Origin of the sequence: Mycobacterium sp. 852002-53434_SCH5985345, assembly GCF_001667155.1 — a bacterium.
Taxonomy (GTDB): Bacteria; Actinomycetota; Actinomycetes; order Mycobacteriales; family Mycobacteriaceae; genus Mycobacterium.
In genome coordinates this window covers 1-55,488 of the sequence record NZ_LZIE01000052.1, presented here as the reverse complement: position 1 = coordinate 55,488, position 55,488 = coordinate 1, and the positions used below count along the sequence as shown (strand labels likewise).

Genomic DNA, 55,488 nt, shown 5'->3' with positions numbered 1-55,488 from the left:
CCCTGCTTCGCCAACCTCTGACGCCGGCTCAGTGGAGTCCGTCGAGCACCGCCCGCGTGCCGGACAGGCCGAGCCGGGTGGCACCGGCGTCCAGCATCGCCAGCGCGGCGGTGGCGTCGCGGATGCCGCCGCTGGCCTTGACGCCCAGCCTGCCGCCGACGGTCTGGCTCATCAGGGCGACCGCGCGCACCGAGGCGCCGCCGGCGGGGTGAAACCCGGTCGAGGTCTTGACGAAGTCGGCGCCGGCGTCCTCGGCCGCGCGACATACCTCCACGAGCAGGCGCTCGTCCGGGCCCGACAACAGCACCGCCGACTCCACGATCACCTTGAGCACGGCGCCGGGGACGGCGGCGCGCACGGCCGCGATATCGGCCCGCACCGCCTCGATATCTCCGGCCAGCGCGGCGCCGATGTCGATGACCATGTCGACCTCGGTGGCGCCGGACGCCACGGCCTGTTCGGCCTCGTGGGCCTTGACCGCCGAAATGTGCTTGCCCGACGGGAAACCCGCCACGCTCGCCACCGCGACGCCCCCGTCGGCTCGCACCGCGGCCGGAACCATCGACGGCGAGACGCACACGGCTAAGACGCCCAATTCGGCGGCCTCCGCGACCAGGGCGGCCACGTCCGCCTCGGTGGCCTCGGGCTTGAGCAGGGTGTGGTCGACCATGGCCGCCAGCTGAGACCGGGTGGGTTTGCTCGGCACTAGAACCTTTCCTCGGGTCCGCCCGGATTGCATCCGGACGTGACCATGTCGGTGTCGTCGACGACCGGGCGCCACGGCTCCAGGTTCCAGCTCTTCTTGCCGGGCTCGGCCAGTTCGGCGAACTGCCAATGACAGATGAACTGCGCACGCATCCCGGCGGTGTCGGCGTCCGGCGACAGCGCCAGCACCTCGGCCCACGCCTCGTCGGCGAGGGCCGCGTTTCCGGACTGCCTGGCGGCCAGCCGCCCCGATGGTGTCGGGAAAACCCGCAGACTGCTCAGGCCGTGCCACTGCGCCCACTCGGTGTGGTCGATGAACGGCGGGGACATCGTGGCCGGGTCCGCTGCGGCGCCGCCCGCTGGGCCCCACAGCGCGACCAGCACCGCGGCGGGCCCCGTCAGCAGGGCGTTCATGCCGCTAGCGCGACTTACCTTGAATTTCAAGAAGTTTCGGCCGCACGTCGACCAGATACACGCCCGCCGCACATGCGGCGATCGCCATCCCGAGTACCCCGAAAACAAAACTCAGGATGGATGTCAGGGCGACAGCCAGACCGAGGATCACCAGCCACACCGGCTTGGTCAGCTTGTCGGCGGCGGTGTAAGCGTCGGGCCGCTGCAGTGCGGCATGGACGAACGCGTATACCGCCGTTACCAAGACGGCGATCTGCAAGACCAACATGACGGTACCCACGAGGTGGCTCACGCATTAAGCGTATGCGGGCGCCGTCCCAAACGTCGACTCGGAGTTGCCCGAAGACAATTCCGAGTCGACGTCTTGACTTACTTCTGGGTGACCTTCTTGGCGGACGCCTTCTTGGCGGGAGCCTTCTTGGCCGGGGCCTTCTTGGCGGGCGCCTTCTTGGCGACAGCCTTCTGAGCCTTCTTGGCAGTCTCGTCGGACTTCTTGGGCAGCTCGATGCCGACCAGCTTGGCCGCGCGCTCGCCGACCGCGCGGGTCTGCGATGCGACGGTGCCGAGCGCCTCCTGGGTCAGCTCGACGGCCTGGTCCACGTAGCCCTCGGCGCGCGCGGAGGCGTCGTCCAGGCCCGTCTGGCTGCGCAGGCGCTGCAGGGCGGCCTCGCCCCGCTCGACCAGCTCGTTGTAGCGGTTGGTCGCCGCGTCCAGGTAGCCCTCGGCAGCCTTGCGCAGTTCCTCGCTGGTGAACCGCTCGCGCAGCTCGTCCAGCTGCTCGGGCAGGTCCTCCTGCAGCCGGGTCAACCGGGCGCGGCTCTCCTCGACCCGGGTGCGGGTGTCGGCGCGGGTCTCCTCGGCGCGCTCACGCAGGCTCGCGATCAAGTCATTGACAGTGGCCAGGGCCAGGTCGGCCGCGCCCAGGGCCGCGAGCAGGGGTGCCCGCAAATCTTCGATGTTCGAATTGTCCGCCATGGTTATTCCTTTCATGGTTTTCCGTTATTGGCGTTCTTGGGTATTGGTTGTGAAAGCTAAGGCGAGCGTCTCCTTCTCCGCTGGCGACCACCGGATTCACGCTCCTGGGTAACCCGTGCGGTCCGTGGTTGATACATCACCACCCGCTAGCGTGACGCGGAAGTCCCGACGGCCGGAAGGGCCATTGATCACTCGTCGCCGTTGGGTTCGGTGGAACACTCCTCGTCGGTTGATTCGATTGATTCGTTTTGTTGGGTGAACGATGCGTAGACGTCGAGCAGAACCTGCTTCTGGCGCTCGGTAATCGCGGTATCGGTGATGATGGCGTCGCGCACTTGACTTTTGTCGCTGGGCTCGAGGATCCCGGCCCGCACATAAAGGACCTCGGCGGAAACTCGCAGCGCCTTTGCGATTTGATTGAGCACGTCGGCGGACGGCTTACGCAACCCACGCTCCACCTGGCTCAGATACGGATTGCTGACCCCGGATTTCTCGGCGAGTTGGCGCACGGAGACCTGCGCGAGTTCGCGCTGGGTGCGGATGAAGCTACCGATGTCCGAGGCCATGTCGGAGGCGGCGTTGGACACCTTGGCGGAGAGCTTCTCCTCGGGTGCCATGGCGTGCTCCTGGTCGGCTGATCGATGGGGACGGCCACCAGATTACTACAAGTGCTTGCATTTGCAAGCACTTGTTAGCACTACTAGAAAAGTAGTTGGGCGACGGCGTAGATCACCAGACCGGCCAAGGAACCGACCACGGTTCCGTTGATCCGTATGAACTGCAGATCACGACCCACGTGCAGCTCGATGCGGCGGCTGGCCTCCTCGGCGTCCCAGCGCTCGATGGTGTCGGTGATGATGGCGGTGATCTCCACGCCGTACTGCGAAACCAGGTGCTGGGCCGCCCGCACGATCCAGTTGTCCACCTTGTCGCGCAGGTCGGCGTCGTCGCGCAGCGATTCCCCGATGCGTACGACGGTGTCGGTGATGCGGGTGCGCAGCGTGCTGGAGGGGTCGTCCACGCCCTCGAGCACCAGGCGCTTCAGCGTCTTCCAGGCGGTGGCGGCGGCGTTGGCGATCTCGTCGCGCGCCATCAGCTGCTCCTTGATCGCATCTGCGCGCGCGATGGTGTCTGCGTCGTTTTGCAGGTCGTCGGCGAATTCGAACAGAAAGCGGGTCGCCGACCGGCGCAGCTCGTGGTCGGGATTGCGGCGCACCTTGTCGGTGAAGTCCATCAGCTCGCGGTGGATGCGGTCCCCGACCAGGTGGTCGATGAAGCGTGGCGACCACGTCGGCGAGTCACGCTCGACCACCCGCTGGATCACCTCGCCGGCGTTCAGCGACCATTGGAAGGCCCGATCGGCCAACAACTGGATCAGCGCCTCCTGCCGATTCTCGGCCAGCAGCGTCGCCAACACCCGCCCGACCGGCGGCCCCCACTGCGGTTCGGCGATGCGGCGCACGATCATCCGGTCGATCACCTGCTGGACGTCGTCGTCGCGCAGTAGCTCCACCAGCACCCGCAGCACCGTGGCGGTCTCGCTGGCCACGCGCTCGGCGTGCGCGGCCTCCGACAGCCACTTGCCGAGCCGTCCGGGCACCTCGGCGTCCCGCAGCTTGGTCTCCACCACCGGCGGCGACAAGAAGTTCTCCCGCACGAAGGTTCCCAGCCCCTCGCCGAGCTGATCCTTCTTGCGCTTGATGATCGCGGTGTGCGGGATGGGGATACCGAGCGGATGCCTGAACAGCGCCGTCACCGCGAACCAGTCGGCCAGCGCGCCCACCATCCCGGCCTCCGCGGCGGCGCCGACGTAGCCGACCCAGGCACCCAGGTGGGCGTGGGCCTGGGCCCACCGGCAGGCGAGGAACAGGCCGGTGGCGCCGATCAGGAAGCCCAGCGCCACCGCCTTCATCCGGCGCAGCGCCACCCGGCGCTCCGCATCGGCCTGCGGATCGGCACCCGCGAACGATTCGGCCAACGACGCGTGCGGTCGCCCGGTTCCGGTCAACGGCGTCGTCGAGTCCGGCCCCGCGGCTCGGGGGCCCGGCGCTGCGCCTCGAGGCGAGGCTCTGTGTACCACCACTCCATCATTCATCGTCGCGGCCGATTGGTGTGACGGCACTGTTCGGGGAGGCGCAGCGGGGCGCGGCCACAGTCCGGAACAGGCGCGCACACCGTAGTATCGAGGTCGTCTAGATGAATGGGAAATAGGCGACAGTGACAGAGCAAATGTTGGCTGTGACGGCCAAGACGGACGGTCGCAAGCGGCGCTGGCATCAACACAAGGTGGAGCGGCGCAACGAGTTGGTAGACGGGACGATCGACGCGATCCGGCGGCGCGGCGGCACATTGAGCATGGACGAGATTGCCGCGGAGATCGGCGTCTCCAAGACGGTGTTGTATCGCTACTTCGTCGACAAGAACGACCTGACGACCGCCGTCATGATGCGGTTCACCCAAACCACCCTGATTCCAAATATGGCGTCGGCGCTGACATCCAATCTCGACGGCTTCGACCTGACCCGGGAGGTCATCCGGGTGTACGTCGAAACCGTCGCGAACGAACCCGAGCCGTATCGCTTCGTGATGTCCAACAGCTCGGCCAGCAAGAGCAAGGTGATCGCCGACTCCGAGCGGATCATCGCCCGCATGCTGGCGGTGCTGATGCGCCGCCGCATGCAACAGGCGGGGATGGACACCCGCGGCGCGGAACCGTGGGCCTACCTGATCGTCGGTGGCGTGCAGCTGGCCACTCACTCGTGGATGTCGGATCCGCGGATGAGTCGCGACGAGTTGATCGACTACCTGACGATGCTGAGCTGGAACGCGCTGAAGGGCATCGTCGAGGTGGGCGGATCGCTGGAGAAGTTCCGCGAAGAGCCCCATCCTTCCCCCATCGTGCCGCCCCGCGGGCGTGAGGATGAGGCCCCGCTCTAGGCGCCTTCCGGACCGGAGCGGCCGACCGTCTTTTGTCTTTTCCAGGCGTCTCGTGTGACGCTTATGACTCGCTCGGCCGGACGACTCGCATAGCCGCAGCGACTAACATGCAGGGATGCATGGGGGGTGACGCGAGGGTGCGTCGTGCTGGTCAGCCGCCCCTGGTTCCGCATAATGAAAGGCTCTTCTCGACATGTCCGTGCAGCTCACGCCGCATTTTGGAAACGTGCAAGCCCACTACGACCTGTCCGATGACTTCTTCCGGCTGTTCCTGGACCCTACCCAGACGTACAGCTGCGCCTACTTCGAGCGTGACGACATGACGCTGGAAGAGGCGCAGCTCGCCAAGATCGACCTGGCGCTGGGCAAGCTGAATCTCGAGCCGGGGATGACGTTGCTGGACATCGGCTGCGGCTGGGGCGCCACCATGCGGCGGGCGATCGAGAAGTACGACGTCAACGTCGTGGGCCTGACGTTGTCGGAGAATCAGGCCAAGCACGTGCAAGCCATGTTCGACGAGCTAGACACCCCCCGCACCCGGCGGGTCCTGCTGGAGGGGTGGGAGAAGTTTCACGAGCCCGTCGACCGCATCGTCTCCATCGGCGCCTTCGAACACTTCGGCCGCCAGCGCTACGGCCGCTTCTTCAAGATGGCGTATCAGGCGCTGCCCTCCGATGGAGCGATGTTGCTGCACACCATCGTTCGCCCGTCCTTCAAGGACGCGCGGGCGCGTGGCATGACTTTGACCCACGAGATCGTTCACTTCTCGCAGTTCATCCTGACCGAGATCTTCCCGGGGGGCTGGCTGCCGACACCGCAGACCGTCGGCGAGTACGCGGTCACCGCGGGCTTCGAACTGACCCGGGTGCACTCGCTGCAGCTGCATTACGCGAGGACGCTGGAGACGTGGGCGGCCGCGCTGGCGGCCAATCGCGAGGAGGCCGTCACCATCCAGTCCAAAGAGGTCTACGACCGGTACATGAAGTACCTGACCGGCTGCGCGAAGCTGTTCCGCCAGGGCTACACCGACGTCGACCAGTTCACCCTGGAGAAGAAGAAGTAGCCCAGAGTCGGCTCAGCCGTCAGTACGTGTAGAAGCCCTGGCCGGTCTTCTTGCCGAGCCGGCCCGCCTCCACCATGCGCAGCAACAGCGGCGGTGGGCCGTACTGCGGTTCCTTGAATTCCTCGAACATCTTGTCCGCGATCAGTTTCAGGGTGTCCAGGCCAACCAGGTCGGACAGCCGCAGCGGGCCCATCGGGTGCGACAGCCCGGCGACAACCGCTTTGTCGACGTCCTCGATGGTGGCAAATCCGGCCTCCACCATGCGAATTGCCGACAACAGGTAGGGAACCAACAGCGCGTTCACGACAAAGCCGGACCGGTCGGAGCAGCGCACCACCTGCTTGCCCAGGACCGCGCTCGCGAACTCCTCGGTGCGCGCGGCGGCGGCTTCGTCGGTGACCAACGTGCTGACCAACTCGACCAGCGGCAGCACCGGCACGGGGTTGAAAAAGTGCAGGCCCAGCACTCGCTGCGGGTTCTTGGTCGCGGCGGCGATCTTCATGATCGGGATGCTGGACGTGTTGGATGCCAGCACCGCGTCGGGATCGCTGATGGCGCGGTCGAGTTCGGCGAAGATGTCCGCCTTGACGGCCTCGTCCTCGACGATCGCCTCGATGACCAGCTGGCGGTCGGCGAGGTCCTTCAGATCGGTGGTGAAGGTGAGCTTGCTCAGCGCGCGGTCACGCTCGCGCTCGGTGACCTTGCCCGCGCTTACGCCGCGCTCCAGCGACTTGACGATGCGGTTGCGTCCGGCGGTGACCAGTGCCTCGGTGGTTTCGAACACCGTCACGTCGACACCGGCGCGGACCGAGACTTCGGCAATGCCGGATCCCATCTGGCCGGCCCCGACAACCCCTACCCGTTGAATCGCTGCGTCGCTCACTGTCGTCTCTTTCGGTTTCGTATCGTCTTGCACCGCAATAGGCCCCGCCCAGGATCGCTGGGCGGGGCCAATGCTACTTCACGGTGAACAGGGGCAGATTCGCACAATCTGGATCGCAGCCGTGCTGATCCGCTCTGCTCTCCTCGCGGGCCGAGGCCCGCTCGTCCTCAGTGCCTCAAGCCATCGGTTTCACTTCGTCCTCGCGGGCCGAGGCCCGCTCGTCCTCAGTGAAACTGACCCTCTTCGGTGGAGCCGGTCAGCGCGGTGGTCGACGAGGTGGGGTCAACCGTGGTGGCGATGCGGTCGAAGTAACCGGCACCGACCTCGCGCTGGTGCTTGGTCGCGGTGTAACCGCGCTCCTCGGCGGCGAACTCTCGCTCCTGCAGCTCCACGTACGCGGTCATCTGGTTGCGGGCGTAGCCGTAGGCCAGATCGAACATCGAGTAGTTCAGCGCGTGGAAGCCGGCCAGCGTGATGAACTGGAACTTGAATCCCATTGCGGCAAGCTCCTTTTGGAACTTCGCGATGGTGGCGTCATCCAGGTGCTTGCGCCAGTTGAACGACGGCGAGCAGTTGTAGGCCAGCATCTGGTCGGGGAACTCAGCCTTGACGCCCTCGGCGAACTTGGCGGCCAGGTCGAGGTCCGGTGTGCCGGTCTCCATCCAGATCAGGTCGGCGAACGGCGCGTAGGCCTTGGCCCGGGCGATGCAGGGCTCCAGGCCGTTGCGCACCCGGTAGAAGCCTTCCTTGGTCCGCTCACCGGTGATGAACGGCTGGTCACGCTCGTCGACGTCGGAGGTGATCAGGGTCGCCGCCTCGGCATCCGTCCGGGCGATGACGACGGTCGGCACGTCGCAGACGTCGGCCGCCAGGCGGGCCGAGGTCAGCGTCCGGATGTGCTGCTGGGTCGGGATGAGCACCTTGCCGCCGAGGTGACCGCACTTCTTCTCCGACGCGAGCTGGTCCTCCCAGTGCGAGCCCGCGACGCCCGCCGCGATCATCGCCTTCTGCAGCTCATAGACGTTCAGCGCACCGCCGAAGCCGGCCTCACCGTCGGCCACGATCGGGGCCAGCCAGTTCTCCACCGAGGTGTCGCCCTCGACCCGGGCGATCTCGTCGGCGCGCAGCAGCGCGTTGTTGATGCGACGCACCACCTGCGGCACGGAGTTGGCCGGGTACAGGCTCTGGTCGGGGTAGGTGTGGCCGGACAGGTTGGCGTCACCGGCGACCTGCCAACCCGACAGGTAGATCGCCTTCAGGCCGGCGCGGACCTGCTGAACGGCCATGTTGCCGGTCAGGGCGCCGAGCGCGTTGATCCATTCCAGGTCGTGCAGCTGCTCCCACAGCACCTCGGCGCCGCGGCGAGCCAGCGTGTGCTCCTCGACCACGGTGCCCTGCAGGGCGACGACGTCCTCGGCGCTGTAGGTGCGGGTGACACCCTTCCAACGCGGGTTGGTGTCCCAGTCCTTCTGGATCTGTTCCGGGCTCTTGGGGGTGCCAACGACAGACATTGGGCATGCTCCTTAACGAATCTTCACTACTGGGTGGATGAAACGCTTCACCGGCGGCAGCTAGCGGCTCAACTTCGCTGGTGTGCTAATTCGAAGATGGCACAGCCATTGGCGCAGGTCCACCCGTTTCATTTGCCAATTTCGGCAACGACTCCGCCCCGATTAGCAAATCTTGCGAAGATGAACGGGAACTTAACCGTTTCAGAAACTACCGGTCAGTAACCCAATATCCGCTGGTCAGCGGTAATTTAGCGGGACGCTTGTCCGGTTTAGCGGTTGAAGAGCGCGGCGACCGCTTTCGTCTCGTCGCCGACCACATATGTGAGCGTTGTAACAGGGCGGTCGACCAGCCCGGGACCGAACTGCTCGGTCGAACCGGCCGGATGGATGTGCGAGATGATCTCCAGCTTGTCGCCCAGCGCCACCGGCGCCTCGTGCTCGATCGTGATGCGTAGCGGCCGCGCCATCAATGCCAGGTGCGATGCCAAATAGTCCTCGACGACGCTCCAGTACACGGAGTTGTTCATGTGGTCGAACAGGTCGATGTCGGTGACGCGGACGGGAAACTCGTGGATCTCCTGCGCGTCGTCGCGGCTGCCCGGCTTCAGGTAACCCTTCCACCGCAGGCGGTCGACGGAGGTGGTCTTGTGCAAGCCCGCGAGGAAGTCGTCGGAGATGCGCGACGGCATCTGGGTTTCCCGGTTGATGTTGATCCAGAAGGCCTCGGACTCGATCAGTCCGCCCTTGCGCCCGTCGACGCGGACCCGCATCTCACACCACCGGTTCGAGGTGCCCGAACACCACCTGCGACAGCGCAGCATGTCCTGGAATTCGATCGGACGGATCAGGTCGAGCATCGTGCGGCGAACGATCCACAGCGGGTGCGTCTCCTCGAAACCCATCTCGCGCAGCTGGTCCTGGCCGATGTCCTGGATGTGCCGGCACGCTGCGTCCAGCCGCAGCCGGCCCGTGCGGTCGATGTCGGCCACCCGCAGCGGCCATTCGCGATCGAACACATCGGGGTGGCCGTCGGGAACCGGCATCAGTTCTTTGTCCAGGCTCACGGCTGTGCTCCCCGTTTCCTCCTCGTGGGCACCCCAGGCCAACCCTGGGGCCTCCGTTGCGAATCATGCCAACGCCCCCGGCCAAAAACCAATTGCGACGCGATCCGCGCCGCTGCGAACTCTGCCAACCTCCGCTTCGCAACCCCGGTACCCTGGGGGAAGTGTCCAAGACCTTCGTCGGCTCCCGGGTCCGCCAACTGCGCCACGAGCGCGGCTTCTCCCAAGCCGCCCTAGCCCAGATGCTGGAGATCTCCCCGAGCTACCTGAACCAGATCGAGCACGACGTGCGTCCCCTCACGGTGGCGGTGCTGCTGCGGATCACCGAGGTGTTCGGCGTGGATGCGACGTTCTTCGCCTCGCAGGACGACACCCGGCTGGTCGCCGAGCTGCGCGAGGTGACCATGGACCGCGACCTGGACATCGACGTCGACCCGACCGAGGTGGCAGAGATGGTCAGCGCCCACCCCACCCTGGCCCGCGCGGTGGTCAACCTGCACCGGCGCTACCGGATCACCACGGCGCAACTGGCCGCCGCGACCGAGGAGCGGTTCTCCGACGGCAGCGGCAGCGGCTCGATCACCATGCCGCACGAGGAGGTGCGCGACTACTTCTACCAACGCCAGAACTATCTGCACGAGCTGGACACCGCCGCCGAAGATCTCACGATCCAGATGCGGATGCACCACGGCGACCTGGCCCGCGAGCTGAACCGCCGGCTGACCGAGGTGCACGGCGTGCACATCAACAGGCGGATCGATCTTGGTGACACCGTGTTGCACCGGTACGACCCCGGGACCAAGACGCTCGAGATCAGCAACCACCTCTCGCTCGGTCAGCAGGTGTTCAAGATGGCCGCCGAATTGGCCTACCTCGAGTACGGCGACCTCATCGATCACCTGGTGGAGGAGGGCAAGTTCACCAGCGACGAGTCGCACACGCTGGCGCGACTGGGGCTGGCCAACTACTTCGCCGCGGCCGCGGTGCTGCCCTACCGCCAATTCCACGACGTCTCGGAGAACTTCCGCTACGACGTCGAGCGGTTGTCCTCCTTCTACTCGGTGAGCTACGAGACCATCGCGCACCGGCTTTCGACGCTGCAACGGCCATCGATGCGCGGCGTGCCGTTCTCGTTCGTCCGCGTCGACCGTGCCGGCAACATGTCAAAACGCCAGTCCGCCACCGGGTTCCACTTCTCGTCCAGCGGTGGCACCTGTCCGCTGTGGAACGTGTACGAAACGTTCGCCAACCCGGGCAAGATCCTGGTCCAGATCGCCCAGATGCCCGACGGCCGCAACTACATGTGGGTGGCCCGGACCGTGGAGCGACGGGCCGCCCGGTATGGTCAGCCGGGTAAAACCTTCGCGATCGGGCTGGGCTGCGAGCTGCGCCATGCGCACCGGCTCGTCTACTCGGAAGGACTCGACGTCTCGGGGGATTCAGGAACAGTGGCCACACCGATCGGCGCGGGTTGCCGGGTCTGCGAACGCGACAACTGCCCGCAGCGGGCGTTCCCGGCCTTGGGGCGCGCCCTGGATCTCGACGAGCACCGCAGCACGGTCTCCCCGTATCTGGTGAAGCAACCGTGACCGGCGCTGCGAACGGCCGCATCCCGTCGGGGCGGTTCCGCGAACTGGGCCCGGTCAACTGGGTTCTCGCGAAGCTGGCCGCGCGCACGGTCCGGGCGCCCGAGATGCATCTGTTCACCACGCTGGGTCAGCACCGCCTGCTCTTCCTGGCGTGGAGCATTTACAGCGGCCGCGTGCTGCGGGGCCGGCTGCCGGCGATCGACACCGAGCTGGTGATCCTGCGGGTCGCGCATGTGCGCGGTTGCGAATACGAACTGCAGCACCATCGCCGGATGGCCGCCAAGCAGGGGCTCGACGCCGACCTGCAGGCCGCCATCTTCGCGTGGCCCGAACGGCAGGACCGCGTCGAGGCGCGCCTGACCGTGCGCCAGCAGGCGCTGCTGACGGCCACCGACGAGTTCGTCAAGGACCGCACCATCACCGACGCCACGTGGCAGCAGCTCGCGGAGCACCTGGACCGGCGTCAGCTGATCGAATTCTGCTTGCTGGCAAGCCAATACGACGGCCTGGCCGCGACGATGGCGGCCCTGGACATTCCGCTGGACAACCCCCGCTAGACCCGCGCCCGTCAGAGGTAGACGCTGGCGAGCACGGCAAGCGTCAGCAGCAGCGGCGGCACGGAGAGCCCGAACCCGAATCCCGACCAGGCGTATTTCCTGCGCCGGCGCAGCAATGACGCCCACATCGTGGCGCAGACCGCCAGCGCGAGCGACAGCAGCAACACCGTCGGGGCCCACTGCCCCACCGCCGCGTTGTCGTCGGCGATCGAAAAGGCCGCCAACCACAGGACGTAGCCCGCGGCGAGGCCGCCGATGGCCCCCAGAACGATGTCGCTGCGCATGTGGTCAGAAGTTGATCATGTGGCCGACCAGGCCGTGGAAGCACTCCTGCAGCGCCTCCGACATGGTCGGATGCGTGTGCACGTTGCGCGCCAGCTCGTTGGCGGTCAGGTCCCACTTCTGCGCCAGCGTCAGCTCGGGCAGCAGCTCGGACACGTCGTGGCCGATCAGGTGCCCGCCGAGCAGCTCGAGATGCTTCGCGTCGGCGACCAGCTTGACGAAGCCGCTGGGGTCGCCCAGGCCATGCGCCTTGCCGTTGGCGGTGAACGGGAACTTCGCCACCACGACGTCGTGGCCTTCGTCGCGTGCCTGCTGCTCGGTCAGCCCGAAGCTGGCCACCTGGGGCTGGCAGAACGTGGCCCGCGGCAGCATCCGGTAGTCGCCCAGCGCCAAAGTCTCTGCGCCGGCGATGGTTTCGGCCGCAACCACACCCATCGCCTCGGCGACGTGGGCCAGCATCAATTTCCCGGTGACGTCACCGATGGCGTAGATGTGCGGCACGCTGGTGATCATGTATTCGTTGATACCGATGGCCTTGCGGTCGGTCAGCGCGACGCCGGCCTTCTCCAGGCCATAGCCCTCGACGTTGGGCGCAAAACCGATGGCCTGCAACACTTTTGCGGCCTTGAGTTCCTCAGAATTACCGCCCTTGCTGACCACGACGGTCACCTCGGCACCGTTGTCGGAGATGGACTCGACCTTGGTCCCGGTGAGGATCTTGATGCCCAGCTTCTTGAATTGCTTCTCGATCTCCTTGGAGACGTCGGCGTCCTCGTTGGGCAGCGCGCGCGGCAGGAACTCCACGATGGTCACGTCCACGCCGTAGTTCTTCATGACGTAGCCGAACTCCATGCCGATCGCGCCGGCACCGGCGATGACGATCGACTCGGGCAGCTCGCGGGAGAGGATCTGTTCCTCGTAGGTCACCACGTTGGCCGACAGCGACGTTCCGGGCACCAGCCGGGTGCTGCTGCCGGTGGCGATGATGGCGTTGTCGAACGTAAGGGTCTCGGTCCCGCCGTCGTTGAGGTCCACCGACAACGTGTTGGCGTCGGTGAATCGGCCGTACCCATTGATCTCGGTGATCTTGTTCTTCTTCATCAAGAAGTGCACGCCCGCGACCCGACCCTCGGCCACCTTGCGGCTGCGATCGAAGGCGGCGCCGTAGTCGAACGTCGCCTCGCCGTTCATCCCGAAAGCCTTGGCCTCTTTGGTGAAGATGTGGACCAACTCGGCGTTGCGCAGCAACGCCTTGGACGGGATGCAGCCGACGTTGAGGCAGACTCCGCCCCAGTATTTCGGCTCGACGACTGCGGTGTTCAGGCCGAGCTGTGCGGCGCGAATGGCTGCGACATATCCGCCGGGACCGGCCCCGAGGACGACGACGTCAAAATGGGTCACGGCCCCTACCCTAGTGGCCGTCCGGGCGGGGCGTTAATACGGAATGAGGCCGAGGAGGCAGTGGCCCACCCGCGCGCAGTGGTAATAGCCGTGCAGGGGCGCCGCGGCGGCCAGGGAGGCGAACGGCCCCGACATCACCGCCAGCGAGAGCGCCGAGACCAGCGGCCTGCCCTCGACCATCGCGAGCAGCACGCCACCGACGGCGCACGCCACCACGTACACCAGGACCGCGAAGAGCGCTGCGGTCTGGTCGGTCGAGTGATACCACCAATAGAACAGGCCGAACCCGACGACGGCCGCCACACACCACACCCCGAGGATCGTCAGCAGCAGCTTCCACCACTTCAGGTAGAGGTAGCGCCCGGGAACGGTGACGGGTTGCACCGGCGCGACAGCGGATTCGGCGTCGGCGCCCTGTTCGGACGCGGCCGGCTCGGCCCTTTCCGGTTCGTCCTTCGCGGCGGCGGGCTGCTCGCCGGCGTCCTCGGAGTCGTCCGAGAAGTCCGGCACCCACGATTGGGTGCCGGTGTCCTCGTCGGAATCGGAGAAGTCGGGCTTCCACGCCTGGGTGCCCGGGCTCGACGGGGTGTCGTCGTCAGCCATGGGCGGTCACCTGGAGGGCGACGAGCACACCGAACCAGCCGGGCGCCAGCGCCAGGATGAACGCGCCGAGCATCGTCACCCACCGACGTCCGGAGAAGAGGATTGTCAGCAGCCCGGCGACGCTCGGAATCCCGACCACCAGCGCGACGGCGAAGACCGGGCGGTAGCTCGGATGGACGGTCCCGGCGAGTCCCACCCCCGCCAACAGCCCGACGGCGGCGCCGATCAGCATGGCGCCGGCCAACAACCGCGGACGCGGGAGGGGGATCACGATTTCGACATTACTGGTGTCACCGACCCGGAGGGCACGTTCGGAATGCCGCGTCAGTCACCACCTGACCGCGCGCGCAAGGGCGTTCGCCACGTTCGTAGTCGGCGCCGGTGATGACCCGGGCGTCCCGCAGCCCGGCCTGTTCGTCGTCGGTGAAGACGCGGCCGCGGGACAGGAACCGCACCCCTTCGGGCGCCTCCAGGCTGAACCCGCCGCCCCGGCCCGGGACCACGTCGATGACGAGCTGGGTGTGCTTCCAGGTCTGATACTGCGGGCCGGAGATCCACACCGGCACCCCGTCCGTTCCGACGTCGAGCACCCCGAGCAACACGTCGCGGTCGCCGACGAGGAAATCACCGAGGGGGTAGCACATCGGCGACGACCCGTCGCAGCAGCCGCCGGACTGGTGGAACATCACCGGGCCGTGCCGGTCCTGCAGTCGCTCCAACAATTCGGCGGCGTCCGCGGTGATGACCACCCCTGTTACGGGACCCGATGCCATCTAGAAGAAGCCCTGCGCCTTATCGGAGTAGGACACCATCAGGTTCTTGGTCTGCTGGTAGTGGTCGAGCATCATCTTGTGGTTCTCCCGGCCGATGCCCGATTGCTTGTAGCCGCCGAACGCGGCGTGGGCGGGATACACGTGGTAGCAGTTGACCCACACCCGACCGGCCTGGATGTCCCGCCCGGCCCGGTAGGCGGTGTTGCCGTCGCGGCTCCACACCCCCGCACCCAGACCGTAGAGGGTGTCGTTGGCGATCGAGATCGCGTCGTCGTAGTCGGAGAACGACGTCACCGCCACCACCGGGCCGAAGATCTCCTCCTGGAAGATCCGCATCTTGTTGTTGCCGGCGAAAATCGTCGGCTGCATGTAGTAACCGCCGGACAGGTCGCCGCCAAGCTCGGCGCGCTCCCCGCCGGTGATGACCTTGGCGCCCTCGTCCTTGCCGATCTCGATGTAGGACAACACCTTTTCCAGCTGGTCGTTGGATGCCTGCGAACCCAGCATCGTCTCGGTGTCCAGCGGATCACCCTGCCGCACCGCCTTGGTCCGGATGGCGGCCAGCTCCAGGAACTCGTCGTAGATGTCGGACTGGACCAGGCTGCGCGACGGGCAGGTGCACACTTCGCCCTGGTTGAGGGCGAACATGGTGAAGCCCTCGAGCGCCTTGTCCTGGAAGTCGTCGCCCTTGGCCATCACGTCGGAGAAGAAGATGTTGGGGCTCTTGCCGCCGAGCTCGAGGGTGACCGGGATCAGGTTCTGCGACGCGTACTGCATGATCAGCCGTCCGGTGGTGGTCTCCCCGGTGAACGCGATCTTGGCGATCCGGTTGCTCGACGCCAGCGGCTTGCCCGCCTCGGCGCCGAACCCGTTTACGACGTTGACCACACCCGCGGGCAACAGGTCACCGATCAGCGACATCAGGTAGAGCACCGAAACCGGCGTCTGCTCGGCGGGTTTGAGCACCACCGCGTTGCCGGCCGCCAGCGCGGGGGCCAGCTTCCAGGTGGCCATCAGGATCGGGAAGTTCCATGGAATGATCTGCCCGACCACGCCGAGCGGCTCGTGGAAGTGGTAGGCGACGGTGTCCTCGTCGATCTGGGACAGTGAACCCTCCTGCGCGCGGATCGCCCCGGCGAAGTAGCGGAAATGGTCGACCGCCAGCGTGATGTCGGCGCCCAGCGCCTCGCGGATCGGTTTGCCGTTGTCCCACACTTCGGCCACCGCCAGCGCGGCCTTGTTCTCCTCGATCCGGTCGGCGACCTTGTTCAGGATCGCCGCCCGTTCGGCCGGTGGGGTCTTGCCCCACCCCCCTGCCGCCCCGTGGGCCGCGTCGAGCGCCTTCTCGACATCGGCCTCGTCGGACCGGGCCACCTCGCAGAACGGCTGGCCGGTCACCGGTGTCGGGTTCTCGAAATAGCGGCCCTGCGCGGGCCGGACCCATTCGCCCCCGATGAAGTTGTCGTAGCGGGCTTCATACGACATCAACGCCCCAGCGGAACCTGGACGTGCGAAAACAGTCATCTGCTCTCACTCCTCGCTCACCTGTGTAATACACCTCACACTACCGCCGGAGGCCACAATGGCGGTCATGACATCGCAAGCCCCTGCGGCCCCCGACGACGACCGTGACCCCTACCTGTGGCTCGAAGACGTCACCGGCGAGGAGGCGCTGGATTGGGTGCGGGCACGCAACGAACCGACGCTGGCGACCTTCCGCGACGCGGAGTTCGAGCGAATGCGCACCGAGGCGCTCGAGGTGCTCGACACCGACGCCCGCATCCCGTACGTGGTCCGCCGCGGCGAGTACCTCTACAACTTCTGGCGCGACGCCGACAACCCGCGCGGGCTGTGGCGGCGCACCACGCTGGAAAGCTATCGGACCGATGCCCCCGCCTGGGACGTGCTGATCGATGTCGACGAGTTGGGCCGCACCGACGACGAGAAGTGGGTGTGGGCCGGCGCCGGCGTCATCGAACCGGAGTACACGCGCGCCCTGGTCGCGCTGTCCAGGGGCGGCTCGGACGCCTCCATCGTGCGTGAATTCGACATGGCCACATGCGAATTCGTCCGTGACGGATTCGCGCTGCCGGAGGCCAAGTCGCAACTGGCGTGGGTGGATCCCGATACCGTCCTGGTGGGAACGGACTTCGGCGCCGACTCGCTCACCGATTCGGGCTACCCGCGGGTGATCAAGCGGTGGCGGCGGGGCACCCCGCTGGCCGACGCGGAAATCGTGTTCGAAGGCGCGCGCAGCGACGTCCGCGTGTCCGCCTCGGTGGACCGCACCCCAGGCTTCGAGCGCACCCTGCTGGGGCGGGCCCTCGACTTCTGGAACGAAGAGGTCTACGAACTGCGCGGCCCCGAGCTGATCCGGATCGACGCGCCCACCGACGCGAGCCTGTCGATACACCGGGAGTGGCTGCTGATCGAACTGCGCACCGATTGGTTCTACGGCGCTCAGAGCTATCCCGCCGGCTCCCTGCTGGCGGCCAACTATGACGAATTCTTATCGGGCACGGCCGAATTGAGCGTGGTGTTCGAGCCGGACGAGCACACCGCGCTGAACCACTACGCCTGGACGCGCGACCGCCTGTTGATGGTCACCCTCGCCGACGTGGCCAGCCGGGTGGAGATCGTCACGCCGCCCTCGCGTGACGACCCCCTGCGCCCGGCTTCGCCGCGCTTGCGATCGTCACCGAGTATCTGGCGGCGCGAGCCGGTCGCCGGCATCCCCGACGCGACCAACACCGTCGTCGTCGCCGCCGACGACACCGGCGACGAGTTCTTCCTCGACTCCAGCGGATTCGTCACGCCCTCGCGGCTCATGCGCGGCACCGGCGCCGGCCCACTCGAGCAGATCAAGTCGGCGCCCGCCTTCTTCGACGCCGGGAACCTCACGGTGGCACAGCATTTCGTGAACTCGCAGGACGGGACGCCGATCCCGTACTTCGTGGTGCGGCCCGCCGATGCGCGGGGGCCGGGGCCGACCATGCTGTACGGCTACGGCGGCTTCGAATCCGCGAATACCCCCGCCTACAGCGGCGTGCTCGGCCGGCTGTGGCTGGCCCGCGGCGGCACCTACGTGCTGGCCAACATCCGCGGCGGCGGTGAGTACGGGCCCGGCTGGCACACCCAGGCCATGCGCGAGAACCGGCACAAGGTGGCGGAGGACTTCGCCGCGGTGGCAACCGATTTGGTGAATCGCGGCATCGCAGGCGTCGACCAGCTCGGCGCGCAGGGCGGCAGCAATGGTGGTCTGCTGATGGGCATCATGCTGACCCAGTACCCGGAGCGATTCGGCGCGCTGGTCTGTAGCGTGCCGTTGCTGGACATGAAGCGCTACCACCTGCTGCTCGCGGGCGCCTCGTGGATGGCCGAATATGGCGACCCCGACAACCCGGACGACTGGGCGTTCATCTCCGAATACTCGCCCTACCAGAACATCTCGGCTACGCGTCACTACCCGCCGGTGCTGATGACCACGTCCACCCGCGACGATCGGGTGCATCCGGGCCACGCCCGCAAGATGACGGCCGCGCTGGAGGCGGCGGGTCATCGCGTCTACTACTACGAGAACATCGAGGGCGGCCACGCCGGGGCGGCCGACAACCAACAAGTCGCGTTCAAATCGGCGCTGACCTACTCGTTCCTGTGGCGGATGCTGACCAGGCCATAAGATCGTCGGCGTGTCAGCGACCCAACGCATCGAACTCACCCTGCTGGCGACCGGATTGATCTTCGTCCTGGTCTCGGCGGCGCAGGCACGCTACCGCTTCATCGGTGACCGCCGTGCCGGCCGCCGGTTCTACTGGGCGACCGCGATCATCGGCACCGTCTGCTTCGCGGCCGGCACGGGCAGGCTCTGGCCCAACGCCGTCTGCGTGGCGGTGATCTTCTCCGGCCTCGTCGTCCTGTCGGCTTACCTGACGACGCCGTATCTGAAGATCGGCGACCGCATCTACGCGTCGTTACCGGAAAACCGTCAGCCCGACCCGTAAGGAAGCCATGCCGACCAGCGACTTCGAGACGCTCCTGTACACGACGGCCGGCCCGGTGGCCACCATCACGCTGAACCGTCCGGAGCAGCTCAATACGATCGTGCCGCCCATGCCCGACGAGATCGAGGCGGCCGTCGGGCTGGCGGAGCGGGACCCGGCCGTCAAGGTCATCGTGCTGCGCGGCGCGGGCCGGGCGTTCTCCGGCGGTTACGACTTCGGCGGCGGCTTCGTGCACTGGGGCGAGTCGATGATGACCGACGGCAAGTGGGATCCCGGCAAGGACTTCGCGATGGTCACCTCCCGCGAGACCGGGCCGACGCAGAAGTTCATGGCCATTTGGCGGGCATCCAAGCCGGTCATCGCCCAGGTGCACGGCTGGTGCGTGGGCGGGGCCAGCGACTACGCGCTGTGCGCGGACCTGGTCATCGCCAGCGACGACGCGGTGATCGGCACCCCGTACAGCAGGATGTGGGGCGCATACCTGAGCGGGATGTGGCTCTATCGGCTCAGCTTCGCCAAGGCCAAGTGGCATTCGCTGACCGGGCGGCCGCTGACCGGCGTGCAGGCGGCCGAGGTCGAGCTGATCAACGAGGCGGTGCCGTTCGAGCGCCTCGAGGCCCGCGTCGCCGAGATCGCCGGCGAGCTGGCCCGGATTCCGCTGTCGCAGCTGCAGGCGCAGAAGCTGATCGTGAACCAGGCCTACGAAAACATGGGGTTGGCGTCCACCCAGACGCTCGGCGGCATCCTCGACGGCCTGATGCGCAACACCCCCGACGCCCTGGACTTCGTCAAGACCGCCGAAACCCAGGGCGTTCGGGCCGCGGTCGAGCGCCGCGACGGTCCATTCGGCGACTACAGCCAGGCCCCGCCGGAGCTGCGGCCCGACCCCACGCACGTCATCGTGCCTGATCGGGGCCAATGCTGAGATGGACTAGGAACCTGTCCCCCGGCGCACAAAAAGTGTTACCGTAACAACTATGTCCCGGCTGATCACTGGCCTGCGTGCAGGCGTCGCTGTCTTCGCTTTGGGGATCGCCGCTACGGCGTTCCCGAAAACCGCCGTGGCCGATTCCACGGAGGACTTCCCGATCCCGCGCAGGATGATCAACACCACCTGCGACGCGGAGCAGATCATGGCGGCCACCCGCGACACCAGTCCGGTGTACTACCAGCGCTACATGATCGACTTCGACAACCACCCGAACGTCCAGCAGGCGACGATCGACAAGGTGCATTGGTTCTACTCGCTGTCGCCGGAGGACCGCCGGACGTATTCCGAGAACTTCTTCAACAACGACCCGCTCTGGTACGCGTGGCCGAACCACATGAAGCTCTTCTTCAACAACAAGGGCGTCGTGGCCAAGGCCACTGACGTGTGCGCCCAATACCCGCCCGGCGACATGGCGGTCTGGGACTGGGCCGAGCCAACTGGTCCTCCTGGCTGGCCGGGACCCGTCCGCGGCAGGGCTCAGTAATTCCGCGGTAGGGCTCAAGTAATGCGGTGACGCCGCCGGGAACCAGTCTGTGTTGGGTCGTCCCGGCGCCGTCCTCGTGGTACCGCATGTAGGCGCACCGCCGACCGCAGCACGTCAGATCAGCGCGGCTGTACCAATCCGCCCGCCGGGTGCTCCTCGACGTTCTTCAGGAGCAAATCGCGCACAGCGGGACGCGGTCCATACGGACGCAGCATTGTGCTGGCCGGCCGCGGACGCACGTGCTGCGGCCACCAGAACCAGCGCCCGAGCAGGGTGGCCAGCGACGGCGTCATGAACGACCGCACGATCAAGGTGTCGAACAACAGACCCAGCGCGATCGTCGTACCCACCTGGGCCATCACCAGCAGCGGGCTGAACATGAACGTGGCCATGGTCGCGGCGAACACCAGACCGGCGGAGGTCACCACCGAGCCCGAACCGGCCATCGCGCGGATCGTCCCGGTTTTGAGCCCGGCGTGGATTTCCTCCTTGAACCGCGATATCAGCAGCAGGTTGTAGTCCGAGCCGACCGCCAGCAGCAGGATGATCGCCATCGCCAGCACCATCCAGTGCAACTTCAAGCCCAGGATGTACTGCCACAGGAGCACGGAGAGTCCGAATGAGGCGCCCAGTGACAGCAACACCGTGCCGACGATCACAAAGGCCGCCACGGCGCTTCGGGTGATCACCAGCATGATGATGAAAATCAGTGTGGCTGCGGCAATTCCGGCGATCAGCAGGTCGATGTTCGAGCCGTCGTGCATGTCCTTGTACGTCGCGGCGGTACCGCCGAGGTAGACCTTGGCGCCCTCCCATGGCGTGCCCTTGATCGCCTCGTGCACGGCCTGCTTGATCGGTTCGATGTGGCTGATGCCTTCGGGAGTCGCCGGGTCGCCCTCATGGGAGATGATCAACCGGACCGCGCGCCCATCCGGCGAGATGAACTGTTTGAGACCCCGTGCGAAATCCGGACTCTTGAACGCCTCCGGCGGAAGGTAGAACGTGTCGTCATTTTTCGCTTTATCGAAGGCATCACCTTGGGCGGTGGCGTTGTCGGACTGCGCCTTCGCCTGGTCGTTGAGACCCATCGTGGTCGCGTAGTTCGACATGATGGTGTCCAGGTTGTGCTGCTGACTCTCAATCTGCGGCGGTATCAGCGCCACCAGCTTCGGCTGGATCTGATCCAACTTGTCCAGGTTCGCGCTGAGTTCCACGATGTTCTGAGCCACCTGGTCGATGCCGTCGAGCGCGTTGAAGACCGACCGTAGCGCCCAGCAGGCCGGAATGTCGTAGCAGTGCCTCTCCCAGTAGAAGAAGCTGCGGATCGGCCGGAAGAAGTCGTCGAAGTTGGCGATGTCGTCGCGCAACGCCTCGGTGATCTTCACGGTTTCTTTGGTGAGCCTGGTGGTTTCGTGCGTCGTGTTACTGAGGTCCTGGGTGACCTGCATCTGCTCATGCAGCGTTGCCATCGTCTTGCGCAGCTCGTCCGCCTGCTTGAGCAGGTTTGCCGCCTGCTCCTCCTGATAGTGCTGGGTCTGGATCCGCCCTGCGGCTTGTGCACCCATCTGAAAACCGAGGGTGCTGTGGTCGAGCGGCGTGCCCAACGGCCGGGTGATGGTCTGCACCCGGCCGATACCGGGGATGTGGAAGACCGCCTTGGCGACCTTGTCTAGGACCAGGAAATCGGCCGGGTTACGCAGGTCGTGATCGGTCTCGATCATCAACAGCTCGGGATTGAGCCGAGCCTGGTCGAAGTGCCGGTCCGCGGCGGTATAACCGACATTGGCCGGGGTATCTGCCGGCAGGAAGTGGCGGTTGTCGTAGTCCGTCTTGTATCCGGGCAGGGCGAGCAGACCAACGAGAGCGACCCCGATGGTCACCGCGAGAACCGGTGCGGGCCAGCGGACGACCGCGGTGCCGATGCGACGCCAGCCCCGGGTCTGCAGCTTGCGCTTCGGGTCCAGCAGCTTGAAGAACGATGCCACGGTCAGGACCGCCGGTGCCAGAGTCAAGGCCGCGAGGACCGCGACCAGCATGCCGACGGCGCAGGGTATGCCGAGTGACTCGAAGTACGGCAGGCGGCAGAAGCTCAGGCAGTACATCGCGCCGGCGATGGTCAGCCCGGAGCCCAGCACAACGTGGGCCGTGCTGTGGAACATGGTGTAGAACGCTTGTTCGCGGGTCTCGCCGAGACCGCGCGCCTCGTGGTAGCGGCCGACCACGAAGATCGCGTAATCCGTCCCGGCGGCGATCGCCATCAGCACCAGCATGTTGTTGGCGAACGTGGAAAGCCCCATGACGCCGTAGTTACCGAGCGTCGCTACGACGCCTCGAGCCGCGGCCAACTCGATGAACACCATCGCCAGCATGATCAGCATGGTGGTGATCGATCGGTAGACGAACAGCAGCATCACCACGATCACCAAAAAAGTGACAAGGGTGACGAGCATGACGCCCTTCTCGCCCGCATGGGACTGATCGGCGAACAGCGGACCCGCGCCGGTGACGTATGCCTTGATCCCCGGCGGCGCGGGCACCGAGTCCACGATCTTGCGGAGGGCCAGGGCAGACTCGTTCGCCAGGCCGCCGCCCATGTTGCCGGCGAGGTAGACCTGGACGTACGCGGCCTTTTGATCGTGGCTCTGGGAACCCGCCGCCGTCAGCGGATCGCTCCAGAAATCCTGCACGTGCTGAACGTGTTTCGTGTCTTGCTCTGCGCGCCTGACGATCTCGTCGTAGTAGCGGTGCGCTTCGGCCCCGAGTGGCTTGTCGCCCTCCAGCAAGATCATGGCCGAGTTGTCGGAGTTGAACTCTTTGAACGTCGATCCGACCTTCATCATCGACTGAAAGGATGCAGCGGCGGTCGGACTCATCGACACCGAGTGGGTTTTGGCGACGACCTCCAGCTGTGGCGAGATGGTGTTGGTGAGAAACACGATGCCCAACCACACCAGGACGATCGGCAACGCAAGCCGATGGATCATGCGCGGCAGGAACGGCGGGATCAGCGGCTGGTCGACGCGGGGCGCAGCCTCGCCTGCCTCGCTCATGCGGACTTGTCCAGGCAGTAGACGAAGGCATTCACCGTTTCGTTGGGGGGCGAGTGATTCGGAGTCTTGATCACGTCACCGCGCCCGTCGTGGTTGTTCACGACGAATTGGCAGGCGATCCAACTGCCGTCTCCTTGCGCCACCAGGTTTGCCGGGATGCCGGGCTTCGTTGAACTCAATACTTTGCTCCAGGGCAAGGGCACGTTGAGGGCCTGCTGCGGATGGGAGTTTTCGTCGAGGTAGTTGATGGTTGCCGTGCTGCCCGGTGAGCCCCAGACCTGGAGCGTGATCGTCTTGGCGTTGAACTCATCGAGGACCTCGCCCGAGGTGCCGCCACCGAACGAGCCCTTGTGAACACCGAAGACGCCGTGCAATCGGTACACGACGAATCCCGACACCGCGACGACCGCTGCGATCGTGAGCACCAACCAGAAACGCCCCAGCAGCCCCGCTTTCCTGGCGCGCTGCGGAGCGACCTGTTCGCCCTCCCTGCCGCCGGAGCCCTGCTTCTGCAGCGGCTCGGTCCTTGGCTCAGTCGTCGTCATGGGCGCTCGAAGTCCTTCCCGTCCACCGGTTGCAGTTCGCCAAGCCACAGCCCCCCGGCCTCCTCTCTGCGTTCATTGCGATCCCGAGATGAGCCCCACGCACGTGGCGGTCAGCAAGCGAGTGAGGGCGACCGTGAAGTCCAGGTTCCACTCGGGGGGAACCACTTCGGGCTCCTCGGCATACGCGTCGGTGAGCCGCTCGGGTGGGTTGGCGACCTGCCACAGGGTGGCCGCCAGCGAGTACGCCGCCAACAAAATGTCGAGCGACCCCGAGCGGCCGAGTTCGGGAACCGCGCTCTCGATGGAATCGGCGAGCGAGAGCGTGGCGGCGGTGCTGATCCGCTTGACCTCGATCACCCGCTCCGCGTCCACCTCGTGTTCGAGGTGCAGGTGCAGGTTAGCCAGCAGGTCGCAAAACAGCGGGTCGTCGGCCAGGGCGTTGGCCAGCGTCTCGGCGATGCGCGACGGCGATTTCGGCCCGGGTTCGGCCAGCTTTTCCGACACCGTGTTCGACCAGCGCACCCACCCCTCGGCGGACAGGTGCAGCAACACTTCCTTGTGCGAGGTGAAGTAGCGACGGACGGCGGAATAGTGAATGCCGGCCCGGCTGGCGACGGCGGTCAGCGTGACCGAGGCGACGCCCGTCTCGAGCGCCAGTGAACGCGCGGCTTCCACGAGCGCCTCCGCACGTTGGCGCTTCTTCTCCTCGGTGCGGGCGCGTTGGAAGGTTAACTGCGCCACCGGTGGAGCCTAACGCACATTGTGTGATTTGTATAACGCACGGGACGTGATTTGTGTGGGTCACATGAACCGTTCTGGCCAGGTAGAGGTGTAAGTAGTTATGCACACCATCGCGCTCATCGGATTCCTCGGCGGACTCATCACCGGGATCTCGCCGTGCATCCTGCCGGTGCTTCCCGTGGTGTTCTTCTCCGGAGTCGAGGAAACCCCCGCGCGTCGCCGGGCAACCCGGCCGTACCTCGTCATCGCGGGCCTGGTCTGCAGCTTCAGCGTGGTCACCCTGGCCGGCTCGGCCATCCTGTCTGCGCTGCACCTGCCGCAGGACGCGATTCGCTGGGCAGCGCTGGTGGTGCTGACGCTCATCGGCCTCGGTCTGATCTTCCCACCGCTGCAGCACCTGATCGAGCGGCCGTTCGCCCGCCTGCCACAGCGTCAAACGGGAACGGGCAGAACCGGTTTCGGGTTGGGCCTGACACTGGGTGCGTTGTATGTGCCGTGCGCGGGGCCGGTGCTGGCCGCGATCGTGGTCGCGGGCGGCACCGCATCCATCGGCCTGCCCATTGTGATCCTGACCGCCGCGTTCGCCATCGGCACCGCCTTGCCACTGCTGGTCTTCGCGTTGGCCGGGCGGGGTGTCGCCGAGCGCGTCGGCGCGTTCCGCCGGCGGCAGCGCATCGTGCAGATCGCCGGCGGAATCACCATGATCGTGCTCGCCGTGGCGCTGGTGTTCAACCTGCCTGCGACGCTGCAACGCGCCGTCCCCGACTACACGGCGGCGATGCAGAAAGCGGTCGGCGCCAACAAGATCCGCCAGCAGCTCGGGGCGCCCGCCGGCGGCGCGCTGAGCGACTGCACCGAGGGCGCGGAGCGGCTCGAGGCCTGCGGGCCGGCCCCCGCGGTCAGCGGCATCGCAGAATGGCTGAACACCCCCGGCGGCGCACCCGTCGACCTGGCGTCGCTGCGCGGCAAGGTGGTGCTGATCGACTTCTGGGCCTACTCGTGCATCAACTGCCAGCGCGCCATCCCGCACGTAATCGATTGGTACAACCGGTATCACGACGCCGGGTTCGTCGCCATCGGGGTGCACACCCCCGAATACGCCTTCGAACGGGTTCCGGCCAACGTGGCCAGCGGCGCCGCCGCGCTGCACATCACCTACCCCGTCGCGCTGGACAACGGCTACACCACGTGGAACAACTACCAAAACCTCTACTGGCCGGCCGAATACCTGATCGACGCGACCGGGACTATCCGGCACACCAAGTTCGGCGAGGGCGACTACGACGGCACCGAGAAGCTGATCCGCGAGCTGCTCACCGACGCCCATCCCGACACCCGGCTGCCCGGTCCGACGCATTCGGCGGACACCACACCGCACACCCGACTCACGCCCGAGACATATCTGGGGGTCGACCGGGCCCGAAACTATGGCGGCGGCGGCGATTACAAGTCGGGCGCGTTCGGCTATCCGCCACAGCTGGCCGGTGACACGTTCGCACTGCGCGGCCGGTGGAAGCTGGACGACCAGGGCGCCACCGCGGACAGCGATGACGCCGGCATCCGGCTGCACTACACCGCCAAGGACGTCTACGTCGTCGTCGGCGGCACGGGCACCCTGACCGTGTCCCGGGACGGCCAGACGACGACGACGGCGATCGGCGGGCCACCCACGCTGCACCCGATCGTGGCCGACCCCGACCAGCTTGGAGCGCCGCGCAGCGACCAGCTCGACATGCGGGTCAGCCCTGGGCTGCAAGTGTTTTCGTTCACCTTCGGCTAGCCCGCCGGCTTCTTCCGCAGGCTGCCCAACATCGCGACGAGCACACCGCCGATCACCAGCGCGACGCCCACGAGCAGCGTCAGGTTGAGCCATTCGTGCAAGCCCGCCTCGGCGTGGCCGACCATCACCTCGGCGATGCGGCGGATGCCGTCGGTGGTGCGGTTGAGCGCGAAGCCGACATGGTGGCCGGCGACCTCGATGCCGGCCCAGCCGGCCGCGCCGACCAGCAGCGCCGAGACCCCGAGGCTGGTGAGCGCCTTCCCGCGGCGGCGCGCGGTGGCCAGCATCAGGACGGCGCAGACGACGCTGAGGGCAACCGCGCCGACGCTCACCCACGGGCCCCAGGTGGCAAGCGGGCTCAGCCGACCCGGCCGCAGCGAACCGTGGGCCGAGGGCGGCGACGCTGTCAACGGAACTGTCAGCGTCGCAGGCACTTTCACGTTGTGGCGGCTGAGGATCCGCTGCATCGAAGCGTCCTTGAGCATCGGCGCCACGTCGATCGCCCACGACTCGCCGGTGCCGTCGACGGTGAACAACCAGCGGTGTGCCGCCCGGTTCGCCTGGGCGAACAGCGCCGGAAAGGCGGGCCCGGCCGTGAAGGCGACGGCGGCCAGGTGCACCTCCGCGCCCTCGACCGGCTGCCGTCCGCCGTTGTGCTCCGCGATGAGCGCCATCGCGCGGTTGGCCAGCTCGTCCGCGGCGGCGGACTGCAGCGCGGGGTCGCCGGCGGCCCGCTGCGCCAGCGCGACGTACCCGCCCTCGCTGACCGCGTTCAGCTGCAGCCACGCCGCCGGGATGGCCACGGCCAGCGCGACGGTGGTCGCCAGCCACAGCACCGCCCTGAAGACGGCGGCCAGGATTCGCACGCCGGGGAAACCCTAGGGCGCGATTCCGCGAACGTACGCGGCCTGCCCGAGGTGCTGGGCGCAGTCGTCGATGATGCTCACCAACCGCGCGCTGGCCGTCACCGGCGGGTCCCAGTTGGTGTCGACCACCCGCTCCAGCTCGGCGGCGGTCACGCCGGCGACGTACTCGAGGGTCAGCTTGTGCACGGCGTGGTAGTAACCGGACAGCAGATCCGCCGGGGCCTTGACCTTCGCGACCTGCTCGGGCTTGTGCCCGTAGCCGGTGTCGTTGCGCGGTAGGTCGAGGCCGAACCGGTCCACCCAGCCGTCGCGCAGCCACACCTGCTCGACGCCGGCGACGTCGGCCAGCTGAATGTCCTGCACCCGCGCGCTGTGCCAGAGCAACCAGGCGATGCTGTTGGCGTCCGGGGTCGCCCGGTAGTTGGCGACGTCGTCGGTCAATCCGTCGGCGATCTCATCGACGTGTTCGATCAACCGGGTGAAGGCGTCGCGAAGCAGTTCCTGGACGGCGGCGTCGGGGCTCGAGCTGTTGGCCATACCAGCGACACTAGATCCTGGCACGACCCACCGGCACGGCCGTAGATTGTTTGGATGACGTACGACCTGATCATCCGCAACGGCACCATCGTCGACGGGCTTGGCGGTGACCCGTATGTCGGCGACGTAGCGGTCAAAGATGGCGTCATCCAACAGGTGGGAGCCATCGGTCACCTGAACGGCGAAGGGGCCGAGCGGGAAATCGACGCCGCCGGGCTGCTGGTCACCCCGGGCTTCGTCGACCTGCACACCCACTACGACGGCCAGGCCATCTGGTCGGAACGCCTGACTCCGTCGTCGGCGCACGGGGTGACCACGGTGGTCGTGGGCAACTGCGGGGTCGGCTTCGCCCCGTGCCGCCAGGAGGACCACGACGTGCTCGTCGACGTGATGGCCGGCGTCGAGGACATTCCGGGTGTCGTCATGACCGACGGCCTGCCCTGGACGTGGGAGACGTTCCCCGAATACCTGGACGCGCTGGACGACGGCCGGCGCGACATCGATGTCGCCGCGTATCTGCCGCACTCCCCGTTGCGCGTCTACGTGATGGGCCAGCGGGGTGCCGACCGCGAGCCGGCCACCGCCGAAGACCTCGCCAAGATGCGGGCGCTCGCCAAGGAGGCGGTCGAGGTCGGCGCGCTGGGCTTCGCGTCGTCCCGGCTGACGATCCACAAGACCGAAAGCGGTTCGCCCATCCCGAGCTACGACGCCGCCCGGGAGGAGATCGAAGAGATCGCCCGCGGTGTCGTCGACGGCGGCGGCGGCCTGCTGCAGTTCGTGCCGGACATCCCGGCCGGCGGTTACGAGCCCGTGCTGCAGACGGTGTTCGACGTGGCCGAGGATGTCGGCCTGCCGCTCACGTTCACCCTCGTCGTCGCCAACGCCGGCGACCCCACGTGGCCGGACGCCATCACCATGATCGAGAAGGCCAACGCCGCGGGAGGTGACATCACCGCGCAGCTGCTTCCGCGCCCGATCGGGCTGATCATCGGGCTGCAGCTGTCCGCCAACCCGTTCGTGCTCTACCCCAGCTATCGGGAGATCGCGCACCTGCCGCTGGCCGAGCGCGTCGCCGAGATGCGCAAGCCGGAGGTGCGGGCCCGCATCCTGTCCGACAAGCCCGGCGTCGGTCACCCGATCCTGTACGTGGCGCAGATGTGGGACTGGATCTTCCCGCTGGGCGACACCCCGGACTACGAGCCGGACCCGGCGACCAGCATCGGGGCCCGGGCCCGGGCCAAGGGCGTTGAGCCGATGGAGGAGGCCTACGACCGGCTGCTCGACGACGACGGCCGGGCCATGCTGTTGGTGGCCACCAGCAACCTGCAGGGCAACTCGCTGGACACCGTCGGGGAGCTGCTGCACCGCGACGACGTCGTGCTGGGGCTCGGCGACGGCGGCGCGCACTACGGGATGATCTGCGACGCCAGCTATTCGACGTACTTCCTGGCGCACTGGGCCCGCGACCGCAAGACGGGCCGGTTCACGGTCCCGGAGGCCGTCCGCGAGCTCACCTCGGTGCCGGCCCGCATCGCCGGGCTGGGCGATCGGGGACGCGTCGCCGTCGGGTACAAGGCCGACCTCAACGTCATCGATCACGCCGCGTTGCGGCTGCACAAACCGGTGATCAGTTACGACCTGCCGGCCGGGGGGAGGCGGCTGGACCAGACCGCCGACGGGTACGTCGCCACGATCGTGGCCGGCCAGGTGATCGCGGAGAACGGTGTGCCCACCGAAGCCCGCCCGGGCAAGTTGGTCCGCGGCCGGCAACCGCGCCCGGTAGCCGCGCAATAACGCCTCCAAAACCGCCAAATCCCGGGTAAGTTGAGCCGGTGACGAGCCCGCATTTTGCGTGGTTGCCGCCAGAAGTCAACTCGGCACGAATCTTCGCGGGTCCCGGAGCCGGGCCGCTGCTTGCTGCCGCGGAAGCCTGGGACGGCCTGGCCGAGGACCTGGTCTCGTCAGCATCGTCATTTTCTTCGGTCACGTCAAATTTGGCCAACGGGTCCTGGCAGGGCCCGTCGTCGGCGGCGATGATGGCCCTCGCCACGCACTACGTGAGCTGGCTCAGCGCGGCCGCGGCCCAGGCCGAGGCGGTGTCCAGCCAGGCGTCGGCCGTCGCGCACGCGTTCGAGGGGGCGCTGGCCGCCACCGTGCAGCCCGCGGTGGTCGCCGCCAACCGCGCTCTGGCGCAAGCGCTGTCGGCCACGAACTGGCTGGGCCAGAACACCCCCGCGATCGCCGACATCGAGGCCGCCTACGACCAGATGTGGGCGTCGGACGTGGAAGCGATGTACGGCTACCACGCCGACGCGTCGGCGGCGGTGGAGAAACTGGCGCCCTGGCAACAGGTTCTACAGAACCTCGGCTTCCACTTCAGCAGCAGCGGTCAGCTCACCTTCGGCCTGCCCGCGGCGCGGGTTCCGCGCACGCTCTGACGGCCCGGGCCCGCGCCTATCCTGAGACCATGCGCACGAAGAAGAAGGTGGACATCGAGCGGCTCGCCGCCGCGCTCCCCGACTACCCGTACGCGTACCTGGTGACCGTCGACGACGACTACCGCGTGCACACCGTGACCGTCGAGCCGCAGCTGCGCGAGGCGATCATCGACGTCGGCCTGATCGGCGGCCGCACCCGGCAGAACCTCGCCCAGCGCCGCGACGTCACCCTGCTGTGGCCGCCCAACGAGCCCGGCGGCTATTCGCTGATCGTCGACGGCACGGCCAAGGTGAAGGATGCGGGGGACGCCGTACGGCTGGGCGTCGTGCCCACCCGCGCGCTGTTGCACCGCGAGGCCGACCCCGGCTCCCCCGGCGCGGCCAAGGGCTGCCTGCACGACTGCGTGGTGTTCTCGCTGCCGGCCTAGCGCCGTACAGTCTGTTCCGTGAGTCGCGTCGCACCGCTCGCCCCGCCGTGGAGCGAGGAAGATGCCACCGGGATCAACAGCTGGGGTCACCCGGACCGCACCTATGAGCCGCTGCTTCTGGTGCGCTGCCTGCAACGCCACCCGGCGCTGGCCACCCGGCTGCGCAAGCTCGGCGAATCGCTCTATGTTGCAGCGCTTTTGCCCGCCCGTACGAGGACGATCGCGATCCTGCGCATCTGCGCGCTGATCGGCTGCCGCTACGAGTGGGGCGGACAGGCGGCGTTCTGGGGTCCGATCGCGGGCGTCAGCGACGACGAGTGCGGCGCGCTGGTAACGGGCGGTCCCGCCGACCCGCGGTGGAGCCCGTCCGAGCGGACGCTGATCGGGGCGGTCGACGAACTCGAGCGCACCGGTTCGTGGTCGGAAGAGACCTGGACGGCGCTGGGGCGCTTCCTTACCGACGAGCAGCGGATCGAATTGCTCACGGCCGTCGGGTGGTATCGCACCATCTGCACGCTGTGCAACGCGCTCGCCCTACCGGTGGAGGGCTGGATGCGACCCTGGCCGTCAGCCGGCTGACCGGTCGCGTTTGAGGCCGGGATGCTGATTCTTCAGTAGTGGGAGCAGCAGCCGTCGCGGCATGAACTGGAACAGTCGGGTGGACAGTTGGCTTGGCAGCCCGGCGATCACGGTGCCGCGGTCGTGCTCGAGCGCGTCGACGCCGGTGCGCGCCACCTCACGCGGCGGCATCCACATGAACTTCGGGAACGCGTCCGCGAACTTCCGCTCGTCCATGCCCGCGTTCTTCAGGAACTCGGTGCGCACCGGCCCCGGGCACAGCAGCGCGACGGTGACGCCGGTGCCGGCGAGCTCGCCGCGCACCCCCTCGGTGTAGGTCCTCACGAACGCCTTGGTGGCGGCGTAGCCGGCCTGCCCCGGGAACGGGTGGTAGCCCGCGGTGGATCCGACGTTGAGGATCGCGCCACGTCCTCGCGGCACCATCTGCTGGACCGCGCGGGTGGTCAGGTCGATGACGGCCTCGACGTTGACGCGCACCTGGGCGATCTCGTCGTCGACACGGGCGTTCGTCACCGATCCGATGGTGCCGATACCGGCATTGTTGACCAGGATGTCGGTGGTCAGCCCGCGGCGGTCCACCTCGTCGAGGAGGCGGGCGCGGGCCGTCGCGTCCGCGACGTCGCAGGCGATCACCTCGACACGCACGCTTCGCGCCAGTTCCTCGGCCAGCTCGCGCAGCCGGTCTTCGCGGCGGGCGACGAGCGTGACGCCGTGGCCCCGGTCGGCCAGCTCCCGCGCGATGTCGGCGCCGATGCCCGACGATGCGCCGGTCACGACCGCGGTGCCGGTGGGTGAGGGGGTGGGAAGAGGCACGGTGTTCACCCTAGGCCGCCGAGTGTGAAGCTAGCCGCACGCTCGGCGTCGAATGTGCGGCTAGCTTCACGTTCGGCGTCGAGCAGGCGCGCGCGGCACACGAAAAAGCCCGGCCCCACCAGGGAACCGGGCTTTTTCGTAAAGGGACTCGTGACTTAGAAGTCCATGCCGCCCATGCCGCCGGTCGGGTCGCCCGCGGGAGCGGCCGCCTTCTCCGGCTTGTCGGCGACGACGGCCTCGGTCGTCAGGAACAGCGCCGCGATGGACGCCGCGTTCTGCAGCGCCGAGCGGGTGACCTTGACCGGGTCGGCAACGCCGGCCTTGAGCAGGTCCTCGTACTCACCGGTCGCGGCGTTCAGGCCGGTCCCGGCGGGCGAGTTGCGGACCTTCTCGGCCACGACACCAGGCTCCAGACCACCGTTGAAGGCGATCTGCTTCAGCGGAGCCTCGAGCGCCACGCGCACGATGTTGACGCCGGTCGCCTCGTCGCCGGAGAGCTTCAGCTCGTCCAGTGCCGGGGCCGCGTGCAGCAGGGCCACGCCACCACCGGCGACGATGCCCTCCTCGACGGCCGCCTTGGCGTTGCGGACCGCGTCCTCGATGCGGTGCTTGCGCTCCTTGAGCTCCACCTCGGTGGCGGCGCCGGCCTTGATCACCGCAACACCGCCGGCCAGCTTGGCCAGGCGCTCCTGCAGCTTCTCGCGGTCGTAGTCGGAGTCGCTGTTCTCGATCTCCTGGCGGATCTGGGCCACCCGGCCGGCGATGGCGTCGGTGTCACCGGCACCCTCGACGATCGTGGTCTCGTCCTTGGTGACGACGACCTTGCGGGCCTTACCGAGCAGGGCGACGTCGGCGCTCTCCAGCGACAGGCCGACCTCCTCGCTGATCACCTGACCACCGGTGAGGATCGCCATGTCCTGCAGCATCGCCTTGCGGCGGTCACCGAAGCCGGGGGCCTTGACGGCCACCGACTTGAAGGTGCCGCGGATCTTGTTGACGACCAGGGTGCTCAGAGCCTCACCCTCGACGTCCTCGGCGATGATCAGCAGCGGCTTGCCGGCCTGGATGACCTTCTCCAGCAGCGGGAGCAGGTCCTTGACCGTCGACACCTTGGAGCTGACCAGCAGGATGTAGGGGTCCTCGAGGACCGCTTCCTGCCGCTCGGCGTCGGTGACGAAGTAGCCCGAGATGTAGCCCTTGTCGAACCGCATACCCTCGGTGAGCTCGAGCTGCAGCCCGAAGGTGTTGGACTCCTCGACGGTGATAACACCCTCGTTGCCGACCTTGTCCATCGCCTCGGCGATCAGGTCACCGATCGACTGGTCGCCCGCGGAGATCGCGGCGGTCGCGGCGATCTGCTCCTTGGTCTCGACCTCCTTGGCCTGCTTGAGCAGGGTCTCGGTGACCTTCTCGACGGCCTTCTCGATGCCGCGCTTGAGACCCAGCGGGTTGGCGCCGGCCGCGACGTTGCGCAGGCCCTCTTTCACGAGCGCCTGGGCCAGCACCGTGGCCGTCGTCGTGCCGTCACCGGCGACGTCGTCGGTCTTCTTGGCGACTTCCTTGACCAGCTCGGCGCCGATCTTCTCGTACGGGTCCTCCAGCTCGATCTCCTTGGCGATGGACACACCATCGTTGGTGATCGTGGGGGCACCCCACTTCTTCTCCAGGACGACGTTGCGACCCTTGGGGCCCAACGTCACCTTTACCGCGTCGGCGAGGGCATTGAGGCCCCGCTCGAGGCCGCGACGGGCCTCTTCGTCGTACGCAATTATCTTGGCCATTGCGAAGTGATTCCTCCGGATCGGGAATGACACCGGGTGACCTTGCGTGGCCACCCCATTACTTACGCTGGCCGGGTGCAGTGCCCGCGACGGACGACCCCAGGTGTCTGCTGGTCTCACCGTCCCGACCTAGCACTCGCCAGTCGCGAGTGCCAACGTCATTCTTAGCACTCGCCTATGCCGAGTGCAAGGACAGTCCGCCCTTATCGCGGCGGGCGTAAACCGTCGATGACGACGTCGGTCGCCCGCCCGGCGAGCGCCGAGTCGTAGGCCTGCATCGCCTGGCACCCGACCAGGATCGCCTTGAGATCCCGCATATCGACGTCGCGGCGCGCGGTCCCCGCGTTCTGAGCGGCGAGCAGCAGCTCGCCGAGCATGGCCTTGAAGGCGTCTTCGGCCTCCGGCGCGGCGCAGGCGATGTCGATCCCGTAGCCGGCCAGGGCGTCGACCAGGCCCCGGTCCGCGGCGCCCCACTGCAGCACCATCGAGCGCAGAAACGCGAAGAGCGCCTCACCGGGCCCCTCGCTTTGCAGCAGGGCGTGCCCGTCGTCCACGAGGCCCCGCATGCGGTTCTCGATGACGGCCGTGAACAACGCCTCCTTGGTCGGGAAGTGCCGGTAGACCGTGCCCGCGCCGACACCGGCGCGGCGGGCGACCTCGTCGATCGGCACGGACAGGCCCTCGGCCGCAAAGGTGTCGTAGGCAACGTCCAGCACGCGCGCGCGATTGCGCGCCGCGTCGGCGCGCAACGGGCGTGCGGGCTGCGCCATCTATTCACCCCTTCCAGGTTGACAAACCGGGGCGCGCGTTCCGTATAGTTTTAATCAACCGGAGCGCTCGCCCCGTTTAGTCTATCCGTTCTAGGAGAAACCATGGCCAACTGGACCGCCGCCGACATTCCCGATCAGACCGGTCGCGTCGCCGTCATCACCGGGGCCAACACCGGCCTCGGCTACGAGACGGCCGCCGCGCTCGCCGACCACGGCGCGCGCGTCGTGCTGGCCGTGCGCAATCTGGACAAGGGCAAGGACGCCGCCGCCCGGATCACCGCCCGCAGTCCGCACACCGAGGTGGCGCTGCAAGAGCTCGACCTGACGTCGCTGGACTCCATCCGCGCCGCGGCCGAGCAACTCAAGGCCGATTACGACCGCATCGACCTGCTGATCAACAACGCGGGCGTCATGTACACGCCGAAGGAAACCACCAAGGACGGCTTCGAGCTGCAGTTCGGCACCAACCACCTCGGCCACTTCGCCCTCACCGGCCTGCTGCTGGACCGGCTGCTGGCGGTCCCCGGTTCGCGGGTCGTGACCGTGAGCAGCATGGGCCACCGCATCCTCGCCGACATCCACTTCGACGACCTGCAGTGGGAGCGCCGCTACAACCGGGTCGCGGCCTACGGGCAGGCCAAGCTGGCCAACCTGCTGTTCACCTACGAGCTGCAGCGCAGGCTCGCCCCGCACGGCACGACCATCGCCGCCGCCGCCCACCCCGGCGGGTCGAACACCGAGCTGGGCCGCTACACGCCCACGGCGTTCCGGCCGCTCGTCAACGTGTTCTTCAACCTGATCGCCCAGGACGCGGCCATGGGCGCGCTCCCCACGCTGCGCGCGGCCACCGACCCGGGGGTCCTCGGCGGCCAGTACTTCGGGCCGGACGGCTTCGCCGAGACGCGCGGCTACCCGAAGCTGGTGGCGTCCAGCGCGAAGTCCCACGACGTCGACGTGCAGCGCCGGCTGTGGGCGGTCTCGGAGGAGCTCACCGGCGTCACGTATCCCCTGGGCTGAGGTCGAGCAGCTGCTCGTAGAAGCCGCCGAAGCCGCGGGCCCGGTCGGCCAGATGGATCTCCAGGATCCAGTGGCAGGTTCGGCCCGCCGGGTCCGTGCGCCGCATCGGCTTGTTCGATCCGGGCATGATGTACCACTGGACGCCGGGGCCGGCGATCTTCTTGTGCGGGAACTCCCCCACCAGGTGGCCGGCAATAGCGCTGGCGAACTCGAAGCCCTCGGCGTGCGCCAGCCCCACGACGAAGTCGTACAGCTCGGCGCCGGTGATGTCCGGGCGCGCGTCGAAGTACTCGCGGCCGGCCTGCCACACCCGGGGCAGCGCGTCTCGGACGGCGGTCTTGTGCGGGTCGTCGCCGAGCACGAAGGTGCGGCCGAAGTCCGCCTCCCACTCCGCGAATATCGGTCCGAGGTCGAGGAAGACGATGTCGCCGTCAGCGACCACCCGGTCCGGCGGGCGCTCACTGAAGGGCCGCAGGGTGTTCTCACCGGCCCGCACGATCCGACGATGCCAGTGCCGGGTGACCCCGAGCAGTTCCGCGGCGAGCTGGTTGATTTCGTCGGACAACTGCTTTTCCGAGACGCCGGGGCGGATCATGGCGCGCCGCTCGATCTCGGCGAACAGTTGCGTCGCCTTCTCCTGGGCGTCGAGCAGCCGTTCCGCCCGAGCTTCTTCGTCCGCCACGCCCGCGATGTTATAGCCGCACACTGGAGGCATGTCCCTCGTCGTCCCGCCATATCCCCCGCCCCGATACACCAAGGACGAGCCGGAGGTCAGCGCCTGGCTCAAGCGGGCCGACTCGCCGCCCGATTACGAAACCGGTGGCGTCAGATACCACTACCTGGCCAACCAACAGGCCACCGGCGGCGACTACGGGCTGTACCGGGTCGACCTCCCCGCCGGTGGCGGTGGGCCCGGCCCACACTTTCACCGGGCGATGTCCGAGGCCTTCTTCGTGCTGTCCGGGACGATGAAGCTTTACGACGGCACCCAGTGGGTCGACGGCCGGCAGGGCGACTTCCTCTATGTCCCGCCCGGCGGCGTCCACGGCTTCCGCAACGGGGCCGACGAGCCGGCGTCGATCCTGATGCTCTTCGCACCGGGTGCGCCGCGGGAGGCCTACTTCGAGGGCTTCGGCGCACTCGCCGACATGACCGACGACGAGCGCAGGGAGTGGTTCGTCCGCCACGACAACTACTGGGTGCAGTAGCTCCGCCGGGTTAATGGTGAGCAAACATTCGGCGCTCGGCGGCGATGCGTGCCGTGCGCGCGACGTAGGGTTTGGCCGTGCAGGTGAGGTCGAAGCGGGCTGCGGCGTGGTTGCGGATGAAGGTCGAGACGGCGTTCAGCGCCCCGATCAGGACCGCGGAGCGGGTCAAACGACCGAGGCGCCCGGGCCTCAAACGCGTGCCGACCGCGTCCGCCAGGGTCCGCGGGCGGCGGCTCAGGCGGCCGACCGGTCACCGACCGAAGCGGTAGTCGGCGTCGACCAACTCGCGGGTGCGCTCGAAGAAAGTCCGCCCGCTGTAAGGCAATTGCGTGACCACCTTCCCGCTGGGATGGCGGAAGTAGTTGCTGCACGCCAGCCAGACCTTGCCCGCCATCGCGGCCTGGATCTCGTTGTTATAGCGGCGCTGCGCCTCGGGCGTCACCTCCACCGTGCGCGCGCCGCGGCCGCTCATCGCGTCGAGGATGTGGCGGACGAAGGTCGTCTGCGCCTCGTGGATGTAGATGATCGAGTTGACCCCGTTGGTGTTGGGGCCGTACAGCGTGAAGAAGTTGGGATACCCGGCCACCAGCGTGCCCAGGTACGCCTCGGCGCCGCCGCTCCAGTCATCGGCCAGGCGGCGACCGCCGGTGCCGTACACGTCGATGCTCGCCAGATAATCGGCGGCCTTGAACCCGGTGCCGTAGATGATGGTGTCCACGCGGTGCTCGACGCCGTCCGCGGTGCGTACCCCCCGCTCGGTCAGCTCGGCGATGGCGGTGGTCTCCAGGGAGACGTTGGGCAACGCGAACGTGGGGTACCACTCGCGTGACATCAGCGGCCGCTTGCAGCCCGCGGGATAGTCCGGCATCAGCTTGGCCCGCAGCTGGGGGTCGGCGACCTTGCGCATGAGGTAACTGCGGGCCAGCTCGGTCGCCTCTCGCGTCTGAGCATGTTCGACGTCGAAGCTGGCCGACTCGTAGGCGTCGAACGCCTCGTCCCTGAGCTTGCGCGCCGTCGCGGGGTCACGCTCGAACAGCTCGTGCTGCTCGGGGGTGAACGGGAAGTCAAATCGGGGTGCGATCCAGATCGGGGTCCGCTGAAACACGGTCAGGTGCGCGGTCTTTCGCGCTATCGCGGGGACATACTGGATCGCGCTGGCGCCCGTGCCGATGGACGCGACCCGCTCCCCGGCCGTCGACTTGCTGTGATCCCAGCGGGCCGAATGGAATTGGCGCCCCCGGAACCGCCGCGCGCCGGGAATCTCCGGGATGTGGGGCACGTCGAGCATCCCGACGGCGCTGACCACCATGTCGAATTCGTGCTCGTGCCCGTCGCCGTCGGTCAGCGTCCAGCGGCGGCGGGTGTCCGACCAGCGCACGGCGACGATCGCGGTGTTGGCCCGCAGGCGCGCGCCCAACCCGTGGTCGACGGCGACCTTTTCCAGGTACGCCAGGATCTCGGGCTGGTTGGCGTACGTCTTGCTCCACCGCGGGTTGGGCGCAAAGGAATACGAGTACAGGTGCGACGGGACGTCGCACGCCGCGCCCGGAAAGGTGTTGTGCCGCCAGGTCCCGCCGAATCCGTCGGCGCGGTCGAAGATGGTGAACTCGTAGCCGCCCTCGGCCAGCTGGATGCCCATGGCGATGCCGCCGGCGCCCGCGCCGATGATCGCGACGGTCGGCTTCAGTCCCATTGCGCGTAATACGGTCGCTGCGGGCGGCTCTTCTCCACCAGGATGAACACCACGCCCCAGGGGTCGACGAACCACGTGGTGCGAACCCGCGCCACCTCCGCGATTCCCTTGACCAGAAAGCGCACGCCCTTGCCCTCCAGCTCGGCCCGGGTGGCGTCGATGTCCTCACAGATGAGCCCGACGTGGGACAGTCCGTGGTCGGTGAGGGCCCGGCCGCCGGCGCGCCCGACCGGTTGCGCGCCGAGGTATTCGATCACCTCGAGCACGCGGTCGCCGTCGCCCGGCAACCCCACGATGGCCGCCTTCATGCTGGGGTCACCCACCAGCTCGCCCATGTCGTCGCGAATGGCGTTACCGGTCATCACATAGGGCGGCGAGAGCACACGCAGGCCCAATACGTCTCGGTAAAACGCCACGGCGGCCTCGCAATCCGGAACACACACCCCGGTGTGGGCCATACCGGTAATCACGTTCTCGACTGTACGTCGAAGCGCCGCCACCCCCAACGAGATGGCTGCTTTTGGCGGCCATGGCTCCCAGCGAGGAGCTGCAACGTCGGCTCTGGTCGGTGTCCGAACAGGTCACCGCGGTCGGCTTCGCAATCTGACTTCGCCGATAATGGCCGGGTGCGGTCGGTCGAAGAACATCAGCGCGTCGTAGCCGAATTGATCCGTCCCCGGCCGGCGGCCACCGCCGCGCTGGCCGGGGCGCAGGGCCTGGTCCTGGCCGACGACGTGGTCGCGCGGCTGGCGCTACCGGTCTTCGACAACTCCGCGATGGACGGATACGCGGTGCGCGCCGAGGACACCTCCGGCGCCACGCCCGAGAACCCGGTGGTGCTCGAGGTCGCCGAGGACATTCCCGCCGGGCGCACCGACGAGTTGACGCTGCAACCGAACACCGCGCACCGCATCATGACCGGCGCGCCGCTGCCCGCCGGGGCGACGGCCGTCGTGCCCGTCGAAGACACCGACGGCGGCGTGGATGTGGTGTCGATCCGCGCGCCGCGCGGGGCCGGCAAGCACATCCGGCGCGCGGGTGAGGACGTCGCCCCCGGCACCACCGTCCTGCGGCGCGGCCAGGTGGTGACGCCGGCCGTGCTCGGCCTGGCCGCGGCGCTGGGAATGGCCGAGCTGCCCGTGCTCCCGCGCCAACGCGTGCTGGTGATATCGACCGGGTCGGAGCTGGTGGCGCCGGGCAACCCGCTGCGGCCGGGACAGATCTACGAGTCCAACTCGATCATGCTGGCCGGCGCCGTTCGCGACGCGGGCGCCGACGTGATCGAGGTGGTCACCGCCGAAGACGATGTCGCACAGTTCAGTTCGCTCATCCAGAAGCATGCCGGCGAGGCGGACCTGATCATCACCAGCGGCGGAGTCAGCGCCGGCGCCTACGAGGTGGTCAAGGACGCGTTCGGCCGCGGGGGCGACCAGGGCGTGGAGTTCGTCAAGGTGGCGATGCAGCCCGGGATGCCGCAGGGCATCGGGCGGGTGGCCGGCGCGACGATCGTCACCCTGCCCGGCAACCCGGTCAGCGCCCTGGTGTCCTTCGAGGTGTTCATCCGGCCCGCGCTGCGCAGAGCCATGGGCCTGCCCGACCCGGAACGCCCGCACCGGGCCGCCGTGCTCACCGAGTCGCTGACCTCGCCGCGCGGCAAGCGGCAGTTCCGCCGCGCGGTGCTGGACCGCGACGCCGGCACCGTCACCAGTTACGGCCCGCCCGCCTCGCACCACCTGCGGTGGCTGGCGTCGGCGAACGCGCTGCTGGACATCCCCGAGGACGTCGTCGAGGTGGCCGAGGGGACCGAGCTGCAGGTGTGGGATCTGGCCTAGCGCTAAGCCGCTGGGGTCGCCACCTGTCGATGGAACTCGTCGGCCCGGTCAAAGGCGGTGGCGCAGCGAATGGCGACTGCGACAACGGTCATCAGCACCGGGATGGTCACCAGGGCCGCGGCCAGTCCGACCCGGTCGGCCAGGTGGCCGATCAGCGGCGGCCCCAGCAGGTAGCCCAGCCAGCCCGTCGCCGCGACGATGGCGATCGCCGAGCCCGCGCCGCCCGCGCCGTAAGCGGCGCTGAACGCGGTGGGCACCAGCAGCGCCACGCCGACCCCCAGACAGGCGAATCCGACAACGCTGACAACGGAATTGGCGGTCGCCAGCGTCACGCCCATGCCCGCCGCGGCGAACAGCGCGAGGGCCGGCAACAGCCGGCGGGCCGACACCCGCGCGTGCAGGCGTATCGCGCCCAGCCGGGTGACGACCATCGTCAGGGTGTACGCCGCGTAGCTCAACGCGGCGATCCCGGGACCGGCGCCGACGACGTTGCGCAGATAGTTGGCCGACCAGTCGGTGGCGGCGCCCTCGCACAGGAACGACACGAAGGCCACCGCCGCGAGGATCGCCACCGTCGGCGTCAGCCAGGCCCCCGCGGCGGGCGATTCCGCGGCGCCGCCCGCCCGGTCCGGAATCAGCCGCCGGGTCAGCGCCCCGACGACGACCAGGACCACGAGCCCGACCGCCGCCAGCTGGGGCGTCAGGCCGATGCCGGCACCGACGCACGCCGCGCCGATCAGGGCGCCCAGTAACGCGCCGAGGCTCCACATGCCGTGGAAGCGGGCCATGATCGGCGCCCGCGCCAGGCGCTCGACCGTGCCCGCTTGGGTGTTCATCGCGACGTCCAGCCCGCCCTGGAACGTCCCCCACAACGCCAGCGCCGCAAACAGCCAGGGCCCGGAGCGGGCCAGCCCCACCGTGGTGCCCGCGACGGCGTAGCCGGCGGCCGTCACGGGAATCAGCCGGTGGCTCCCCCAGCGCGGCAGCGCCCAGTGGCTGCCCAGCGTGGCCACGACCGACCCCAGCGGCGCACCGAACAGCGCCGTTCCCAGCGCCGCGTCGGACAGGCCGAGGTCGGCCTTGACGGCCGGGATGTGGGCCGCCCACGAGGAGAACCCCACGGCGTGGGCGATGAACGGCGGTGACGGCGATCTTCGCCGGGCGCAGCCGTGGCGCCCAATCGTCATTCGGATGCATATCGAAGGTGGGCGTTCCCCCTGCGGGCCCCAACCAACCGGCCGCGCCTTTCGTAAGATGGCCGCGTGGCACGACGCCCCCGCCCTATCGGCCCCACCGCCGAGGACCCAAGCTTCAGCCCGCAGCACGCGTTGGAGTTGGTGCGCTCGACCATTCCGCCGGTACACCCGGCCGGCCGCCCGTTCATCGCCGGCGGACTGGCGGTGGCGCTGGCCGGCCGCAGGCACCGATGGATCCGGCGGGCCGGCCTGCTGGCGGCCGGCGCCTGCGCGGGGTTCTTCCGCCATCCGCCGCGGGTGCCGCCGACCCGGCCGGGCGCGATCGTCGCGCCCGCCGACGGGGTGGTGTGCGTGATCGATTCCGCCGCCCCGCCCGCCGAACTCGGGATGGGTGACGCGCCGCTCCCGCGGGTCAGCATCTTCCTGTCGCTGCTGGACGCCCACGTGCAGCGCGCCCCGGTGAGCGGCGAGGTGATCGCCATGCAGCACCGGCCCGGCCGGTTCGGGTCGGCCGACCTGGCCGCGGCCAGCACCGAGAACGAGCGCACGAGTCTGCGGATCAGGACGGCCACCGGCGCGGAGGTAGTGGCGGTGCAGGTCGCCGGGCTGTTGGCGCGGCGCATCATCTGCGACGCGCGCGTCGGCGACAAGCTGGCTATCGGTGACACCTACGGGCTGATCCGGTTCGGCTCCCGGCTCGACACCTATCTGCCCCCGGGCGCCGAGCCGCTTGTCCTTGTGGGGCAGCGCGCCATCGCCGGCGAAACCGTGCTGGCCGAGCTGTGATGATCAGCAAGCCGCGCGGCAGGCCGTCGGTCAACCTGCAGATCCTGCCGAGCGCGATGACCGTGTTGTCCATCTGCGCGGGCCTGACCTCGATCCGGTTCGCCCTCGAGCACCAGCCGAAGGCCGCGATGGCGTTGATCGCCGCGGCGGCCATCCTGGACGGGCTGGACGGCCGGGTGGCCCGCATCCTGGATGCCCAGTCCCGCATGGGCGAGGAGATCGACTCGCTGGCCGACGCGGTGAACTTCGGTGTGACGCCGGCGATCGTGCTCTACGTGACGCTGCTGGGGAAGTCGCCGGCCGGTTGGGTGGTGATCCTGCTCTACGCGGTGTGCGTCGTGCTGCGGCTGGCCCGCTTCAACGCGCTGCAGGCGGACGGCAGCCAGCCCGCCTACACCCACGAGTTCTTCGTCGGCATGCCCGCGCCGGCGGGCGCGGTGTCGATGATCGGCCTGATCGGACTGAAATTGCAGTTCGGCGAGGGCTGGTGGACCTCGACGACGTTCCTGTGCATCTGGATCACCGGGACGTCGGTGCTGATGATCAGCAAGATCCCGATGCGCAAGATGCACGCCGCGGCGGTGCCGCCGAGCTGGGCCGCGCCGCTGCTGGCACTGCTGGCGATCTGCGCGGCCGCGGCGGTCTTGGCGCCCTACGTCCTGATCTGGGTCATCATCATCGCCTACCTGTGCCACGTGCCGTTCGCGGTCCGCAACCAGCGCTGGCTGGCCGCGCACCCCGAGGCGTGGGACGACAAGCCCAAGCAGCGCCGCGCCGCGCGGCGCGCGATCCGCCGGGCGCAACCGAACCGCCGCTCGATGGCGCGGCTGGGGCTGCGCAAACCGGGCGGGCGCCTGCCATGAGCCGACCGGGCGAGGATGCGGCCCGTCAGCTCACGCTCACCGCGCGGTTGAACACCTCCGCCGTGGACTCACGCCGCGGCGTCGTCCGATTGCATCCGAGCGCCGTTGCCGCGCTTGGCATTCGGGAGTGGGACGCGGTGGCGCTGACGGGCTCGCGGACCACGGCGGCGGTGGCGGCCCTCGCCGGGCCGGACACCCCGGTCGGCACGGTGCTGCTCGACGACGTGACGTTGTCCAACGCCGGGCTGCGCGAGGGTAACCCGGTGATCGTCGGCGTGGTCACCGTCTACGGCGCCCGGTCGGTGACGCTGTCCGGCTCGTCGCTGGCCCACCAGTCGATCTCGCCGGTCACGTTGCGGCAGGCCCTGCTCGGCAAGGTGCTGACCGTCGGCGACGCCGTCTCGCTGCTGCCCCGCGACCTGGGCCCGGGCACCTCAACGTCGGCCGCGACCCGCGCGCTGGCCGCCTCGGTCGGGATCAGCTGGACCTCGGAGCTGCTGACGGTCACCGGCGCCGACCCCGCGGGACCGGTCAGCGTGCAGCCCAACTCACTGGTCACCTGGGGTGTCGGCGTCCCGTCCGGGGCCGCGCTGTCGCAGGACTTCGTCGACGTCGCCAGCCCCGAGACCGTCGTCGAGGAGCTCAAGGGATCGCAGCCACAGGCCGCCAAGCTCGCCGAGTGGCTCAAGCTCGCACTCGACGAACCGCACCTGCTCAAGACCCTGGGCGCGGGCGCCAACCTGGGCGTGCTGGTGTCGGGTCCGGCCGGCGTCGGCAAGGTGACGCTGGTGCGCGCGGTGTGCGACGGCCGCAGGCTGGTGAAACTGGACGGCCCCGAGGTGGGCGCGCTGACGCCGGAAGACCGGCTCAAGACCGTGAGTTCGGCGGTGCGGGCCGTCCGCGACGGCGGTGGCGTCCTGCTTATCACCGACGTCGACGCCCTGCTGCCCGCCACCCCGGAGCCGGTGGCCGCCCTGATCCTGGGCGAGCTGCGAACCGCGGTGGCGACCGAGGGCGTCGCGTTGATCGCCACCTCCGCGCGGCCCGACCAGCTCGATGCCCGGCTGCGCGCGCCGGACCTGTGCGACCGGGAGCTGAACCTGCCGCTGCCCGACGCCGGCACCCGCAAGGCGCTGCTGGAGTCGCTGCTGAAATCGGTGCCGGCCGGCGCCCTGGATCTCCACGAGATCGCCTCGCGCACACCGGGTTTCGTGGTTGCCGACCTGGCGGCGCTGCTGCGGGAAGCGGCGCTGCGCGCGGCGTCGCGGGCCAGCATCGACGGCCGGCCACCCGAGCTGAACCAGGACGATCTGCTCGGCGCGCTGACGGTCATACGGCCGCTGTCCCGGTCGGCCAGCGAGGAAGTGACCGTCGGCAACGTCACGCTCAACGACGTCGGCGACATGGCCGAGGCTCGGCAGGCGCTGACCGAGGCCGTGTTGTGGCCGCTGCAGCATCCGGACACCTTCGCCCGGCTGGGTGTCGAACCGCCGCGCGGGGTGCTGCTGTACGGGCCGCCCGGCTGCGGCAAGACCTTCGTCGTGCGCGCGCTGGCCAGCACGGGGCAGCTGTCCGTGCACGCCGTCAAGGGGTCCGAGCTGATGGACAAGTGGGTGGGCAGCTCGGAAAAGGCCGTCCGCGAACTGTTTCGGCGCGCCCGCGACTCGGCTCCGTCCCTGGTGTTCCTCGACGAGATCGACGCGCTGGCTCCCCGGCGCGGGCAGAGCTTCGACTCGGGCGTGACCGATCGGGTGGTCGCCGCGCTGCTGACCGAGCTCGACGGCGTCAATCCCCTGCGAGACGTCGTCGTGCTGGGCGCCACCAACCGTCCCGACCTGATCGACCCGGCCTTGCTGCGACCGGGCCGCCTGGAGCGGCGGGTGTTCGTCGAACCTCCCGACGCCGCCGCCCGCCGCGAAATCCTGCACACCGCGGGCAAATCGGTCCCGCTGAGCGACGACGTCGACCTCGACGAGGTGGCCGCCGGGCTCGACGGCTACAGCGCCGCCGACTGCGTGGCGCTGCTGCGCGAGGCGGCACTGACCGCGATGCGGCGGTCCATCGACGCCACCGACGTGACGGCGGCCGATATCGCGGCGGCACGCCAAATCGTGCGCCCTTCACTGGATCCCACGCAGGTGGAGGCGCTACGGGCCTTCGCCAAAGGTCCGTAGCACGGCCAGCGCCGACGCCGCGACGTCGCCTTCCAGCCAGTCGGGCATCGGGTCGTCGTGGGCGTGGCGCCGGACCACCGCATAGGGCAGGTCCGCCACCGCACGCGCGACGGCGTCGACGGACTGGGGCGTGTCGTTCCCATAGAGCTGCCGGGCCAACACCGCGATCCGCTCGGTCAGCGGGGCGTTCATCGCCGCCAGCGTCCGCTGGAAGTCCGCGTCGGGCTCCTCGTCGAGCAGGTCGCCGGGCCGGATCGTCAACAACAGCCGGGCGTCGTCGGGCAGCTCGCGCGCGAAGCTGACGGCGGCCACGGCCATGGCGATCGCAGTGTCCGCCGGGGTTTCGCCGTCGGCGGCCAGCGCCCTCGCCTGGAAGCGTTCGAGCGCGCGCAGCCACGCCGCCGTGAGGATGCCGTCGCGGTTGCCGAACCGGTGATAGAGGGTGCCCGCGGGGGCGCCGCTGGTCTTGGCGATGGCCGCGACGCTCGCCGCGCGCGGTCCGCCGCCGAGCACCAGCGTCCGGGCGGCGTCGAGAATCACATCGGTTTCATGCTTCCGCGGAGGTGCCACGATCTAGTACATTCCTTCTATATGGAACGATTAACCTATATCGATGAGCATGCCATAACCATCGACGCGGAGCGCGCGGACACCTGGTCGGCGCTGTTGCGGGTGATGTGCCGGGACCCGGGTGACCCGTCGACCGTGCCGATCGGCTTCGCGCTGGACGAGGCGCGGCCGCCCGCGCGGTTCGCGCTGAAGGGCCGGCACCCCTTCGCGGTGTACCGATGGGTGTTCGAGTTGGACTCGCTGACCGGCAGCCGGACCCGTGTGCGCTCGGCGACTTGGGCCGCCTTCCCGGGCCTGCACGGCAAGGTCTACCGGGCGCTCGTCATCGGCACCGGCGGGCACCGCGTCGCCGTCCGGTGGACGCTCAAACGCATCGCGGCGGCCGCCGAGCGGGCCGACTACACGGACGTCTTCGAAGTCCCACTGCCGCAAGGCGACTCACGCACAGCCGAGCAGATGTTCCGAGACGCCGTGGGGCGGGGCGCGGGCGGTGGCGTTGTCCCGTGGATCCACCGCCACGTGCTGAGATTCCGCCTCGGGCCGTATTCGTCGCCCGAGCACATCATCGGCTGGACGATCGCGGGTTCGGATCGCGACGAACTGGTGCTGACCGCGCGGGGACCGCTCATGCGCGGCGAGCTGACGCTGCGACGCCAGGACGGCCGGGCCAGTCTCACCACTCGCGTGCGGTACTGCCGCAAAACCGCCGCCCGAACGGTCTGGGCTTTCGTCGGCCCGCTGCACCGGGCCGTGGCGCCGCGGCTCATGAAGCGCGCCGCGGTGTGGCAGCGTATACCGGCGTGACCGAGCCACCGACCGCGCTGGACGTCGTCGACGGAATCGACCTGTCCGGCAAGGTCTGTGTTATCACCGGCGCCTCGTCCGGGTTGGGGCGCGAGGCGGCCCGCGCGCTGGCCGCCGCGGGCGCGCACGTCGTCCTGGCCGCCCGCAATCCGGCGGCGCTGGCAGAGGCGGCGCGGTGGATCGGGGCCGAGGTGCCCGGCGCGCGGACCGCTGCCGTCGAGCTCGACCTCACCACGCTGGCGGGCGTCACGGCGGCGGCGGCCGCGATCGGCGACATCGCCCCGGCCATCGACGTTCTGATGAACAACGCCGGAGTGATGTTCACACCGTTCGGCAGGACGCGCGATGGATTCGAGATGCAGATCGGCACCAACCATTTCGGGCACTTCGAACTGACCCGGCGCCTCGTGCCGCAGCTCGCGGCCGCCGGCCGGGCTAATGGTGAGGCCCGGATCGTGAACCTGTCGTCTGCCGGCCACATCATGGGTGACGTCGACTTCGACGATCCCAACTGGGAGCGCCGCGAGTACGACAAGTTCGTCGCCTACGGCGCGTCGAAAACGGCGAACATCCTGCACGCCGTGGCAGCCGACCGCCGCCTGCGCGACGCGGGAATCCGCGCCTACGCCGTCCATCCCGGCACCGTGGCCACCTCGCTCGCGCGGCACATGTCCCGGGCGGACTTCTCGCGGCTGCGCAAACCGACGGGCGAGCGGCTCGACGTCACCACGCCCGATCGCGGCGCGGCTACCCAGGTATGGGCGGCCGTCAGCCCGGAGCTCGCCGGCCGCGGGGGGCTGTATCTCGAAGACTGCCGGGTCAGCGAGGCCGCGGCGCCCTACGCTCGCGACGAGCGGCGCGCGGACCAGTGGTGGGAGATTTCGGAGAAGCTCACGTCTCCGGGAGTGGGGTCCACTCGCGGGACAGCCGCGACGTGAACGACGGCGGCCGGCGCTCGAGGAAGGCGGCCACCCCTTCGCGCGCGTCGGCGCTGCCCATCACCCGTCGGTGCAGCTGGGTTTCCAGCGCGGCGACCTGTCCCGGGGTGTAGTTGTTGATCGCGGTGTCCCACAGCAGCCGCTTGCACAGCGCCGCCGACATCGGCGCCACGTTGACGGCGATGTCGCGCGCCAGCTTCACCGCGTGGTCGAGCACCTGCCTGGCCGGAAGCGCCCTGTTTGCGATGCCGAGCGCCACGGCCTCGGCCCCGCCGAAGGTTCGCCCCGTGAGCAGGATGTCCGCGGCCGCCCCCAGGGTGGTCAGCCGCGCCAGCGTCCAGTGCGACATGCAGTCGGGGATCACTCCCCGGCGGACCTGCACCACACCGTATTTGGCGTCCTCGGCGACGACGCGCAGGTCGGCCTGCAAGGCGATGGTCAGGCCGATGCCGATCGCATGGCCGTTGAGGGCGGCGATCACCGGCTTGCGCAACTCGAACGCGGCCGGGGTGATCGGTGACGCGGAGAACTCCGCGGCCGGCGCGTCGAACGGGCTTGTGTCGCCGGAGAAGTCGGCCCCGGCGCAGAACGCGCGGCCCGCCCCCGTCACGACGATGGCCCGGACGTCGTCGTCGCCGTCGCACTCGGCGTACGCGCTGCTTAGCAGCGCGCCCATCTCGGCGGTGTAGGCGTTGAGCTGCTCGGGCCGATTGAGCGTGAGCACCGCCACGCCGGCGTCGACGTCGACCGTCAGATCGGGGCTCATCGCAGGGCCGGGGCGCGGTGCAGGGCGCCGATCAGGTCGGCGATGTCCGCGGCGCGCGGCGTGTAGCCCGGGAAGTAGCAACACACCTCGGCGGCGTGCTCGGAGAACCGGGCGGCGATCTGCTCGGCGCATTGCTCGGGGGTGCCGACGACGCCGATCCGGGCCACCATCTCGTCGCCGACCAGCCGGCGCATGTCTGCGAAGCGGCCCTGCTTGGACAGCGCGTTGAGCTCGGGCTGGACGTCGGCCCACCCCTCGGCCTCGAGCACGGGCAGGTAGGCCGGGGTGGAGCCGTAGAACGAAATGAGCGCTGCCACACCGTCTACCGCGGCGGCCAGGTCGGCTTCGTCGCGGCCGACGGCGACCATGGCCTGGGCGATGATCTGGAATCCGTCGGAGGATCGGCCCGCGCGGCGCAGCCCGTCGGCGACCGCGGGGACGGTGCGTTCGGCAAAGTGGCGGGCGCTGTTGAACGGCATCACCAGCAGCCCGTCGGCCACCTCGGCGGCGGTGCGCGTCATCACCGGTCCCAGCGCGCCCAGCAGCACCGGCGGCGGTCCGAACGGGTTGGGCCCCGGGTTGAAGTTGGGCGCCATGATGGTGTGGGTGAAGAACTCGCCACGAAAGTCCAGGCGGCGCTGGCCTTCCCAGGCCGCGAAGATCGCCTTGATCGCCGAAATGGTTTCGGCCATCCGCGCCGCGGGGCGCTCCCACTTACTGCCGTAACGCTTTTCGATGTGGGCCTTCACCTGTGAGCCCAGGCCGAGCCGGAACCGGCCGCCGCTGTAGAGCTGCAGGTCGTAGGCCGCGTGCGCCAGGTGCAGCGGGCTGCGCGGCGGGGCGATCGCCACGTTCGTCATCAGGTCCAGGTCGGTCGCCCCGGCGGCGATGATCAGCGGGAAGAAGACGTCGTGCTGGCCCTCGAAGGTGAACAGCCCGTCGGCTCCCGTCGCGGCGATGTCGGCCGCGCTGGCCGCCGCATCCACCGGTGAGCCGTTGACCTGCAGCTGTACCTTCATGTATTCCTCTGTCGAACTATTCGGAGAGCTGAAACTCCACCACCTCGGCGACCGCGTCCACGGCCTCGCGGAGCGCGGTCAGGCGCTCAGCTGCCGACGGCGCCGACAGCACCGTGTACCGGTCGGCCGTGCCGATGGGGATGCGCGACGCCAACGCGTACAGGCGTTGTCCGGGATCGTCGGCCGTGTCGGGGCCCAACAGGTCCGCGCGGTCCGGGAGCGCCACGCCGCGCGCGTCGGCGATCCGCTCGAACAGCGCCATCGCCCGGTCCTCGACGTCGAGCAGCTGGGCCGGGGTGACCGGGTCCCCCGGCTCGTCCGGCCACAGCGTCACCGTCGCGCGCGGGTAGGGATCGTCGGGCAGCCATTCGCACACCCGGATCCGTTCACCGGTCCGGCAGTGCATCGAGTAACGGCCCGCGCCGCGTTCGGCGCATTCGGTGATCCGGGACAGCACGCCGACATCACAGCGCGCGTCACCGCCGCCGACCTCGCGGCCCCGGGAGATCAGCACCACGCCGAACGGGTCGCCGGTGTCGAGGCAGTGCCGGACCAGCGCGCCGTAGCGCGGCTCGAAGATCCGCAGCGGCAGATCCTGGTCGGGCAGCAGGGCCGACTCCAGCGGGAACATCGCCAGCTCCATCAGATCTCCAGCTCGCCCACCAGCGCGTCGACGACGGCCCGCAGGTCGCCGTCGTGTTCCTCGGCCACCCGGCGCTGCCGCTGGTACGAGGCGCCCAGCCTGGGGATCTCGGCCACCGCGGCCAGCTCATCGGCACAGTTCAACGATTTGGCCACGGGCTCAAGGCGATTCAGTACCTCGTCGAGATCCTCGGTGACCAGGCGCTCGTTGCTGTCGGCGTCCTGGATGATGATCGCGTCCAGCCCGTAGCGCGCGGCGCGCCACTTGTTCTCCTGGTTGTGCCACGGCGGCATGGTCGGCAGCGTCTCGTCGGCTTCCAACCGGCGGTCCAGGTCGACGACCAGGCAGTGCGTCAACGCCACCAGCGCGCTCAGCTCCCGCAGGTTGGACACGCCGTCACACACCCGCACCTCGATGGTGCCCAGGTGCGGCGAAGGCCTGATGTCCCAACGGACTTCGTCGACATGATCGATGATGCCGGTCTTCTTCTGGTCGTAGACGAAGCCTTCAAACTCCGCCCAGGTCTGGAATTGGAACGGCAGGCCGGCGGTCGGCAACTGCTGGAACATCATCGCGCGGTTGCTGGCGTACCCGGTGTCCACGCCGGTCCACCACGGCGAGGATGCCGAGAGCGCCAGCAGATGCGGGTAGTACTTCAGCAACGACGTCATGATCGGCATCACCTTGTGCGCCGAGGAAATTCCGACGTGCACGTGCACGCCCCAGATCAACATCTGGCGGCCCCACCACTGGGTGCGCTTGATCAGTTCGGCGTACCGGGGTGCGTCGGTCAGCTTCTGGGTCGACCACTGCGCGAACGGGTGTGCGCCGGCACAGAACAGCTCCATCCCCCGGTCGCGGACGATCCGGTGCGCGGGGCCCAGGGTCTCCCGCAGATCCTCCATCGCCTCCGACGTGGAACGGCAGACACCGCTGACGACTTCGACCGTGTTACGCAGCAACTCCTTGTGTACGCGCGGGTTTTCGCCGATCTCGGCGATGACCGCCGTGGCTTCGTTGCTCAGGTCACGGGTCTGCGCGTCGACGAGCGCGAACTCCCACTCCACGCCGAGGGTCGGCCTCGGTGAACGGGCGAAATCGATGCGCGCGTGGGCCCTGTTAGCCGGCACCGATTACACCGCACGCGACCCGCTTGCCGGCGTCACCGGTGGTCATCGTCATCTGGTCGGGCCCCGGTGTTCCGTTGGTCTGGCTGTAGCGCTCCGGCGGGATGTTGGCGAAGTTGTCGGCGCCCGCATGAATGATGATCGCGGTCTTCTCGCCGGTGACCAGGTCGTCCATGGCGAAGGCGTCCGTCGTGGTCATCATCATCGCGGACCCGTCCTTACGCACCTGGAGCGAGGTCAGGTCACCGCTGGCGGGCTCGGCGGCGTGCCCGGGCACTTGGAAGTGCCCGCCGGCGGACAGGAAATCACCCGGCGCGCCACCGGTCGGAGCGACGGAGTTGGGCTCGCACTTGCCGGCCTTGTGGATGTGCACCCCGTGGAAGCCGGGCGTCAGCACCCCGTTGGCCGTCGTCTCGATGGTGACCGTGGCGTAGCCGTTGTTGAACTGGAAGGTCGCGGTCGCGACCTGGGTGCCGTCGGGCGCCTTCAGGTGGGTGACGATGCTCGGCCCCGACGGCGCGGCGACGGGCCCGCCCTCAGGGGTCCCGGTTCCCGACGGCGCCGGCGATCCGGTCCAAACCGCCGGCGTGGTGCCCAGCGAGGACGAGGCGTGTTGGGGCGACGAACACGCCCCCAGCAGGGCGACGGAAGTGGCTGCGGAAAGCGCGGACATGGTGACGGCGGCAGTGCGGTGACCAGCGAGCTGAGGCATAGCGGAAGCCTAACCGCTTCGGCGGTCGTCAGCCCGCAACGAGCACGATGACCCCGGGTGGTTGGCCGGCCAGCGCGGGAATGCGGGGTTCGACCGGCGCGCCCAAGGCCTTGCCGACCGCGTCGGCGGTCGCGTGCTCGTCGTCGGCGTCGGTGAAATACACCGTGGTGGCCGACACCTCGGGCACGGTCAGGTTGTCGACCTTGGTGACGTTGAAGCCGGCGGTCGTGAGCTGATCCTTGGTGTGGGCGCCGACGCCCTCCTTGGCCGAGATGTTGTACACCTGCACGTCGGACCGGTTGCCCGCGGGCTTAGTGCTCGTCGGCGTGGCCGAGCTGGTGGTGGTCGACGTGGAGACGGCGGCCGACGAGTCCTCGTCGGAGCTGCCGGACGACCCCAGCGCCTGCCAGCCGAGCAGCAGGAAAATGACCCCCAGGAACAACAGCACCATCACCATGGCGCGTAGGGGAAGCCCCGTGGAGTCGGGGACTCGCTCTTTCATCGAGCCCACTGTAGCGAGTCAGGTCACCTCGAAGCCGAGGCGCCGCGCAGCTCGCGCCTTCTGGCGGCTGGCACGCAGCCGCCGCAACCGCTTCACCAGCATCGGGTCGGCGGCCAGCGCCTCCGGCCGGTCCACGAGCGCGTTGAGCACCTGGTAGTAGCGCGTCGCCGACATCGAGAACAGCTCTTTGATTGCTTCTTCTTTTACGCCCGCGAATTTCCACCACTGACGTTCGAAGGCGAGGATGTCGTGCTCGCGGCGGGTGAGGCCATCTGCGATCTCGGCATCGTCCCCCGATCGATTTGCCCGCGCCATGGCGCTGTCCATATAGCTTCCCCTGGACCCTTCCGGCGATTCTCGGCTGCTGTAGATGACTTGACTTACCTGAGGGCGTGTTTCGGCGAATATTGAACCACGGCGCAAACCCTCAAGCCGTCATCCAGACCCGCGAGTCGGCCGATTGCCTCAGATTGCCCGGGCGAACATGGCCGGCTTCGGCGTGCACGGGCGTGCGGTAGCTTAGCCGACCATGGCAGTAGTACCGATCCGGATCGTCGGGGATCCGGTCTTGCACACCCCGACGCAGCCGGTGCCCGTCGGCGCCGACGGGTCGCTGCCGGCGGACCTGCCGAAGCTGATCGCCGATATGTACGAAACCATGGACGCCGCGCACGGAGTCGGCCTGGCGGCCAACCAGATCGGCGTCGCGTTGCGGATCTTCGTCTACGACTGCGCCGACGACCGCGGCCGGACCGACCGCCGCCGCGGCGTGGTCGTCAACCCGGTGCTGGAAACCTCCGAGGTACCGGAGACCATGCCGGATCCGGACACCGATGACGAGGGCTGCCTGTCGGTCCCTGGCGAGTCGTTCCCCACCGGCCGGGCCACCTGGGCCCGGGTCACCGGCCTCGATGCCGACGGCAAGCCCGTCGAAATCGAGGGCACCGGTCTGTTCGCACGGATGCTGCAGCACGAGACCGGCCACCTGGACGGCTTTCTGTACCTCGACCGCCTGATCGGTCGCCACGCCCGCAGCGCCAAGCGCGCCGTCAAGTCCCACGGCTGGGGCGTGCCGGGCCTCTCATGGCTGCCCGGCGAAGGGCCGGACCCCTTCGGCCACTGATGTTCTCGTGGCCGGAGCTGGGCACGCGGGTGACGCTTCGCTACCGGCGCGCGAAAGGCTCGGTCCCGCCGCTGACCGATGCGGTGGGACACCTGCTGGCGGTCGAACCGTCGGTGCGGGTTCGGACCAAGACGGGCGCGGTGGTCGAGGTGGCCGCCGACGACGTGGTCGCGCTGCGGGTGCTCACCGACGCGCCGGTACGCACCTCGCAGATCCGGGCGCTCGAGCACGCGGCCGCCGCGGCGACGCCGGGCAGAGAACGGGCCTGGCTCGAGGGCTGGCTGCTGCGCGCCGGTGAGGGCGTCAATTACGCTGTCCCACTTGATGTTTCGGCTACGGCGGGCGCGATCCCGGCGATCGAGGCCTGGTATGAGCGCCGCGGTCTGACGGCGCGACTGGCGATCCCGGATCGCTTGCTGCCGCTGCCGCCGGGGGTGAGCGCCCAACACACCGAACGCGTTCTGGTCCGCGACGTCTCCGCTTCGACGCCGGTGGAACCCGCCACCGGCGGCGAGCTGGCGCTCGCGCGGGCGACCGTGACCGACGCACCGGACGGCACCCGGTGGGTGGGGCTGTCGCGCACGGGGACCGCCGATGACCCGGCGACCGCGGCCGCCTGCGAGGCCCTGTTGGCCTGGGCCGCGGCCCGCGGCGCCACTCGCGGCTACCTCGTGGTTCCCGGCACGGCTTCCATGGCGCTCGCCGACGCGCTCGGCTTCCGGGCGCACCATCGCCGCCGCTACTTTCCGGCCCGCTCACTCGGCTGGGATACGGTCTAGCCATGCCCGACGGTGTCCTACGGCTGGCCACCTGGAACGTGAATTCGATTCGCAGCCGCCTGCCCCGCGTCGTCGACTGGCTGGCCCGCGCCGAGGTCGACGTGCTGGCCATGCAGGAGACCAAATGTTCCGACGGCCAATTTCCCACCCTGCCGTTTTTCGAACTCGGCTACGAGGTGGCCCATGTCGGCTTCAATCAGTGGAACGGCGTGGCGATCGCCTCCCGGGTCGGCCTCGACGACGTGCAGATCGGCTTCGACGGCCAGCCCACCTGGAGCAGCAAGCCGGAGGTCGCCGCGACGGCCGAGGCGCGCGCGCTGGCGGCCACCTGCGGCGGCATCCGGGTCTGGAGCCTGTACGTGCCGAACGGGCGCGCGCTGGGTGATCCGCACTACACCTACAAGCTGGAATGGCTTGCCGCGCTGCGTGATACGGCGGCCGGCTGGTTGCGCGACGACCCCACCGCGCAGATCGCGCTGGCCGGCGACTGGAACATCGCCCCGACCGACGACGACGTCTGGAGCACCGAGTTCTACGCCGGCGCCACCCACGTCTCCGAGCCGGAGCGCCGGGCGTTCGGCGCCATCGTCGACGCGCAATTCGCCGACGTGGTAAGGCCTTTCGCGCCCGGCCCGGGCGTATACACCTACTGGGACTACACGCAGCTGCGGTTTCCGAAACGGCAGGGCATGCGTATCGATTTCATCCTCGCCTCCCCCGAATTGGCCGGACGTGTGACGGACGCCCAGATCGTCCGCGAGGAGCGCAAGGGGAAGGCCGCCAGCGATCACGCGCCCGTGCAGATTGACATTAGCCATGCCTAAATGGCGTTTTGGCGCATTCTCGCCCCGACCACACCCAGGTTAAGGTCAGGCAAATTAAATGCGGCTGCTCGTTGTCTGCGGGTTTGCAAGGTGGCAGGCTTTGCTTTTGTTAGAAGCGGATACAATGTTTTTTTGCCGTTAACGAACCGTTCAGCGGGTATACCTCGCTATGGCGCAGGTTTAGCGGCACAGGCAGAAAGCCAGGGAGTCAGCATGAGTGTCATCGGCGGAGCGGTACGAGGCGTGAGCCAGGCGGTGAGTCGCGCGGCGACCACGACCACCGCGGCCGCCGGCGCCGAGTGGGTGGCGCGGCTCATTCCCTTCTTGACGCCCTCGGCGGCTCCGGTGACACCG

Annotated in this window: 59 protein-coding genes and 2 pseudogenes (1 of these 61 only partly in view); 25 read left to right on the top strand and 36 right to left on the bottom strand. The window is 68.5% G+C overall.

Features of this window, described 5'->3' with window-relative positions:
* The coding region annotated (locus A5756_RS11385; protein WP_066952177.1) for a DUF2993 domain-containing protein crosses the window boundary (this coding region is incomplete at its 5' end): on the top strand, positions 1–21 show 21 of its 807 nt. 786 nt of the annotated region lie to the left of the window's left edge.
* 7 nt (positions 22–28) lie between these two features.
* Here A5756_RS11385 and deoC read toward each other — a convergent pair.
* From deoC to A5756_RS11355, 6 genes are all read right to left on the bottom strand, one after another.
* On the bottom strand, positions 29–706 hold the full coding sequence (gene deoC / locus A5756_RS11380) for a deoxyribose-phosphate aldolase (RefSeq protein ID WP_156659445.1): 678 nt from the start codon (positions 704–706) through the stop codon (positions 29–31).
* A complete protein-coding gene (locus A5756_RS11375; RefSeq protein ID WP_066952173.1) occupies positions 706–1,119 on the bottom strand; it encodes a DUF2599 domain-containing protein in 414 nt (137 codons plus the stop codon). Before A5756_RS11375 ends, deoC begins: the two co-directional genes overlap by 1 nt.
* A 4-nt stretch (positions 1,120–1,123) precedes the next feature.
* On the bottom strand, positions 1,124–1,411 hold the full coding sequence (locus tag A5756_RS11370; protein WP_040621261.1) for a DUF2516 family protein: 288 nt from the start codon (positions 1,409–1,411) through the stop codon (positions 1,124–1,126).
* Positions 1,412–1,488: 77 nt separating this feature from the next.
* The gene (gene hbhA, locus A5756_RS11365; RefSeq protein ID WP_066952171.1) at positions 1,489–2,094 is read right to left on the bottom strand and encodes a heparin-binding hemagglutinin HbhA; all 606 of its coding nucleotides are present in this window, start codon (positions 2,092–2,094) and stop codon (positions 1,489–1,491) included.
* Positions 2,095–2,282: 188 nt separating this feature from the next.
* Complete coding sequence (locus tag A5756_RS11360) at positions 2,283–2,711, bottom strand: helix-turn-helix domain-containing protein (protein WP_066952169.1); 429 nt, start codon at positions 2,709–2,711, stop codon at positions 2,283–2,285.
* 83 nt (positions 2,712–2,794) lie between these two features.
* The gene (locus tag A5756_RS11355) at positions 2,795–4,177 is read right to left on the bottom strand and encodes a DUF445 domain-containing protein (RefSeq protein ID WP_156659443.1); all 1,383 of its coding nucleotides are present in this window, start codon (positions 4,175–4,177) and stop codon (positions 2,795–2,797) included.
* A gap of 146 nt (positions 4,178–4,323) precedes the next feature.
* On the opposite strand from A5756_RS11355, the gene A5756_RS11350 reads away from it, so the two are divergent.
* Together A5756_RS11350 and pcaA are read left to right on the top strand one after the other, a co-directional pair.
* Positions 4,324–5,031, top strand: coding sequence for a TetR/AcrR family transcriptional regulator (locus A5756_RS11350; RefSeq protein WP_369817324.1), 708 nt, complete (start codon positions 4,324–4,326; stop codon positions 5,029–5,031).
* Positions 5,032–5,224: 193 nt separating this feature from the next.
* Positions 5,225–6,094 carry a cyclopropane mycolic acid synthase PcaA gene (gene pcaA / locus A5756_RS11345; protein ID WP_066952163.1) on the top strand — a complete coding sequence of 290 codons (870 nt, stop codon included), beginning with the start codon at positions 5,225–5,227 and terminating at the stop codon, positions 6,092–6,094.
* 19 nt (positions 6,095–6,113) lie between these two features.
* Here pcaA and A5756_RS11340 read toward each other — a convergent pair whose 3' ends face one another.
* The 3 genes from A5756_RS11340 to A5756_RS11330 all read right to left on the bottom strand — a co-directional run bounded on the left by A5756_RS11340 (position 6,114) and on the right by A5756_RS11330 (position 9,552).
* Complete coding sequence (locus A5756_RS11340) at positions 6,114–6,977, bottom strand: 3-hydroxybutyryl-CoA dehydrogenase (RefSeq protein WP_066952185.1); 864 nt, start codon at positions 6,975–6,977, stop codon at positions 6,114–6,116.
* Between the two features lie 224 nt (positions 6,978–7,201).
* On the bottom strand, positions 7,202–8,488 hold the full coding sequence (gene aceA / locus A5756_RS11335; RefSeq protein ID WP_066952161.1) for an isocitrate lyase: 1,287 nt from the start codon (positions 8,486–8,488) through the stop codon (positions 7,202–7,204).
* A gap of 269 nt (positions 8,489–8,757) precedes the next feature.
* Entirely contained in the window at positions 8,758–9,552 is a 795-nt protein-coding gene (locus A5756_RS11330) for an acyl-[acyl-carrier-protein] thioesterase (RefSeq protein ID WP_066952159.1), read from the bottom strand.
* Positions 9,553–9,713: 161 nt separating this feature from the next.
* Between A5756_RS11330 and ramB the strand changes: the two genes are divergently transcribed.
* Together ramB and A5756_RS11320 are read left to right on the top strand one after the other, a co-directional pair.
* A complete protein-coding gene (gene ramB / locus A5756_RS11325) occupies positions 9,714–11,138 on the top strand; it encodes an acetate metabolism transcriptional regulator RamB (protein WP_066952157.1) in 1,425 nt (474 codons plus the stop codon).
* Complete coding sequence (locus tag A5756_RS11320; RefSeq protein ID WP_066952155.1) at positions 11,135–11,695, top strand: carboxymuconolactone decarboxylase family protein; 561 nt, start codon at positions 11,135–11,137, stop codon at positions 11,693–11,695. The genes ramB and A5756_RS11320 overlap by 4 nt, the downstream gene beginning before the upstream one ends.
* Before the next feature lie 11 nt (positions 11,696–11,706).
* On the opposite strand, the gene A5756_RS11315 is transcribed toward A5756_RS11320, so the two are convergent.
* Genes A5756_RS11315 through A5756_RS11290 form a run of 6 tightly spaced genes read right to left on the bottom strand, consistent with a single transcriptional unit; the run spans position 11,707 to position 16,278 of the window.
* The gene (locus A5756_RS11315; protein ID WP_066952153.1) at positions 11,707–11,979 is read right to left on the bottom strand and encodes a hypothetical protein; all 273 of its coding nucleotides are present in this window, start codon (positions 11,977–11,979) and stop codon (positions 11,707–11,709) included.
* 4 nt (positions 11,980–11,983) lie between these two features.
* Entirely contained in the window at positions 11,984–13,378 is a 1,395-nt protein-coding gene (gene lpdA / locus A5756_RS11310; RefSeq protein WP_066952151.1) for a dihydrolipoyl dehydrogenase, read from the bottom strand.
* Between the two features lie 33 nt (positions 13,379–13,411).
* Complete coding sequence (locus A5756_RS11305) at positions 13,412–13,981, bottom strand: hypothetical protein (protein ID WP_066952149.1); 570 nt, start codon at positions 13,979–13,981, stop codon at positions 13,412–13,414.
* Positions 13,974–14,252 carry a putative holin gene (locus tag A5756_RS11300; RefSeq protein ID WP_156659441.1) on the bottom strand — a complete coding sequence of 93 codons (279 nt, stop codon included), beginning with the start codon at positions 14,250–14,252 and terminating at the stop codon, positions 13,974–13,976. The genes A5756_RS11305 and A5756_RS11300 overlap by 8 nt, the downstream gene beginning before the upstream one ends.
* Before the next feature lie 19 nt (positions 14,253–14,271).
* Positions 14,272–14,754 carry a DUF779 domain-containing protein gene (locus tag A5756_RS11295; RefSeq protein WP_066952147.1) on the bottom strand — a complete coding sequence of 161 codons (483 nt, stop codon included), beginning with the start codon at positions 14,752–14,754 and terminating at the stop codon, positions 14,272–14,274.
* Positions 14,755–16,278, bottom strand: a complete 1,524-nt coding sequence (locus A5756_RS11290; protein WP_066952145.1) for an aldehyde dehydrogenase family protein — start codon at positions 16,276–16,278, stop codon at positions 14,755–14,757.
* A 67-nt stretch (positions 16,279–16,345) separates the two neighbouring features.
* Here A5756_RS11290 and A5756_RS11285 point away from each other — a divergent pair, with 67 nt between their 5' ends.
* The 4 genes from A5756_RS11285 to A5756_RS11270 are packed head-to-tail and all read left to right on the top strand — an operon-like array spanning position 16,346 to position 20,230.
* A complete protein-coding gene (locus A5756_RS11285; protein ID WP_066952181.1) occupies positions 16,346–18,433 on the top strand; it encodes a prolyl oligopeptidase family protein in 2,088 nt (695 codons plus the stop codon).
* Between the two features lie 10 nt (positions 18,434–18,443).
* On the top strand, positions 18,444–18,755 hold the full coding sequence (locus tag A5756_RS11280; protein WP_066952143.1) for a hypothetical protein: 312 nt from the start codon (positions 18,444–18,446) through the stop codon (positions 18,753–18,755).
* Positions 18,756–18,762: 7 nt separating this feature from the next.
* A complete protein-coding gene (locus A5756_RS11275) occupies positions 18,763–19,680 on the top strand; it encodes a crotonase/enoyl-CoA hydratase family protein (RefSeq protein ID WP_066952140.1) in 918 nt (305 codons plus the stop codon).
* A 52-nt stretch (positions 19,681–19,732) separates the two neighbouring features.
* Entirely contained in the window at positions 19,733–20,230 is a 498-nt protein-coding gene (locus A5756_RS11270; RefSeq protein WP_066952138.1) for a DUF5078 domain-containing protein, read from the top strand.
* Positions 20,231–20,349: 119 nt separating this feature from the next.
* Here the strand turns inward: A5756_RS11270 and A5756_RS11265 are convergent, their stop codons facing one another.
* The 3 genes from A5756_RS11265 to A5756_RS11255 all read right to left on the bottom strand — a co-directional run bounded on the left by A5756_RS11265 (position 20,350) and on the right by A5756_RS11255 (position 24,566).
* The gene (locus A5756_RS11265; RefSeq protein ID WP_066952136.1) at positions 20,350–23,280 is read right to left on the bottom strand and encodes an RND family transporter; all 2,931 of its coding nucleotides are present in this window, start codon (positions 23,278–23,280) and stop codon (positions 20,350–20,352) included.
* Positions 23,277–23,825: an MmpS family transport accessory protein gene (locus tag A5756_RS11260; RefSeq protein WP_066952134.1), complete on the bottom strand. Its 549-nt coding sequence runs from the start codon at positions 23,823–23,825 to the stop codon at positions 23,277–23,279. Before A5756_RS11260 ends, A5756_RS11265 begins: the two co-directional genes overlap by 4 nt.
* 72 nt (positions 23,826–23,897) lie before the next feature.
* The gene (locus A5756_RS11255) at positions 23,898–24,566 is read right to left on the bottom strand and encodes a TetR family transcriptional regulator (RefSeq protein ID WP_066952132.1); all 669 of its coding nucleotides are present in this window, start codon (positions 24,564–24,566) and stop codon (positions 23,898–23,900) included.
* A 100-nt stretch (positions 24,567–24,666) separates the two neighbouring features.
* On the opposite strand from A5756_RS11255, the gene A5756_RS11250 reads away from it, so the two are divergent.
* Positions 24,667–26,346 carry a cytochrome c biogenesis protein CcdA gene (locus A5756_RS11250; protein ID WP_066952129.1) on the top strand — a complete coding sequence of 560 codons (1,680 nt, stop codon included), beginning with the start codon at positions 24,667–24,669 and terminating at the stop codon, positions 26,344–26,346.
* On the opposite strand, the gene A5756_RS11245 is transcribed toward A5756_RS11250, so the two are convergent.
* The gene (locus tag A5756_RS11245; RefSeq protein ID WP_066952127.1) at positions 26,343–27,212 is read right to left on the bottom strand and encodes a hypothetical protein; all 870 of its coding nucleotides are present in this window, start codon (positions 27,210–27,212) and stop codon (positions 26,343–26,345) included. The two genes, A5756_RS11250 and A5756_RS11245, sit on opposite strands and share 4 nt — an antisense overlap.
* Positions 27,213–27,224: 12 nt before the next feature.
* Positions 27,225–27,749 (bottom strand): mycothiol transferase, encoded by a 525-nt coding sequence (locus tag A5756_RS11240; protein ID WP_066952126.1) that lies wholly within the window; start codon positions 27,747–27,749, stop codon positions 27,225–27,227.
* A gap of 54 nt (positions 27,750–27,803) precedes the next feature.
* Here A5756_RS11240 and A5756_RS11235 point away from each other — a divergent pair, with 54 nt between their 5' ends.
* From A5756_RS11235 to A5756_RS11220, 4 genes and pseudogenes are all read left to right on the top strand, one after another.
* Positions 27,804–29,543, top strand: coding sequence for an amidohydrolase family protein (locus A5756_RS11235; RefSeq protein WP_066952124.1), 1,740 nt, complete (start codon positions 27,804–27,806; stop codon positions 29,541–29,543).
* A gap of 38 nt (positions 29,544–29,581) precedes the next feature.
* Positions 29,582–30,154: pseudogene (locus A5756_RS11230) on the top strand (PPE family protein); the annotation flags it as partial.
* A 62-nt stretch (positions 30,155–30,216) separates the two neighbouring features.
* Positions 30,217–30,615 (top strand): hypothetical protein, encoded by a 399-nt coding sequence (locus A5756_RS11225; RefSeq protein ID WP_066952122.1) that lies wholly within the window; start codon positions 30,217–30,219, stop codon positions 30,613–30,615.
* An 18-nt stretch (positions 30,616–30,633) separates the two neighbouring features.
* Positions 30,634–31,194, top strand: coding sequence for a carboxymuconolactone decarboxylase family protein (locus tag A5756_RS11220; protein WP_066952120.1), 561 nt, complete (start codon positions 30,634–30,636; stop codon positions 31,192–31,194).
* On the opposite strand, the gene A5756_RS11215 is transcribed toward A5756_RS11220, so the two are convergent.
* The 3 genes from A5756_RS11215 to A5756_RS11205 form a co-directional block, all read right to left on the bottom strand.
* Complete coding sequence (locus tag A5756_RS11215) at positions 31,183–32,007, bottom strand: SDR family oxidoreductase (RefSeq protein ID WP_066952179.1); 825 nt, start codon at positions 32,005–32,007, stop codon at positions 31,183–31,185. The genes A5756_RS11220 and A5756_RS11215 overlap by 12 nt on opposite strands.
* Before the next feature lie 155 nt (positions 32,008–32,162).
* Complete coding sequence (gene groL / locus A5756_RS11210) at positions 32,163–33,788, bottom strand: chaperonin GroEL (protein WP_066952118.1); 1,626 nt, start codon at positions 33,786–33,788, stop codon at positions 32,163–32,165.
* Positions 33,789–33,991: 203 nt separating this feature from the next.
* Complete coding sequence (locus A5756_RS11205) at positions 33,992–34,558, bottom strand: TetR/AcrR family transcriptional regulator (RefSeq protein ID WP_066952116.1); 567 nt, start codon at positions 34,556–34,558, stop codon at positions 33,992–33,994.
* Between the two features lie 102 nt (positions 34,559–34,660).
* Between A5756_RS11205 and A5756_RS11200 the strand changes: the two genes are divergently transcribed.
* Complete coding sequence (locus A5756_RS11200; protein ID WP_066952114.1) at positions 34,661–35,575, top strand: SDR family NAD(P)-dependent oxidoreductase; 915 nt, start codon at positions 34,661–34,663, stop codon at positions 35,573–35,575.
* Here A5756_RS11200 and A5756_RS11195 read toward each other — a convergent pair.
* Positions 35,556–36,290, bottom strand: coding sequence for a M24 family metallopeptidase (locus tag A5756_RS11195; RefSeq protein ID WP_066952112.1), 735 nt, complete (start codon positions 36,288–36,290; stop codon positions 35,556–35,558). The two genes, A5756_RS11200 and A5756_RS11195, sit on opposite strands and share 20 nt — an antisense overlap.
* Between A5756_RS11195 and A5756_RS11190 the strand changes: the two genes are divergently transcribed.
* Positions 36,289–36,783, top strand: coding sequence for a cupin domain-containing protein (locus A5756_RS11190; protein ID WP_066952110.1), 495 nt, complete (start codon positions 36,289–36,291; stop codon positions 36,781–36,783). The genes A5756_RS11195 and A5756_RS11190 overlap by 2 nt on opposite strands.
* Positions 36,784–36,793: 10 nt before the next feature.
* Here A5756_RS11190 and A5756_RS25885 read toward each other — a convergent pair whose 3' ends face one another.
* The 3 genes from A5756_RS25885 to A5756_RS11180 all read right to left on the bottom strand — a co-directional run bounded on the left by A5756_RS25885 (position 36,794) and on the right by A5756_RS11180 (position 38,946).
* A complete protein-coding gene (locus A5756_RS25885; RefSeq protein WP_156659437.1) occupies positions 36,794–36,952 on the bottom strand; it encodes a hypothetical protein in 159 nt (52 codons plus the stop codon).
* Between the two features lie 81 nt (positions 36,953–37,033).
* A complete protein-coding gene (locus A5756_RS11185; RefSeq protein WP_066952108.1) occupies positions 37,034–38,476 on the bottom strand; it encodes an NAD(P)/FAD-dependent oxidoreductase in 1,443 nt (480 codons plus the stop codon).
* A complete protein-coding gene (locus A5756_RS11180; RefSeq protein ID WP_066952106.1) occupies positions 38,467–38,946 on the bottom strand; it encodes a VOC family protein in 480 nt (159 codons plus the stop codon). The genes A5756_RS11185 and A5756_RS11180 overlap by 10 nt, the downstream gene beginning before the upstream one ends.
* Positions 38,947–39,102: 156 nt before the next feature.
* On the opposite strand from A5756_RS11180, the gene glp reads away from it, so the two are divergent.
* Positions 39,103–40,308, top strand: a complete 1,206-nt coding sequence (gene glp, locus A5756_RS11175) for a gephyrin-like molybdotransferase Glp (protein WP_066952105.1) — start codon at positions 39,103–39,105, stop codon at positions 40,306–40,308.
* 2 nt (positions 40,309–40,310) lie between these two features.
* Here glp and A5756_RS11170 read toward each other — a convergent pair.
* Positions 40,311–41,505: pseudogene (locus A5756_RS11170) on the bottom strand (MFS transporter).
* Positions 41,506–41,570: 65 nt separating this feature from the next.
* Here A5756_RS11170 and A5756_RS11165 point away from each other — a divergent pair.
* The 3 genes from A5756_RS11165 to A5756_RS11155 are packed head-to-tail and all read left to right on the top strand — an operon-like array spanning position 41,571 to position 45,327.
* Positions 41,571–42,290 carry a phosphatidylserine decarboxylase gene (locus A5756_RS11165; protein WP_066952101.1) on the top strand — a complete coding sequence of 240 codons (720 nt, stop codon included), beginning with the start codon at positions 41,571–41,573 and terminating at the stop codon, positions 42,288–42,290.
* Positions 42,290–43,153 carry a CDP-diacylglycerol--serine O-phosphatidyltransferase gene (gene pssA, locus A5756_RS11160; protein ID WP_066952099.1) on the top strand — a complete coding sequence of 288 codons (864 nt, stop codon included), beginning with the start codon at positions 42,290–42,292 and terminating at the stop codon, positions 43,151–43,153. The genes A5756_RS11165 and pssA overlap by 1 nt, the downstream gene beginning before the upstream one ends.
* Positions 43,150–45,327 carry an AAA family ATPase gene (locus A5756_RS11155; RefSeq protein ID WP_066952097.1) on the top strand — a complete coding sequence of 726 codons (2,178 nt, stop codon included), beginning with the start codon at positions 43,150–43,152 and terminating at the stop codon, positions 45,325–45,327. Before pssA ends, A5756_RS11155 begins: the two co-directional genes overlap by 4 nt.
* Here A5756_RS11155 and A5756_RS11150 read toward each other — a convergent pair.
* A complete protein-coding gene (locus A5756_RS11150; protein WP_066952095.1) occupies positions 45,301–45,897 on the bottom strand; it encodes a TetR/AcrR family transcriptional regulator in 597 nt (198 codons plus the stop codon). The two genes, A5756_RS11155 and A5756_RS11150, sit on opposite strands and share 27 nt — an antisense overlap.
* A 21-nt stretch (positions 45,898–45,918) precedes the next feature.
* Between A5756_RS11150 and A5756_RS11145 the strand changes: the two genes are divergently transcribed.
* Together A5756_RS11145 and A5756_RS11140 are read left to right on the top strand one after the other, a co-directional pair.
* Entirely contained in the window at positions 45,919–46,701 is a 783-nt protein-coding gene (locus A5756_RS11145; RefSeq protein ID WP_066952093.1) for a hypothetical protein, read from the top strand.
* Positions 46,698–47,639, top strand: a complete 942-nt coding sequence (locus A5756_RS11140) for an SDR family NAD(P)-dependent oxidoreductase (protein WP_066952091.1) — start codon at positions 46,698–46,700, stop codon at positions 47,637–47,639. The genes A5756_RS11145 and A5756_RS11140 overlap by 4 nt, the downstream gene beginning before the upstream one ends.
* Here the strand turns inward: A5756_RS11140 and A5756_RS11135 are convergent.
* Genes A5756_RS11135 through A5756_RS11105 form a run of 7 tightly spaced genes read right to left on the bottom strand, consistent with a single transcriptional unit; the run spans position 47,593 to position 52,735 of the window.
* A complete protein-coding gene (locus A5756_RS11135) occupies positions 47,593–48,405 on the bottom strand; it encodes an enoyl-CoA hydratase/isomerase family protein (RefSeq protein ID WP_066952089.1) in 813 nt (270 codons plus the stop codon). The two genes, A5756_RS11140 and A5756_RS11135, sit on opposite strands and share 47 nt — an antisense overlap.
* Positions 48,402–49,424, bottom strand: a complete 1,023-nt coding sequence (locus A5756_RS11130; RefSeq protein WP_066952087.1) for a TIGR03617 family F420-dependent LLM class oxidoreductase — start codon at positions 49,422–49,424, stop codon at positions 48,402–48,404. Before A5756_RS11130 ends, A5756_RS11135 begins: the two co-directional genes overlap by 4 nt.
* Positions 49,425–49,440: 16 nt before the next feature.
* Positions 49,441–50,067, bottom strand: coding sequence for an LON peptidase substrate-binding domain-containing protein (locus A5756_RS11125; protein WP_066952085.1), 627 nt, complete (start codon positions 50,065–50,067; stop codon positions 49,441–49,443).
* Positions 50,067–51,197, bottom strand: a complete 1,131-nt coding sequence (locus A5756_RS11120; protein ID WP_066952083.1) for a glutamate--cysteine ligase — start codon at positions 51,195–51,197, stop codon at positions 50,067–50,069. Before A5756_RS11120 ends, A5756_RS11125 begins: the two co-directional genes overlap by 1 nt.
* Positions 51,187–51,906: a superoxide dismutase family protein gene (locus A5756_RS11115; protein WP_066952081.1), complete on the bottom strand. Its 720-nt coding sequence runs from the start codon at positions 51,904–51,906 to the stop codon at positions 51,187–51,189. The genes A5756_RS11120 and A5756_RS11115 overlap by 11 nt, the downstream gene beginning before the upstream one ends.
* Before the next feature lie 28 nt (positions 51,907–51,934).
* On the bottom strand, positions 51,935–52,408 hold the full coding sequence (locus A5756_RS11110; protein WP_066952079.1) for a LytR C-terminal domain-containing protein: 474 nt from the start codon (positions 52,406–52,408) through the stop codon (positions 51,935–51,937).
* 18 nt (positions 52,409–52,426) lie between these two features.
* Positions 52,427–52,735 carry a DUF3263 domain-containing protein gene (locus A5756_RS11105; protein WP_007167558.1) on the bottom strand — a complete coding sequence of 103 codons (309 nt, stop codon included), beginning with the start codon at positions 52,733–52,735 and terminating at the stop codon, positions 52,427–52,429.
* A 202-nt stretch (positions 52,736–52,937) separates the two neighbouring features.
* Between A5756_RS11105 and A5756_RS11100 the strand changes: the two genes are divergently transcribed.
* The 3 genes from A5756_RS11100 to A5756_RS11090 are packed head-to-tail and all read left to right on the top strand — an operon-like array spanning position 52,938 to position 55,134.
* A complete protein-coding gene (locus A5756_RS11100) occupies positions 52,938–53,531 on the top strand; it encodes a peptide deformylase (protein ID WP_066952078.1) in 594 nt (197 codons plus the stop codon).
* On the top strand, positions 53,531–54,310 hold the full coding sequence (locus tag A5756_RS11095; protein ID WP_066952075.1) for a GCN5 family acetyltransferase: 780 nt from the start codon (positions 53,531–53,533) through the stop codon (positions 54,308–54,310). The genes A5756_RS11100 and A5756_RS11095 overlap by 1 nt, the downstream gene beginning before the upstream one ends.
* A gap of 2 nt (positions 54,311–54,312) precedes the next feature.
* Entirely contained in the window at positions 54,313–55,134 is an 822-nt protein-coding gene (locus A5756_RS11090) for an exodeoxyribonuclease III (RefSeq protein WP_066952074.1), read from the top strand.
* The last annotated feature ends 354 nt before the right edge of the window (positions 55,135–55,488 follow it).

Excerpts from the sequence above, each read along its gene's own strand:
- A5756_RS11225 (WP_066952122.1), top strand. The coding sequence starts at position 30,217 with ATGCGCACGAAGAAGAAGGTGGACATCGAGCGGCTCGCCGCCGCGCTC.
- A5756_RS11305 (WP_066952149.1), bottom strand. The coding sequence starts at position 13,981 with ATGGCTGACGACGACACCCCGTCGAGCCCGGGCACCCAGGCGTGGAAG.
- A5756_RS11285 (WP_066952181.1), top strand. The coding sequence starts at position 16,346 with ATGACATCGCAAGCCCCTGCGGCCCCCGACGACGACCGTGACCCCTAC.
- A5756_RS11235 (WP_066952124.1), top strand. The coding sequence starts at position 27,804 with ATGACGTACGACCTGATCATCCGCAACGGCACCATCGTCGACGGGCTT.
- A5756_RS11155 (WP_066952097.1), top strand. The coding sequence starts at position 43,150 with ATGAGCCGACCGGGCGAGGATGCGGCCCGTCAGCTCACGCTCACCGCG.
- A5756_RS11125 (WP_066952085.1), bottom strand. The coding sequence starts at position 50,067 with ATGGAGCTGGCGATGTTCCCGCTGGAGTCGGCCCTGCTGCCCGACCAG.
- A5756_RS11090 (WP_066952074.1), top strand. The coding sequence starts at position 54,313 with ATGCCCGACGGTGTCCTACGGCTGGCCACCTGGAACGTGAATTCGATT.
- A5756_RS11250 (WP_066952129.1), top strand. The coding sequence starts at position 24,667 with ATGCACACCATCGCGCTCATCGGATTCCTCGGCGGACTCATCACCGGG.
- A5756_RS11190 (WP_066952110.1), top strand. The coding sequence starts at position 36,289 with ATGTCCCTCGTCGTCCCGCCATATCCCCCGCCCCGATACACCAAGGAC.
- A5756_RS11315 (WP_066952153.1), bottom strand. The coding sequence starts at position 11,979 with ATGCGCAGCGACATCGTTCTGGGGGCCATCGGCGGCCTCGCCGCGGGC.
- A5756_RS11260 (WP_066952134.1), bottom strand. The coding sequence starts at position 23,825 with ATGACGACGACTGAGCCAAGGACCGAGCCGCTGCAGAAGCAGGGCTCC.
- aceA (WP_066952161.1), bottom strand. The coding sequence starts at position 8,488 with ATGTCTGTCGTTGGCACCCCCAAGAGCCCGGAACAGATCCAGAAGGAC.
- A5756_RS11110 (WP_066952079.1), bottom strand. The coding sequence starts at position 52,408 with ATGAAAGAGCGAGTCCCCGACTCCACGGGGCTTCCCCTACGCGCCATG.
- A5756_RS11195 (WP_066952112.1), bottom strand. The coding sequence starts at position 36,290 with ATGCCTCCAGTGTGCGGCTATAACATCGCGGGCGTGGCGGACGAAGAA.
- A5756_RS11095 (WP_066952075.1), top strand. The coding sequence starts at position 53,531 with ATGTTCTCGTGGCCGGAGCTGGGCACGCGGGTGACGCTTCGCTACCGG.
- A5756_RS11105 (WP_007167558.1), bottom strand. The coding sequence starts at position 52,735 with ATGGACAGCGCCATGGCGCGGGCAAATCGATCGGGGGACGATGCCGAG.
- A5756_RS11270 (WP_066952138.1), top strand. The coding sequence starts at position 19,733 with ATGTCCCGGCTGATCACTGGCCTGCGTGCAGGCGTCGCTGTCTTCGCT.
- A5756_RS11185 (WP_066952108.1), bottom strand. The coding sequence starts at position 38,476 with ATGGGACTGAAGCCGACCGTCGCGATCATCGGCGCGGGCGCCGGCGGC.
- A5756_RS11135 (WP_066952089.1), bottom strand. The coding sequence starts at position 48,405 with ATGAGCCCCGATCTGACGGTCGACGTCGACGCCGGCGTGGCGGTGCTC.
- A5756_RS11100 (WP_066952078.1), top strand. The coding sequence starts at position 52,938 with ATGGCAGTAGTACCGATCCGGATCGTCGGGGATCCGGTCTTGCACACC.
- A5756_RS11145 (WP_066952093.1), top strand. The coding sequence starts at position 45,919 with ATGGAACGATTAACCTATATCGATGAGCATGCCATAACCATCGACGCG.
- pcaA (WP_066952163.1), top strand. The coding sequence starts at position 5,225 with ATGTCCGTGCAGCTCACGCCGCATTTTGGAAACGTGCAAGCCCACTAC.
- A5756_RS11275 (WP_066952140.1), top strand. The coding sequence starts at position 18,763 with ATGCCGACCAGCGACTTCGAGACGCTCCTGTACACGACGGCCGGCCCG.
- A5756_RS11360 (WP_066952169.1), bottom strand. The coding sequence starts at position 2,711 with ATGGCACCCGAGGAGAAGCTCTCCGCCAAGGTGTCCAACGCCGCCTCC.
- A5756_RS11290 (WP_066952145.1), bottom strand. The coding sequence starts at position 16,278 with ATGACTGTTTTCGCACGTCCAGGTTCCGCTGGGGCGTTGATGTCGTAT.
- A5756_RS11205 (WP_066952116.1), bottom strand. The coding sequence starts at position 34,558 with ATGGCGCAGCCCGCACGCCCGTTGCGCGCCGACGCGGCGCGCAATCGC.
- groL (WP_066952118.1), bottom strand. The coding sequence starts at position 33,788 with ATGGCCAAGATAATTGCGTACGACGAAGAGGCCCGTCGCGGCCTCGAG.
- A5756_RS11130 (WP_066952087.1), bottom strand. The coding sequence starts at position 49,424 with ATGAAGGTACAGCTGCAGGTCAACGGCTCACCGGTGGATGCGGCGGCC.
- A5756_RS11265 (WP_066952136.1), bottom strand. The coding sequence starts at position 23,280 with ATGAGCGAGGCAGGCGAGGCTGCGCCCCGCGTCGACCAGCCGCTGATC.
- pssA (WP_066952099.1), top strand. The coding sequence starts at position 42,290 with ATGATCAGCAAGCCGCGCGGCAGGCCGTCGGTCAACCTGCAGATCCTG.
- A5756_RS11240 (WP_066952126.1), bottom strand. The coding sequence starts at position 27,749 with ATGGCCAACAGCTCGAGCCCCGACGCCGCCGTCCAGGAACTGCTTCGC.
- hbhA (WP_066952171.1), bottom strand. The coding sequence starts at position 2,094 with ATGGCGGACAATTCGAACATCGAAGATTTGCGGGCACCCCTGCTCGCG.
- A5756_RS11295 (WP_066952147.1), bottom strand. The coding sequence starts at position 14,754 with ATGGCATCGGGTCCCGTAACAGGGGTGGTCATCACCGCGGACGCCGCC.
- A5756_RS11115 (WP_066952081.1), bottom strand. The coding sequence starts at position 51,906 with ATGCCTCAGCTCGCTGGTCACCGCACTGCCGCCGTCACCATGTCCGCG.
- A5756_RS11350 (WP_369817324.1), top strand. The coding sequence starts at position 4,324 with ATGTTGGCTGTGACGGCCAAGACGGACGGTCGCAAGCGGCGCTGGCAT.
- A5756_RS11200 (WP_066952114.1), top strand. The coding sequence starts at position 34,661 with ATGGCCAACTGGACCGCCGCCGACATTCCCGATCAGACCGGTCGCGTC.
- A5756_RS11375 (WP_066952173.1), bottom strand. The coding sequence starts at position 1,119 with ATGAACGCCCTGCTGACGGGGCCCGCCGCGGTGCTGGTCGCGCTGTGG.